This window comes from Pseudonocardia kongjuensis, from assembly GCF_039526905.1.
In the GTDB taxonomy this organism is placed as follows: Bacteria; Actinomycetota; Actinomycetes; order Mycobacteriales; family Pseudonocardiaceae; genus Pseudonocardia; species Pseudonocardia kongjuensis.
The window spans coordinates 319416-377086 of record NZ_BAAAJK010000053.1; the positions used below are offsets into that span (position 1 = coordinate 319416).

The 57671-nt window shown below is 75.4% G+C and carries 34 protein-coding genes (1 of these 34 only partly in view); 19 read left to right on the forward strand and 15 right to left on the reverse strand.

From position 1 onward, the window contains the following. Positions 1 to 19: 19 nt before the first annotated feature. The 3 genes from ABD160_RS31375 to ABD160_RS31385 all read right to left on the reverse strand — a co-directional run bounded on the left by ABD160_RS31375 (position 20) and on the right by ABD160_RS31385 (position 6059). Complete coding sequence (locus ABD160_RS31375) at positions 20 to 3835, reverse strand: multifunctional oxoglutarate decarboxylase/oxoglutarate dehydrogenase thiamine pyrophosphate-binding subunit/dihydrolipoyllysine-residue succinyltransferase subunit (protein ID WP_425563693.1); 3816 nt, start codon at positions 3833 to 3835, stop codon at positions 20 to 22. Positions 3836 to 4046: 211 nt separating this feature from the next. After that, positions 4047 to 4826 (reverse strand): hypothetical protein, encoded by a 780-nt coding sequence (locus tag ABD160_RS31380; RefSeq protein ID WP_344029707.1) that lies wholly within the window; start codon positions 4824 to 4826, stop codon positions 4047 to 4049. A 201-nt stretch (positions 4827 to 5027) separates the two neighbouring features. Then, positions 5028 to 6059, reverse strand: coding sequence for an LLM class F420-dependent oxidoreductase (locus ABD160_RS31385; protein WP_425563688.1), 1032 nt, complete (start codon positions 6057 to 6059; stop codon positions 5028 to 5030). Between the two features lie 117 nt (positions 6060 to 6176). Here ABD160_RS31385 and ABD160_RS31390 point away from each other — a divergent pair, with 117 nt between their 5' ends. Next, positions 6177 to 7148 carry an acyl-CoA desaturase gene (locus tag ABD160_RS31390; RefSeq protein WP_344029709.1) on the forward strand — a complete coding sequence of 324 codons (972 nt, stop codon included), beginning with the start codon at positions 6177 to 6179 and terminating at the stop codon, positions 7146 to 7148. A gap of 68 nt (positions 7149 to 7216) precedes the next feature. Here the strand turns inward: ABD160_RS31390 and ABD160_RS31395 are convergent, their stop codons facing one another. Beyond that, positions 7217 to 7903 carry a LysR substrate-binding domain-containing protein gene (locus ABD160_RS31395; RefSeq protein ID WP_344029711.1) on the reverse strand — a complete coding sequence of 229 codons (687 nt, stop codon included), beginning with the start codon at positions 7901 to 7903 and terminating at the stop codon, positions 7217 to 7219. Positions 7904 to 7946: 43 nt separating this feature from the next. Between ABD160_RS31395 and ABD160_RS31400 the strand changes: the two genes are divergently transcribed. After that, a complete protein-coding gene (locus tag ABD160_RS31400; protein ID WP_344029714.1) occupies positions 7947 to 8336 on the forward strand; it encodes a DUF5997 family protein in 390 nt (129 codons plus the stop codon). A gap of 53 nt (positions 8337 to 8389) precedes the next feature. Then, a complete protein-coding gene (locus ABD160_RS31405; protein ID WP_344029718.1) occupies positions 8390 to 9115 on the forward strand; it encodes an alpha/beta fold hydrolase in 726 nt (241 codons plus the stop codon). Positions 9116 to 9193: 78 nt separating this feature from the next. Here ABD160_RS31405 and katG read toward each other — a convergent pair whose 3' ends face one another. From katG to ABD160_RS31420, 3 genes are read right to left on the reverse strand one after another with little or no spacing between them, the layout of a single operon-like run. Further along, entirely contained in the window at positions 9194 to 11440 is a 2247-nt protein-coding gene (gene katG, locus ABD160_RS31410; RefSeq protein ID WP_425563689.1) for a catalase/peroxidase HPI, read from the reverse strand. Next, positions 11433 to 11885: a Fur family transcriptional regulator gene (locus ABD160_RS31415; RefSeq protein ID WP_344029721.1), complete on the reverse strand. Its 453-nt coding sequence runs from the start codon at positions 11883 to 11885 to the stop codon at positions 11433 to 11435. The genes katG and ABD160_RS31415 overlap by 8 nt, the downstream gene beginning before the upstream one ends. Before the next feature lie 54 nt (positions 11886 to 11939). Then, positions 11940 to 13499, reverse strand: coding sequence for a long-chain-fatty-acid--CoA ligase (locus tag ABD160_RS31420; RefSeq protein WP_344029724.1), 1560 nt, complete (start codon positions 13497 to 13499; stop codon positions 11940 to 11942). 206 nt (positions 13500 to 13705) lie between these two features. Here ABD160_RS31420 and ABD160_RS31425 point away from each other — a divergent pair, with 206 nt between their 5' ends. From ABD160_RS31425 to ABD160_RS31435, 3 genes are all read left to right on the forward strand, one after another. Next, complete coding sequence (locus ABD160_RS31425) at positions 13706 to 14629, forward strand: ATP-binding cassette domain-containing protein (protein WP_344029727.1); 924 nt, start codon at positions 13706 to 13708, stop codon at positions 14627 to 14629. Next, positions 14626 to 15483 carry a hypothetical protein gene (locus ABD160_RS31430; protein ID WP_344029730.1) on the forward strand — a complete coding sequence of 286 codons (858 nt, stop codon included), beginning with the start codon at positions 14626 to 14628 and terminating at the stop codon, positions 15481 to 15483. Before ABD160_RS31425 ends, ABD160_RS31430 begins: the two co-directional genes overlap by 4 nt. 94 nt (positions 15484 to 15577) lie before the next feature. Continuing rightward, entirely contained in the window at positions 15578 to 19522 is a 3945-nt protein-coding gene (locus ABD160_RS31435) for an ABC transporter ATP-binding protein (RefSeq protein ID WP_425563694.1), read from the forward strand. Between the two features lie 26 nt (positions 19523 to 19548). On the opposite strand, the gene ABD160_RS31440 is transcribed toward ABD160_RS31435, so the two are convergent. Continuing rightward, positions 19549 to 21042 (reverse strand): GAF domain-containing protein, encoded by a 1494-nt coding sequence (locus ABD160_RS31440; protein WP_344029735.1) that lies wholly within the window; start codon positions 21040 to 21042, stop codon positions 19549 to 19551. Positions 21043 to 21301: 259 nt separating this feature from the next. On the opposite strand from ABD160_RS31440, the gene ABD160_RS31445 reads away from it, so the two are divergent. Together ABD160_RS31445 and ABD160_RS31450 are read left to right on the forward strand one after the other, a co-directional pair. After that, positions 21302 to 22030: a LuxR C-terminal-related transcriptional regulator gene (locus tag ABD160_RS31445; RefSeq protein ID WP_344029737.1), complete on the forward strand. Its 729-nt coding sequence runs from the start codon at positions 21302 to 21304 to the stop codon at positions 22028 to 22030. Positions 22031 to 22313: 283 nt separating this feature from the next. After that, on the forward strand, positions 22314 to 24404 hold the full coding sequence (locus ABD160_RS31450) for a PhoX family protein (protein ID WP_425563690.1): 2091 nt from the start codon (positions 22314 to 22316) through the stop codon (positions 24402 to 24404). On the opposite strand, the gene ABD160_RS31455 is transcribed toward ABD160_RS31450, so the two are convergent. The 4 genes from ABD160_RS31455 to ABD160_RS31470 form a co-directional block, all read right to left on the reverse strand. Continuing rightward, the gene (locus ABD160_RS31455) at positions 24401 to 25198 is read right to left on the reverse strand and encodes a VldE C-terminal domain-containing protein (protein WP_344029739.1); all 798 of its coding nucleotides are present in this window, start codon (positions 25196 to 25198) and stop codon (positions 24401 to 24403) included. The two genes, ABD160_RS31450 and ABD160_RS31455, sit on opposite strands and share 4 nt — an antisense overlap. A 266-nt stretch (positions 25199 to 25464) precedes the next feature. Further along, on the reverse strand, positions 25465 to 25728 hold the full coding sequence (locus ABD160_RS31460) for a hypothetical protein (protein ID WP_344029742.1): 264 nt from the start codon (positions 25726 to 25728) through the stop codon (positions 25465 to 25467). A gap of 343 nt (positions 25729 to 26071) precedes the next feature. Continuing rightward, positions 26072 to 28117, reverse strand: a complete 2046-nt coding sequence (locus ABD160_RS31465) for an NAD(+) synthase (RefSeq protein WP_344029744.1) — start codon at positions 28115 to 28117, stop codon at positions 26072 to 26074. Positions 28118 to 28162: 45 nt separating this feature from the next. Next, positions 28163 to 29860 (reverse strand): phosphatidylglycerol lysyltransferase domain-containing protein, encoded by a 1698-nt coding sequence (locus ABD160_RS31470; RefSeq protein ID WP_425563695.1) that lies wholly within the window; start codon positions 29858 to 29860, stop codon positions 28163 to 28165. A 494-nt stretch (positions 29861 to 30354) separates the two neighbouring features. On the opposite strand from ABD160_RS31470, the gene ABD160_RS31475 reads away from it, so the two are divergent. Then, positions 30355 to 31173, forward strand: a complete 819-nt coding sequence (locus ABD160_RS31475; RefSeq protein WP_344029749.1) for a DUF2382 domain-containing protein — start codon at positions 30355 to 30357, stop codon at positions 31171 to 31173. Positions 31174 to 31240: 67 nt separating this feature from the next. Here ABD160_RS31475 and ABD160_RS31480 read toward each other — a convergent pair whose 3' ends face one another. Then, the gene (locus ABD160_RS31480; RefSeq protein ID WP_344029752.1) at positions 31241 to 31810 is read right to left on the reverse strand and encodes a TetR/AcrR family transcriptional regulator; all 570 of its coding nucleotides are present in this window, start codon (positions 31808 to 31810) and stop codon (positions 31241 to 31243) included. A gap of 81 nt (positions 31811 to 31891) precedes the next feature. On the opposite strand from ABD160_RS31480, the gene ABD160_RS31485 reads away from it, so the two are divergent. Beyond that, a complete protein-coding gene (locus ABD160_RS31485) occupies positions 31892 to 32932 on the forward strand; it encodes a zinc-binding dehydrogenase (RefSeq protein ID WP_344029755.1) in 1041 nt (346 codons plus the stop codon). Between the two features lie 5 nt (positions 32933 to 32937). On the opposite strand, the gene ABD160_RS31490 is transcribed toward ABD160_RS31485, so the two are convergent. Further along, entirely contained in the window at positions 32938 to 33900 is a 963-nt protein-coding gene (locus ABD160_RS31490; RefSeq protein WP_344029758.1) for a glycine betaine ABC transporter substrate-binding protein, read from the reverse strand. Between the two features lie 347 nt (positions 33901 to 34247). On the opposite strand from ABD160_RS31490, the gene ABD160_RS31495 reads away from it, so the two are divergent. From ABD160_RS31495 to ABD160_RS31530, 8 genes are all read left to right on the forward strand, one after another. After that, positions 34248 to 34640, forward strand: coding sequence for a DUF1707 SHOCT-like domain-containing protein (locus tag ABD160_RS31495; protein WP_344029761.1), 393 nt, complete (start codon positions 34248 to 34250; stop codon positions 34638 to 34640). Positions 34641 to 34714: 74 nt separating this feature from the next. Next, the gene (locus ABD160_RS31500; RefSeq protein ID WP_344029764.1) at positions 34715 to 35557 is read left to right on the forward strand and encodes an ABC transporter ATP-binding protein; all 843 of its coding nucleotides are present in this window, start codon (positions 34715 to 34717) and stop codon (positions 35555 to 35557) included. Further along, on the forward strand, positions 35554 to 36645 hold the full coding sequence (locus ABD160_RS31505; protein ID WP_344029768.1) for a FecCD family ABC transporter permease: 1092 nt from the start codon (positions 35554 to 35556) through the stop codon (positions 36643 to 36645). The genes ABD160_RS31500 and ABD160_RS31505 overlap by 4 nt, the downstream gene beginning before the upstream one ends. Further along, positions 36642 to 37691: a FecCD family ABC transporter permease gene (locus ABD160_RS31510; RefSeq protein WP_344029772.1), complete on the forward strand. Its 1050-nt coding sequence runs from the start codon at positions 36642 to 36644 to the stop codon at positions 37689 to 37691. Before ABD160_RS31505 ends, ABD160_RS31510 begins: the two co-directional genes overlap by 4 nt. Before the next feature lie 37 nt (positions 37692 to 37728). Beyond that, positions 37729 to 38514 carry a class I SAM-dependent methyltransferase gene (locus ABD160_RS31515; RefSeq protein ID WP_344029775.1) on the forward strand — a complete coding sequence of 262 codons (786 nt, stop codon included), beginning with the start codon at positions 37729 to 37731 and terminating at the stop codon, positions 38512 to 38514. Further along, positions 38511 to 40322 (forward strand): ABC transporter ATP-binding protein, encoded by a 1812-nt coding sequence (locus tag ABD160_RS31520; RefSeq protein ID WP_344029777.1) that lies wholly within the window; start codon positions 38511 to 38513, stop codon positions 40320 to 40322. Before ABD160_RS31515 ends, ABD160_RS31520 begins: the two co-directional genes overlap by 4 nt. Further along, positions 40315 to 42117, forward strand: coding sequence for an ABC transporter ATP-binding protein (locus ABD160_RS31525; protein WP_344029780.1), 1803 nt, complete (start codon positions 40315 to 40317; stop codon positions 42115 to 42117). The genes ABD160_RS31520 and ABD160_RS31525 overlap by 8 nt, the downstream gene beginning before the upstream one ends. Next, positions 42041 to 42922 (forward strand): siderophore-interacting protein, encoded by an 882-nt coding sequence (locus ABD160_RS31530; RefSeq protein WP_344029782.1) that lies wholly within the window; start codon positions 42041 to 42043, stop codon positions 42920 to 42922. Before ABD160_RS31525 ends, ABD160_RS31530 begins: the two co-directional genes overlap by 77 nt. A 6-nt stretch (positions 42923 to 42928) precedes the next feature. Here ABD160_RS31530 and ABD160_RS31535 read toward each other — a convergent pair whose 3' ends face one another. After that, positions 42929 to 45004: a multicopper oxidase family protein gene (locus ABD160_RS31535; protein ID WP_344029785.1), complete on the reverse strand. Its 2076-nt coding sequence runs from the start codon at positions 45002 to 45004 to the stop codon at positions 42929 to 42931. Between the two features lie 225 nt (positions 45005 to 45229). On the opposite strand from ABD160_RS31535, the gene ABD160_RS31540 reads away from it, so the two are divergent. Further along, a protein-coding gene (locus ABD160_RS31540; protein WP_344029787.1) for an amino acid adenylation domain-containing protein crosses the window boundary here: on the forward strand, positions 45230 to 57671 show its 5' portion. 8012 nt of this gene lie beyond the right edge of the window; 12442 of the gene's 20454 nt are visible here — the first part of the coding sequence; its start codon is at positions 45230 to 45232; the stop codon falls past the right edge of the window.

Here is a 57671-nt window from a genome sequence, read left to right on the forward strand (position 1 = left end):
CCGGCCGCCGGGGAGTGGATCAGGCCTTCGCGAAGGCCTTGTCGATCAGCTCGGCCTGCTCGACCTCGTGCACCTTCGACGAGCCGGCGGCCGGGGCCGCCATCCGCCGCCGGGACACCCGGGTGAACCGGCCCTGCAGCTGCGGGAGCTTCTGGGGCAGCTCCAGGCCGTAGTACGGCCAGGAACCCTGGTTGGCGGGCTCCTCCTGGACCCAGCGGATGTCGCCGGCCTCGGGGTAGCGCTCCAGCGTCTCGGCGATCTGGTCGGTCGGCATCGGGTAGAGCTGCTCGACCCGCACCAGCGCGACGCCGTCGACCGAGGAGTCGCCGTTCTTGCGCCGCTTGTCGCGGGCGGCGGCCAGCTCCCAGTAGATCTTGCCGCTGCAGAACAGGACGCGATCGACGTCGGTGACCGGCCCGCTCTTCGTGCGGTGCTCCGGGTCGTCGATGACCGGCCGGAACCGGCCGTCGGTGAAGTCGGACAGCGGGCTGACGACCTGCTTGGCGCGCAGCATCCACTTCGGCGTGAAGACCACCAGCGGCCGGCGCACCCCGTCGAGGGTGTGCTGGCGGAGCAGGTGGAAGTAGTTCGCCGGCTCGGACGGCAGCGCGACCGTCATCGAGCCCTCGGCGCACAGCTGCAGGAACCGCTCGATGCGGCCGGAGCTGTGGTCGGGGCCCTGGCCCTCGAGGCCGTGCGGGAGCAGCAGCGCGACGTCGGACAGCTGGCCCCACTTCGCCTCACCGGACGAGATGAACTCGTCGATGATCGACTGGGCGCCGTTGACGAAGTCGCCGAACTGGCCCTCCCACATGACGAGCGCCTCGGGGTTGGCGACCGAGTAGCCGTACTCGAAGCCGACGGCCGCGAACTCCGACAGCGCCGAGTCGTAGGGCAGGAAGCGGCCCTGCTCCTCGGCCAGGTTGCGCAGCGGGAAGTACTCGGCACCGGTCTTGCGGTCGATCAGCACCGAGTGCCGCTGCACGAAGGTGCCGCGCCGCGAGTCCTGGCCGGAGAGCCGGATCAGCCGGCCGTCGACGGCGAGCGAGCCCATCGCCAGCAGCTCGGCGAAGGCCCAGTCGACGTCGCCCTCGCGGGACATCTTCTCGCGCTTCTTGAGCACCGGCTCGACCCGCTTGTGCACCGAGAACCCCTCGGGGAGGTTCGTGTGCACGTCGCCGATCCGGTGGATGATCTCCAGCGGGATCGAGGTGTCCAGGTCGGACGGGACCTGCTGCACGTCCTCGATCGACGGCGAGATGACCGGCGGCGTCTTCTCCAGCTCGCGCACCTCGTTGAAGACGTGCTCGAGCTGGTTGGAGAAGTCCTTGAGGGCCTGCTCCGCCTCGTCCATGGTGATGTCGCCGCGGCCGATCAGCGACTCGGTGTAGATCTTCCGGACGCTGCGCTTGGCGTCGATGATGTCGTACATCGACGGCTGGGTCATCGAGGGGTCGTCGCCCTCGTTGTGGCCCCGGCGCCGGTAGCAGATCATGTCGATCACGACGTCGTTGTTCCAGCGCTGCCGGTACTCGACGGCCAGCTTGGCGACCCAGACGCAGGCCTCCGGGTCGTCGCCGTTCACGTGGAAGACCGGGGCGCCGATCATCTTCGCGACGTCGGTGCAGTACTGCGAGGAGCGCGAGTGCTCCGGCGCGGTGGTGAAGCCGACCTGGTTGTTGACCACGACGTGCACGGTGCCGCCGGTGCGGTAGCCGCGCAGCAGCGCCAGGTTCAGGGTCTCGGCGACCACGCCCTGGCCGGCGAACGCGGCGTCGCCGTGCATCAGCACGGGCAGCACGGTGAAGCCGCCGTCGCCCTTGTCGAGCAGGTCCTGCTTGGCCCGGACGATGCCCTCGAGCACCGGGTCGACGGCCTCCAGGTGGGACGGGTTCGCGGTCAGCGACACGGTCGTCTCGCCGTCGCCGAACATCCGGAAGTACTTGCCCTCGGCGCCGAGGTGGTACTTCACGTCGCCGGAGCCGTGCGCCTGGCCCGGGTCGAGGTTGCCCTCGAACTCGCGGAAGATCTGGCTGATCGGCTTGCCGACGATGTTGGCGAGCACGTTGAGCCGGCCGCGGTGCGGCATGCCGATGACGACCTCGTCGAGCTCGTTCTCGGCGGACTTGTCGAGCACCGCGTCCAGCAGCGGGATGACGGTCTCGCCGCCCTCCAGCGAGAACCGCTTCTGCCCGACGTACTTGGTCTGCAGGAAGGTCTCGAACGCCTCGGCGGCGTTGAGCCGGGAGAGGATGTACTTCTGCTCGCTCGCCTCCGGCTTGACGTGCGGGACCTCGATCCGCTCCTCGAGCCACTTGCGCTGCTCGGGATCGGCGATGTGCATGTACTCGGTGCCGATGGTGCGGCAGTACGACGCGCGCAGCAGGCCGAGCACGTCGCGCAGCTTCATGTGGCTCTGCCCGCCGAACCCGCCGACCGCGAAGTCGCGGTCGAGGTCCCACAGGGTCAGGCCGTGGCTGAGCACGTCCAGGTCGGGGTGCCGGCGCTGCCGGTAGTTGAGCGGGTCGGTGTCGGCCATCAGGTGGCCGCGGGTGCGGTAGGACTCGATCAGCTCGAGCACCCGGGCGGTCTTGTCGACCTCGCCCTCGGGGAAGTCCTGGACCCAGCGGATCGGCTCGTAGGGCACCCGCAGCGAGGCGAAGACCTCGTCGTAGAAGTCGCTCTCGCCGAGCAGGAGCTGGTGCACCCGGCGCAGGAAGTCGCCGGACTCGGCGCCCTGGATGATCCGGTGGTCGTAGGTCGACGTCAGCGTGATGATCTTGCTGACGCCGAACTCGGCGAGCCGCTCCTCGGAGGCGCCCTGGAAGGCGGCCGGGTACTCCATCGCGCCGACGCCGATGATCGCGCCCTGGCCGACGGTCAGCCGCGGCACCGAGTGGTTGGTGCCCAGCGTGCCCGGGTTGGTCAGGCTGATCGTGGTGCCGGAGAAGTCCTCGGCGGTCAGCTTGCCCTCGCGGGCCTTGCGGACCATGCCCTCGTAGGCCGCCCAGAACTGGGCGAACGACATGTTCTCGCAGCCCTTGATCGAGACGACGATCAGCGAGCGGCTGCCGTCCTTGGCCGGCATGTCCATCGCCAGGCCGAGGTTGACGTGCTCGGGGCTGACCACGGTCGGCTTGCCGTCGGTCTCGGCGAAGTGCCGGTTCATGTTCGGGAAGTCGGCGAGCGCCTTGACCAGCGCGTAGCCGATCAGGTGGGTGAACGACAGCTTCCCGCCGCGGGTCCGCTTCAGGTGGTTGTTGATGACGATGCGGTTGTCCGCCAGCAGCTTGGCCGGGACCGCTCGGACACTCGTCGCGGTCGGCAGCTGCAGCGACGCGGTCATGTTCTTGGCGATGGCGTTCGCGGCACCGCGCAGCGGGGTGGTGGTCGCGCCACCCCCGTCCTGTGCGGGCTTCGCGGCCTTCGAGCCGCTGCTGCCCGCGGCCGGCTTCGCCGCCCCGTTGGACGAGGGCGAGCTCGCCGTGCGCAGCCGCTCCTCGGCGGGCGGCGGCTCGGCCTTCGGCGTGACCGGTGGGGGCACGTCGCGCGAGCGGGAGGCCCGCCCGGTCTCGGTGGCCCCGTTGCGGACGGCCTTCTGGGCGGGTGCCGACGCGGTGTCGTCGCCCTCGTCGTCCTCGGTGGCGGAGCCGCGGGTCACCCCGCCGGGGTTCGCCTTCGGTGCGGCACCGTTGGACGCGGTGTCGGTCGCGCCGGAGCCGTCGGCGGACTCACCGGGGCCCTGGCGCTGCTCACCGTCCTTGCCGTAGTCGGCGAAGAACTCGTGCCAGGCCGGGTCCACGGCCGACGGGTCCTCCTGGAAGCGCTGGTACATCTCCTCGACGAGCCACTCGTTGGGACCGAAATCGCCCGCCGGATGGGAGGTACTGCTCGATGACACTCTGCGTCAACCGCCTTGTTAGCTGCTCGATTTGTCGCGACCGGGTACCAGGTTAGTCCCCTTCGCGCGAGCCGTGGCAGTGCGCCGGGTCGCACTTCGTGATCGTTTCGTGATCGTTCCCTGCGGAACCGGTTCAGGAGCCGATTCAGAAGCCGGGCGGGGACCCCAGGACGTCGACCACCGAGGTCTGCACGGCGGCCTCGGCGACGACCGTGCCGACCGGCGGCCCGACCCGCGCGACCCGGCGGACGGTGTCGCGCTCACCTGCGTACTGACCGTCCACCGGGGAGATCAGCAGCTCGGTGCGGACCGGGCCGTCGTCGTGCACGAGCGCGGGATGCCGCTCGCCGTCGAGGTTCACGGCCTCGCCGACCTCGACCGCGGGCAGCGTGCGCAGTGCGGCGTAGATCACCGATCGCAGCGGCGCGGGCACCCGGCAGGTGCGCAGCGCGTCGACCGCGCTGGGGAACGGTCCGGTGTAGCCGCGGCCGGGCGGGCTGTCCTCGATCAGCCGCCGGAGCATCGCGGCCGGGTCCTGCGGCAGGGTGGCCAGGAACTCCGGGGTCGGGTTCGACCAGGAGCCGGGCCGGGCGGTCGGCCGGTTGCCGTGCAGCTCGGCGTAGAAGTCGCCGTGCGGGGCGCGGAACCGCCCGGTGGGCCAGGCGTCGGCGATCCGGAAGCCGCTCTCGACGGCGGCCGCACCGTCGCCGGACAGCCACCGCACCTGGCCGGTGAGCTCGCGGTCGAGCAGCCAGTCGGCGTGCGGGTCCACCGGCGTCCACTGCTGGAGGAGGTGCTCGGAGTAGTGCACGCACAGCTCGTCGCCGGCGAACCAGGTGCCCATCCACCAGGCGTGCGTCGCGGTGTGGCGGTACTGCCCGGGGGAGATCGGCTCGTCGGAGGTCCGGATGGCCAGCTCCAGCAAGTCGCTCCTCCTCGATGTCACTGAGGTCGATGTCGCCGCGGTCGACGTCGCCGGGGCCGGTGACCGTGGACGACGTCACACATTCTCTACGGCCCGGATACGGGCCGTGACGCGACCCCCGTCATTGGGCCGAACGGAGCAGGGTGTTCCGCGGTGTGCGCGGGGGGCGGCCGCGGCGCCGCCGCCCCCGGCGCGCGCCGGTCAGCCGATCCAGGACTTGAGCTTCTCGAAGGTGCCGTTCACGTCGCTGGTCATCGGGTTCACGTGCAGGTGGGTGATCCCGTTCTCGCGCAGCGCCGCGATCCGCTCGCGGACGTGGCCCTCCGGGCCGATCAGCGAGACCTTGTCGATGAAGTCGTCGGGGAGGGCGGCCATCGCCTCCTCCTTCTTCCCGTCCAGGTAGAGGTCCTGGACGATCTTCGCCTCGTCCGCGTAGCCCTGCCGCGCGAAGACGGTGTTGTAGAAGTTCCGGCCGCGGGCGCCCATCCCGCCGATGTAGAGGGCGTACATGCCGCGGGCGGCCTGGCGGGCCGGCTCGAACATCTCCTCCTCGAGCGCGCAGATCCCGCCGCCGGTGATCTGCAGCGGGCCCAGCTCGGGGGCGCGCCTGGCGGAGCCGGCGTCGAGCGCGGGGCCGAACACCTCCCGGATCTTCTCCGGCAGGACGACGTGCGGCAGCCAGCCCTGGGCGAGCTCGGCCGTCATCTCCAGGTTCTTGTCGCCGAGTGCGGCGACCCAGATCGGGATGTCGGCGCGCTTCGGGTAGTTGATCAGCTTCAGCGGCTTGCCGAGGCCGGTGCCCTGCCCCTCCGGCAGCGGGATCGGGTACAGGCCCTCGTTGGTGATCCGCTCCCGCCGCCAGGTCCGGCGGCAGATGTCGATGATCTCCCGGGTGCGGGCGACCGGCTTGTCGTAGGGGACGCCGTGGAACCCCTCGATCACCTGCGGGCCCGACGCGCCGAGGCCGAGATTGAACCGGCCGCCGGACAGCGCGTCCAGCCCGGCCGCGGACATCGCCGTCAGGGTCGGGGTGCGGGAGTAGATCGGCAGGATCGCCGAGCCGATCTCGACCCGCTCGGTCCGGGCCGCGAGGTAGCCGAGCAACGAGACGGCGTCGAAGCTGTACGCCTCGGCGGCCCAGACGACGTCCAGGCCCGCCCGTTCCATGTCCGTGACCGCGTCCGCGTTGCGGATCGGGTCGTCGCCGTAGGGCAGCATCGTGGAGAGCTTCACAGCACGTGGGTAGTCCTAAGTTACTCGCGGGTCAAGTACCTGCGCCGTGGAACCCGAAGCGCGATAGGGGGGTTAGCCGCACTGCCCGGGACCCGGCGGCACGGGTGTCATGGAGCCATGACGCTCGAGGCCGCACCCCCGGACACCAGCACCCGCAGCAGCGGACCCGCTCCCATCACCGACGGCCGGCGCCCCCCGGGTGCCGCCTTCCTGGTGGGCGTGTTCGTGATCGTCCCGACCCTGGCGCTGTTCGCCGCGGTCCCGCTCGCCTGGGGCTGGGGGCTCGGCTGGGTCGACGTCGCGCTGTTCGTCGTCTTCTACGCGATCAGCGGTCTCGGTGTGACCGTCGGCTACCACCGCTACTTCACGCACGGCTCGTTCAAGGCCAAGCGCCCGCTGCGGATCGCGCTCGCGATCGCCGGCAGCCTGTCGCTGCAGGGCAGCGTGCTGGACTGGGTCGGCGACCACCGCCGGCACCACGCGTTCTCCGACAAGGAGGGCGACCCGCACTCGCCGTGGCTCTACGGCACCGGCGCCAAGGCGCTGGTCAAGGGCTTCTGGCACTCGCACCTGGGCTGGGTCTTCAATCGCGACCTGACCAACATGAAGCGGTTCGCGCCGGACCTGCTCGAGGACCGCGACATCATGCGCGTCGAGAAGGCCTTCCCGCTGATCGTCGTGGTCAGCCTGCTCGGCCCGGCGCTGATCGGCGGCCTGGTGACCATGTCCCTGTGGGGCGCGTTCACCGCGTTCATCTGGGCCGGCCTGATCCGGGTCGCGGTGCTGCACCACGTCACCTGGTCGATCAACTCGATCTGCCACATCTGGGGCGAGCGCCCCTTCGCCTCCCGCGACAAGTCCGCGAACGTCTGGTGGCTGGCGGTGCTGTCGTTCGGCGAGTCCTGGCACAACCTGCACCACGCCGACCCGACCTGCGCCCGGCACGGCGTGAAGAAGGGTCAGGTCGACATCTCGGCGGTCGTCATCCGCGGCTTCGAGAAGGCCGGCTGGGCGACCAACGTCCGCTGGCCCACCACGCGGCGCCTCGAGCGGCTGGCCGCGAAGAAGGAAGCCGCCGTGGCGGCCTGAGCCACCCCGCGTCATCCCGGCAGGGCCCCCGCAGCATCCGCTGCGGGGGCCCTGCCGTTCGTCCGGGGCTAGCGGCGGGGCCGGTTGCGGCGGGCCGGGCGCCGCCGGTCCGGGGTCCTCGCGGGTGCCGCCGGGCGCCGGTCGGTGCTGCGCGGCGGGGTGCGGGAGCTGTTCACGGTGCGCCCGCGGACGATCCCGATGAACTGCTCCATCAGCTCGGTCGTCGCGTCCTCGGGCCAGGTGAGCACCACCCCCGACGCCGGCCCGCCGGTCAGCGGCCGGTAGGTGAGGTCGCGGCGGTGGTGCAGCCGCGCCAGCGACTGCGGGACGACCAGCACGCCGACGCCCGCGGCGACCAGCTCGACCGCCTCGGCCGTCGTCGCCGGGGCGCTCACCGGCGCGCTGCCCGGCGCGGGATCGTCCCAGGTCAGCGCGGTGTCCGGTGGCCGGAGGACGATCTCGCCGGCCAGGTCGTCGACGGTGAGCTCGTCGACCGCGGTGGCGACGTGGTCCTTCCCGACGACGACCACGGTCGCCTCGGTGTAGAGCGGGATCGCGTGCAGCCCGGCCCGGTCGATCGGCAGCCGGACGACGCCGGCGTCCACCGCGCCGGACCGGACGGCGTCCTCGGCGTCGGCGACGGTCAGCCCGACCAGGTCCAGCGCGACGTCGGGCAGGCGCTCGGCCCAGATCCGTGCCCACTTGCCCGGGGTCACCCCCGGTACGTAGCCCAGGCGGAAGGATGCGGGGGTCACCTGCCCAGGCTATCCGCCGTCCGGGCCCCGATATCCTGGGGACATGACGCGTCAGCGGTCCACCCAGACGATGAAGCCCGCCACGGCGGCGAAGAAGCTCGGGGTGTTTCTCGACGCGACCCCCGCCGAGTTCCGGGACGGGGTGATCTCGCGCGACGAGCTCGACGCCCTGCAGGCCGATCCGCCGGCCTGGCTGCGCGATCTGCGCCGGGACGGCCCGCACCCGCGGCCGGTCGTCGCGGACCGGCTCGGCGTCTCCATCTCCGGGCTGGCCCGGGCCGGGATCACCGAGCCGCTGACCACCGAGCAGATCACCGCGCTGAAGCAGGAGCAGCCGGAGTGGCTCGGCCGCGAGCGCGCCACCCGGGCGGAGTCGCAGCGCGAGGCCGCCCGGATCGCGGCCGCGCGGCCGCCGGAGCGACCCGGCAGCTGAGCCGCCGCGAATGAGGACCGGAACTGTCCTCATCGGGTGACATGGTCCGGGGCATGACGACCTACCTGCTCGTTCCCGGTTTCTGGCTCGGCGCATCGGCGTGGGACGCGGTGGCCGCGGACCTGCGCGCCCGCGGCCACGAGGCGACCGCGGTCGAGCTCGGCCACGCGCCGGGCGACACGGCGGAGTCGCACGTGTCCGACGTGCTGGATGTGCTGGCTGCGCCGGCCGCGCCGGCCGGGGCGCCCGGGCCGGTGGTGCTCGTCGGGCACAGCGGCGCGGGCCCGGTCTGCGTCGCGGCCGCCGAGCGCGCCCGGGACCGGATCGCGCGGCTGGTCCTCGTCGACACCGGGCCGCTGCCCGACGGCGTCGCCCAGATCGACTTCACCCCGCCGGAGGCGCAGGCGGCGACCCGCGCGACGCTCGCCGCGCACGGTGCTCTCCCGATGCCCCCGCGGGCCGAGCTCGACGCGGCGGGCAGCAGCACCGCCGGCATCCCGGATCCGCTGTTCGACGAGGTCCGCGCCCGTTCGCTCGCCGAGCCGGCCGGGGTGGTGCTCACCGGCGTGCGCCGGGGCGAGACCGACGAGACCCTGCCGAAGACCGTCGTGGCGTGCAGCTTCACCCCCGGGGACATCCGCCCGCTGATCGACGCCGGGGTGCCCGGCTTCGCCGAGCTGGGCGGGCCGGACTGGTCGTTCGTGTCGCTGCCGACCGGGCACTGGCCGATGCTCTCCGAGCCGGGGCGTCTCGCGGAGCTGCTCGCCGCCGGCACCTGATCCCGGCACATCCCGGCGGGTGACGCGCCGATGCCCGGGCCGGCGGACCGGCCCGGGCATCGGGGTGTCAGACGATGATCAGATGTCGTAGCGGTCGGCCGTCATGACCTTGTCCCAGGCGGCGACGAAGTCGTCGACGAACTTCTGCTTCGCGTCGTCGGAGGCGTAGACCTCGGCGACGGCGCGCAGCTCGGAGTTCGACCCGAAGACCAGGTCGGCCCGGGTGCCGGTCCACTTCACCGCACCGGAGTCGTCGACGGCCTCGAAGGCGTCGTCGTCGCCGGCCACCGAACGCCAGGTGATGCCCGGCCCCAGCAGCGTGGTGAAGAAGTCGTTCGACAGCGTGCCGACGCGCTCGGTGAGCACCCCGGCCGTCGAGCCACCGGTGTTGGCGCCCAGCACCCGCAGGCCGCCGACCAGCACGGTCATCTCCGGCGCCGTCAGGCCGAGCAGGTTCGCCCGGTCCACCAGCAGGAACTCGCCGGGCAGCGTGTGGCCCTTGCCGCGGTAGTTGCGGAAGCCGTCGGCGGTCGGCTCCAGGTAGGAGAACGACTCGACGTCGGTCTTCTCCTGGGTGGCGTCGGTCCGGCCCGGGACGAACGGCACGGTGATGTCGTACCCGCCGTCCGCGGCGGCCTTCTCGACGGCCGCGGCGCCGGCCAGCACGACCAGGTCGGCGAAGGAGATCTTCTTCCCGCCGCCGAGCGAGCCGTTGATCTCGGACTGGAGGGACTCCAGCTTCGAGATGACGGTGCGCAGCGTGTCCGGGTCGTTGACCTCCCACTGGAGCTGCGGATCGAGGCGGATGCGCCCGCCGTTGGCCCCACCGCGCTTGTCGGACTGGCGGAACGACGAGGCCGCGGCCCAGGCGGTCTTGACCAGGTCGGTCACCGGCAGGCCGGACTCCAGCACCTTCGCCTTGATCGAGGCGACGTCGTCGGCGTCCACCAGCGGGTGGTCGACGGCGGGCACCGGGTCCTGCCAGAGCAGCTCCTCGGTCGGGACCCAGGCGCCGATGTAGCGCTCCTTCGGGCCCATGTCGCGGTGCGTCAGCTTGTACCAGGCGCGGCGGTAGGTGTCCTCGAACTCGGACGGGTTGTCCAGCCAGCGGCGGGTGATCTCGCCGTAGACCGGGTCGACCCGCAGCGCGACGTCGGTGACCAGCATCCGCGGCTTGCGGTTCGGGTAGCCGGGCTCCGGGTCGGGGATGATCTCCGGGGCGTCCTTGGCGACGAACTGCTTGGCGCCGGCCGGCGACTGCTCCAGCTCCCACTCGTAGGCGTAGAGGTGCTTGAGGTAGTCGTGGCTCCACCGGTTCGGGGTGCGGGTCCAGATGACCTCGAGCCCGGAGGTGATGGCGTCGCGGCCCTTGCCGCTGCCGTAGTTCTGCTTCCAGCCCAGGCCCTGCTCGGTGATGTCGGCGGCCTCCGGCTCCGGGCCGACGTTGCCGTTCTCGTCCGGGTTCGCGGCGCCGTGCGTCTTGCCGAGGGTGTGCCCGCCGACGATGAGCGCGGCGGTCTCCGCGTCGTTCATCGCCATCCGGCCGAAGGTCTCGCGGATGTCGCGGGCCGCGGCGATCGGGTCACCGCTGGCGTCCGGGCCCTCCGGGTTGACGTAGATCAGGCCCATGTGCGACGCGCCGAGCGGCTTCTCCAGCTCGCGGTGCGCGATGTCGGTGTTGCCGCCGTAGCGCGCGTCGTTGCCCAGCCACTCCTTCTCGGAGCCCCAGTAGACGTCCTCCTCCGGCTCCCAGACGTCGGCGCGGCCACCGGCGAAGCCGAACATCGGGAATCCGGAGATCTCGTGGGCGCGGTTGCCCGCGAAGACCATCAGGTCGGCCCAGGAGACCTTGCGGCCCCACTTCTGCTTGACCGGCCACAGCAGCCGGCGCGCCTTGTCCAGGTTGCCGTTGTCCGGCCAGCTGTTCAGCGGCGCGAACCGCTGCATGCCGGCGCCGGCGCCGCCGCGGCCGTCGAAGGTCCGGTAGGTGCCCGCGGAGTGCCAGGCCATCCGGATGAAGAACCCGGCGTAGCTGCCGTGGTCGGCCGGCCACCAGTCCTGCGAGGTGGTGATGACGGCGTCGACGTCACGCGCCAGCTCGTCGAGGTCGACGGTCGCGAACTCCTTCGCGTAGTCGAAGTCCGGCTCCATCGGGTCGGACGCCGGGCTGTGCTTGCGGAGGATCTTCAGGTTGAGCTGGTTCGGCCACCAGTCCTGGTTGCTCCCGCCCTCGGTGGGGTGGGCGATGCGGCCGTGAGCGACGGGGCAGCCCCCGTCCTCCTCACGGTTCATCTCGGCCTCGACGGTGACGTGCTCGTCAGACACGGGCACTCCTTCCAGGATCTGTGGTGGTGGTGGAGCAGGCGGGGCAACGGCCCCAGTAGACGACCTCGGCCTCGTCGATCACGAAGCCGCTGTCGTCGGACGCGGTGAGGCAGGGCGTGTGGCCGACGGCGCAGTCGACGTCGGCGATGGCCCCGCAGGATCGGCAGACCACGTGGTGGTGGTTGTCGCCGACCCGGGCCTCGTACCTCGCGACGGAGCCCGACGGCTGGATGCGCCGCACGAGACCGGCCCCGGTGAGGGCCCGCAGGACGTCGTAGACGGCCTGGTGGGACACCTCGCCGAGATCCGAGCGCACGACCCGGATGATCGTGTCCGTGTCCGCGTGCGGATGGGTGTGCACGGCGTGCAGCACAGCCAGCCGGGGGCGCGTCACGCGCAGCGCGGCTCCGCGCAACATGCCCTCGTGGTCCGAAGCGATCGACACGGGTCGAGCCTGCCCACTTTTCTGGAACAGGTCAAGTTTCGGCGTGTCTCACTTTCAGACGGTGCTGCGTTCCCGGCCGGCCCAGTGCGGCGCCCGCAGGTCCTTCTTGAGGATCTTGCCGGTCGCGTTGCGCGGCAGCTCGTCCAGCACGTCGACCGTCTTCGGGCACTTGAACGAGGCCAGGTGCTCGCGGGCGTAGGCGATCAGCGCCTCCGGGTCGACGGTCGCCCCCGGCGCGGCCACCACGCACGCCTTCGGGACCTCGCCCCAGCGCTCGTCCGGCACGCCGATCACCGCGACGTCGCCGACCGAGGGATGCTCGGCCAGCACCCGCTCGATCTCGGCCGGGTACACGTTCTCCCCGCCGGAGACGATCATGTCCTTGATCCGGTCGGTGATGAAGACGTACCCGTCGGCGTCGACGTGCCCGCCGTCGCCGGACCGGAGCCAGCCGTCCGGGGTGATCGCCGACGCGGTCGCCTCCGGCTTCTGCCAGTACCCGCTCATCAGCTGGTCGGTCCGCACCCAGATCTCGCCGGGCCGGTCGGTGCCGAGCCGGTCGCCGGTCGCCGGGTCCCGGACCTCGATCGTGACGCCGCTGATCGGCGTGCCCGCCGAGACCAGCCGGTGCGCCAGGGCCGGGTCGGCGTGGTCCTCGGGGCCCAGCGAGGTGACCACGCCGCACGCCTCGGTCATCCCGTACACCTGGTGCAGCCGCGGGCCGAACAGCTCCAGCGACGCCCGGAGCACCGGCAGCGGCATCGGCGAGGCGCCGTAGGAGATCGCGCGCAGCGACGAGTAGTCGCGGTCCGCCGCGCCGGGCACCTGGGTCATCGCGCCCATCAGCGCGGGCACCCAGAAGGTGTGCGTGATCCGCTGCTCGGCCACCATGTCCAGCAGGGCCGCCGGATCGGGCATCCGGGCCATCACGATCCGCGCGCCCTGGGCGAGCGCGACGAAGGCGTAGCTCGTGCCGCCCACGTGGAACAGCGGCATCGCCACCTGCACCACGTCGGCCGGGCCCAGCTCGAAGTCGGCGGCCACGTGCGCGGCGTGCGCCAGCATCCCGGCGTGGGTGAGCATCGCGCCCTTCGGGAAGCCGGTCGTCCCCGAGGTGTAGAGCTGCACGAAGCAGTCGTCCGGCGCGGCGTCGTAGGGCTCGGTGTCCGGCTCGTGGGCGGCCAGGAACGCCTCGTACTCGTCGGTGTCGCCGCCCACCGGGAGCACCCGCTGCACGGTGTCCAGCTTGTCCCGCAGCCCGGCCGCCGCCGCGGCGAACTCGGGGCCGACGACCAGCAGCCGCGCCTGCGCGTCGTTGATCACGTAGAGGATCTCCGGCGGGGCGAGCCGGAAGTTGACCACCGCGTTGGCCGCGCCGATCCGGGCGCAGGCCAGCGAGAGCTCCAGGCACGACGGGTGGTTGAGATCGAGCACCGCGATCCGGTCGCCGGGGCCGATCCCCTCGGCCCGCAGCGCCGCGGCCAGCCGGCGGACCCGCTCGTCGAGCTCGGCCCAGGTGCGCACGACCCCGCCGAACCGCAGGGCCTCGTCGTCCGGCCGTTCGGAGGCGTGCCGCTGCAGCAGGGACGAGACGGTGCTGTTCGGGTCGATCACGAGGTAGCTCCCTTGCGACTCGGTCGTGCGTGTGACGCACGCCATCCTGTCCGTTCCGTCCGCCCCGCACCAGGGGGTCGGCCGGCCTGTGGACAACTCCGGTGCGCCCCGCCTCGGCCGGGTCGCCGGCGCTGGGTCAGGATGGCCCGGCACGCGGTGTCCGGGCGCGAGCCCGGGACCGGCCGAGAGCGGCGGAAGGGCCTGGAGTGCAGGAGACGGCACCGGCCGGACCCGGCCGGATCACCGTGGAGGGTCTGGGCAAGCGGTTCGGGCCGGTGGAGGCGGTGCACGACCTGAGCTTCACCGTCGAGCCCGGATCGGTGACCGGGTTCCTCGGGCCGAACGGCTCCGGCAAGACGACGACGCTGCGGATGATCCTCGGCCTGGTCCGGCCGAGCGCGGGCCGGGCGCTGGTCGACGGCGTCCCGTACGGCGCGCTGGACTCGCCCGGCCGGGTGGTCGGCGCCGTGCTGGAGGTCCAGGGGGTGCACCCGAAGCGGACCGCGCGGGCGCACCTGCGGGCCGCCGCGGCCGCGATCGGCGTCCCCGACACCCGGGTCGACGAGGTGCTCGCCCTGGTCGGCCTGGCGGCGGCCGGCGACCGCCCGGCCGGCGGGTTCTCGCTGGGGATGAACCAGCGGCTGGCGCTGGCCGCCGCGCTGCTGGGCGATCCGCGGATCCTGGTGCTCGACGAGCCGGGCAACGGCCTCGACCCGGACGGCATCGCCTGGCTGCGGTCGTTCCTCAACGCCTTCGCGGCGTCCGGGCGCAGCGTGCTCGTGTCGTCGCACCAGCTCGCCGAGATGGAGCTGACCGCCCAGCGGCTGGTCGTCATCGACCGCGGCCGGTGCCGGTTCGACGGCGAGGTCGCCGAGCTGCGCGCCGGGCACGACGCCCGGGTGCTGGTCCGCGCCGCCGACCCGGTCCGGCTGGCCGAGGCGCTCGCCGCCGCCGGGATCACCGAGATCGACCGGATCGACGACGGGCGGCTGGCCGTGGCCGGTGCCGACGGCGTGCGGGTCGGCGACCTCGCGCTCGCGGCGGGCGTCGCGGTGCACGGGCTGACCGAGGAACGGGTCGGCCTGGAGCAGATGTTCCTGCGGCTGCTCGCCGGGGAGGAGATCGGATGACCGTCGGTGCCCCGCACCGCTGGATGGCGGTGCTGCACGCGGAGATCCGCCGGACCCTGTCGGTGCGCCTGTGGTGGCTGATGCTGATCCCGGTGCTGCTGCTCGCGCTGGCGATGAGCCTGTTCGGCAGCCTGATCACGCTGCTCGTCCCGGCGGCGACCGAGACGTCGTCGATCCTGCTGCTCACCGGGATGGCCTCGACGCTGAGCATGACCACCGTCGTCGGCGCCGCGTTCGGTGCGCTGCTCGCCGCCGGCGAGTTCCGGCACCGGACGGTCACCCTCGCCTACCTGACCGGCGCGCGGACCCAGGTGCTGGGCGCGAAGGTGGTGGTCGGCGCCGTCGTCGCCGGGATCTACGGGCTGGTCGTCGCGCTGCTCGGACCGCTGCTCGGCGGCGCCGTGCTCGGCGGCCAGCAGCTCCCGGGCTGGGGCCAGCTGGCCGGGCTCGGCGCGGTCGGGGTCCTGGTCTGCGCACTGTGGGGCGGGCTCGGGGTGGCGATCGGGACGCTCGTGCCGAACCAGGCCGGCGCGGTCGCGCTCACCGTCGGCTACCTGCTGCTCGGCGAGAACATGATCGCCGGGGCGCTGCGCGCCGGCGAGTCGTCGTTCGGCGACCCGTCGGTGTTCGCCCGGCTCACCCCGTTCCTGCCCGGCAACGCCGGCGACGTGGCGCTCTACGAGGCACCGGTCCGGACCGCCGGCGCCGGCACCGACGGCCGGATGGTGCTGGAGTTCCTCGCCGGGGTCAGCGCGCCGCCGCCCGGCTGGGTGGCGCTGCTGGTGCTGCTCGCCTGGACCGCCGCCGGGGTCGCGCTCGCGGTCGTCGTCGGCGGGCGGCGGGACATCACCTGATCCGCACCTGATCCGCACCTGATCCGCACCTGACCAGCACCTGACCAGCAGCCCGGCCGGACCGCCAGGCTTTCTGTCGGGGGTCGGGCATAGCCTGATCCACGTGTCCCGTCCCCCGCACGACGATCCGGCCCGGCCGGGCTGGATCCGCCGCCTCGCGCAGGCCTGCCTGCGGCACCGCCGCGTCACCCTCGGCGCGCTCGCCGCCTCGATGGCCGGCGTCGGGCTGGAGGCGGTCGGCCCGCTGGTGATCCGCGAGGGCGTCAACGGTGTCGTCGCCGGCGACACCGGGGTCCTGCTGCCGGCGGTGCTCGCGCTGCTGGTGCTGGGCGTCGTGAAGTTCGCCGGCGCCTTCGTGCGCCGCTACCTCGGCGGCAAGATGGCGCTGAACGTCCAGCACGACCTGCGCCGCGCGGTGTTCGCCGCGGTGCAGCGGATGGACGGGGTGCGGCAGGACCGGTTGCGCACCGGGCAGGTCGCCTCCCGGTCGATCTCGGACCTGCAGCTCGTGCAGGGCTTCCTGTCGATGGTGCCGCTGTCGGCGGGCACCGTGGTGCTGGTCGTCGTCGCGATCGCGGCGATGCTGTGGCTGTCCCCGCTGCTCACGGTGATCGCGCTGGTCATGCTGCCGGTGGCGTTCCTGGCGACCAACCGGATCCGGCGCGCGCTGTTCCCGGCGACCTGGTCGGCCCAGCAGCGGGCCGCCGAGATCGCCCAGCAGGTCGAGGAGACCGTCACCGGCGTCCGGGTGGTGAAGGGCTTCGGCCAGGAGGCGCGCGAGACCGCCGAGCTGGAGCGCCGGGCGCACCGGCTCTACGGCGAGCGGCTGCGCGCCGCCGGGCTGACCGCCCGGCTCAATCCGGCGCTGCTGGCGCTGCCGGGCCTCGGTCAGGTCGCGGTGATCGGGGTCGGCGGGCTCATGGCCGCCCGCGGCTCGATCGATCTCGGCACCTTCCTGGCCTTCACCGCCTACGTCGGGATGCTGGTCGGGCCGGCCCGGCTGATCGGCGCGCTGGTGGTCACCGGCCAGCTCACCCGGGCCGCCGCGGAGCGGGTCTACGAGATCGTCGACGCCGAGTCCGAGATCGTGGACCCGGCCGAGCCCCGCGAGCTGCCGGCCGGGCCGCTGGCCGTCGAGCTCGACGCGGTGCGGTTCGGCTACGAACCGGCGGGCTCCGGGCCGGACGGGCACGCCGCACCCGATCCGGTGCTCGACGAGCTGTCGCTGCGGGTCGAGCCGGGGGAGACGCTCGCGCTGGTCGGGCCTGCCGGCTCCGGCAAGTCGACGGTCGCGCTGCTGCTCCCGCGCTTCTACGACCCGCAGGCCGGGGCGCTCCGGATCGGCGGCGTCGACCTGCGGGAGCTGCGGCTGCACGACCTGCGGGCCGAGCTGGGGGTGGTGTTCGAGGAGGCGTTCCTGTTCTCCGACACGATCCGCAACAACATCGCCTACGGCAGGCCGGACGCGGGGGAGGACGAGATCCGGGCCGCCGCCGAGGCGGCGCAGGTCGCCGCGTTCGTCGAGGACCTGCCCGACGGCTACGACACCGAGGTCGGCGAGCGCGGGCTGACCCTGTCCGGCGGCCAGCGGCAGCGGATCGCGCTGGCCCGCGCGATGCTGTCGAAGCCGCGGGTGCTGGTGCTCGACGACGCGACGTCCGCGGTGGACACGGCGACCGAGGCGGCGATCCACGAGACGCTGCACGAGCTGACCGCACAGCGCACCACCCTGCTGGTGGCGCACCGCCGCTCGACGCTCGCGCTGGCCGACCGGATCGCGGTGCTCGACCGCGGCCGGGTGGTCGACATCGGCACCGAGGACGAGCTGCGCGGCCGATGTCCGCTCTTCCGGGAGCTGCTGGCCACCGGATCGGTCGACGAGCTGGGCGGCGCCGCCCGGCGCGAGCCCGGCGGCCCGGGCGACGGCCGGGGGTCCGGTGACCCGGCGGCCGCGCTCGGCCCGGCGGGCACCGCGGGTACTGCGGGCACCGCGACCACCGCGACCACGGCGGGCACCGCGACCACCGCGGGCACCCCTGATGCCGGGGCCGCCGTGACCGCGGGCACCCCGGAGCTGTGGCCGGCGACCGCGGAGGCGGCGGCCGACCCGGACCGGGCGCTCGGCCGGGAGGCGGGCGGCGGCGCCGCCGGCTGGGCCGGCTCGGTGAGCGCCACCCCGGAGCTGCTGGAGGCGGTCGCGAAGCTGCCCCCGCCCACCGAGTCGCCGCGGCTGCGCGGCGGCGGCGACCCGACCGCGCCGGACCCGGACTTCCGGCTGGCGTCGCTGCTGCGGCCGGTGCGTCCGCTGCTCGTGCTGGGCATCGCGCTGATGGCCGCCGACGCGCTGGCCACGCTCGCCCTGCCCACCCTGGCCCGGGTCGCCGTCGACTCCGGCATCGTCGACGGGGCGACCCGGGTGCTGGTCGTCGCGGCGCTGGTCGGGCTGCTGATCGTGCTGATCGACGCCGTCGTCGTCGGGTTCCAGACACTGGTCACCGCCCGGGCCGGGGAGAGCCTGCTCTACCTGCTGCGGATCCGCAGCTACGCGCACCTGCAGCGGCTCGGCCTCGACTACTACGAGCGCGAGCTCTCCGGCCGGATCATGACCCGGATGACCACCGACGTCGACGCGCTGTCGACGTTCCTGCAGACCGGTCTCGCGCAGGCCGTGGTCAGCCTGCTGACCATCGCCGGCGTCGCGGTGGCGCTGGTGCTGACCGACGCCGAGCTGGCGCTCTACGCCCTGGGCTGGCTGCTGCCGCTGCTGCTGGCCGGCACCGTGGTGTTCCGCCGCTACTCCTCGCGGGCCTACGCCGAGGCCCGGGAACGGGTCAGCGTGGTCAACGCCGACCTGCAGGAGAACGTCACCGGCGTCCGGATCGCGCAGGCCTACGTGCGCGAGGAGCTCAGCTACGACCGGTTCGGCGAGCGCTCGGACGCCTACCGCCGGTCCCGGCTGCGGGCCCAGCGCTACATCGCCACCTACTTCCCGTTCGTCGCGCTGCTCTCCGACGTCGCGACCGCGGTGGTGCTCGGCATCGGCGGCGCCCGGATCGCCGCCGGCGAGATGACGCCCGGCGTGCTGTTCGCGTTCCTGCTGTACCTGACCCTGTTCTTCGGCCCCGTCCAGCAGCTGTCCCAGGTGTTCGACGGCTACCAGCAGGCCCGGGTCGGGCTGAACCGGATCTCCGAGCTGCTGCGCACCCCCACCTCGGTGCCCGACCGGGCCGGTCGCGGCGGCGACCTGGAGCCGGTCGAGGTGCCGGAGCGGCTGCGCGGCGAGGTGGAGCTGGACCACGTCACCTTCCGCTACGCCGGGGTGGACCGTCCGGCGCTGGACGACGTCTCGCTGCGGGTCGCGCCCGGCGAGACGGTGGCGCTGGTCGGGGCGACCGGCGCCGGGAAGTCCACGCTGATCAAGCTGCTGGCCCGGTTCTACGACACCGGCGAGGGCCAGGTGCGGGTCGACGGGGTCGACGTCCGCCGCTACCCGCTCGCCGGGTACCGCTCCCGGCTCGGCGTCGTCCCGCAGGAGGCGCACCTGTTCACCGGCGACGTCGCGTCCAACATCGCGTACGGGCGGCCGGACGCCTCGCCCGCCGCGATCGAGGCGGCGGCCGGCGCGGTCGGCGCGCTCGATCTGGTGCGGTCGCTGCCCGCGGGGTTCCGCACCCCGGTCGGGGAGCGCGGGCAGGGGCTGTCGGCCGGGCAGCGCCAGCTGGTCGCGCTGGCCAGGGCCGAGCTGGTCGACCCGGACGTGCTGATCTTCGACGAGGCCACGGCCGCGCTGGACCCGGCGACCGAGGCCACCGTGCTGGCCGCCGGGGAGCGGGTGTCCTCGCGGCGCACCGCGTTCGTGGTGGCGCACCGGTTGCAGACCGCCCGCCGGTCGGACCGGATCGTCGTGCTGGCCGACGGGCGGATCGCCGAGCAGGGCACGCACGACGAGCTGGTCCGGGCCGGGGGCCGCTACGCCGCGCTGTGGCGGGCCGGCGAGCTGGAACCGGAGCCGGACAGCCCGCTGGCCACCCGGCCCTGAGCAGGGCCGGGCGGCCGGGTGCCGGCTCAGCCGAGCAGGCGCTCCGCGCGGGCCGCGACGGCGGGGCGGCGCGGGTCGTCGCGGTCGAGCAGCTCCAGCAGGCGCTCGTGCACCTGCAGGTCGTCGCCGCCCAGCGGATGCCCGGTGTAGCGGTGCAGCAGCCCGGCGTCGTCGGTCGCGAGGATCGCGTGCCGCAGGCCGGCGACCAGCTCGTCGCGCAGCTCGCGCACCGCCGGGGCGTCCGAGCGGGGCAGCAGCTCGCCGTGGCAGGCGTCCAGCGCGTCGGCGACCCGGCCCTCGCGCAGCGCGGCCCGCATCCGCAGGAAGTCGGCGTCCGGCTCGGTCGCCAGCCGGTACGGCCGGGTCAGCAGCAGATCGGCGCCCAGCGAGCTGCGCAGCCGGTGGATCTCGCCGCGCACGGTCGTCGGGTTGCCGTCCTCCCCGTAGAGCATCAGGGTCAGCTGCTCGCCGGACAGCCCGTCCGGGTGCAGGGCCAGTGCGGTGAGGATCTCGGCCGGGCGCAGGGTGGCCGCGGTGTCCGTCCCGTCCAGGGTGATCCGCGGCCCGGCGCCGCCGGTGAACCGCAGCGCCAGCGACGAGCCGGTGGACCGGGTCACCCGGCCGCGCCGCCGCGACGGCGGCACCAGCAGGTAGCCCTCGGTCAGCGGTTCGACGGCCATCTCGCGGCCGTCCCCGAGCCGGACCCGCTCCGCGCCCTCCTCGACCCGGATCCGCTCCGGGAACCGGCCGTAGGGCTCGCTCGCGATCACCCGCCCGCTCGGCGAGAGCAGTGCGCCCTCGGCGCCGCGCAGCGCGGACAGGTGCGGCATGTTCTTCACCCGCAGCCGCTCGTCGGCGATCGCGAGCCGCACCCGCAGCTGGTTCTCGGCGAGGTGCGCGGTGGCGGTGACCAGCTGGACCAGCGCCGGGTGCACGGTGTGCAGCGGGCCGGAGATGTCGATCGCGCCGATGGTGTCGCCGGTGTCCGGGTCGTGCACGGGGGCGGCCACGCACGTCCAGTCGTGGTAGGTGCGCACCAGGTGCTCGGCGGAGTGGATGCGGACCGGCTCGTCGAGGGCGAGCGCGGTGCCCATCGCGTTGGTCCCGATCGCGTCCTCGGTCCAGCGGGTGCCCTCGCAGAGCCCGACGTCGTCGGCGGAGTGCAGCAGGCCGTGCGCGCCGTCCCGCCAGAGCACGTGGCCGTCGGCGTCGGTCACCAGCATGACGTGCATCGCCTCGTCGGCGATGCTCACCAGGGTGGTGCGCAGCAGCGGCATCACCGCGTGCAGCGGATGGTTCTCGCGGACCTCGCGCAGCTCGTCGGCGCGGTACACCAGCGGGGGCAGCCGGCTGTCCGGGTCGACCCGGGCGGCGAGGCTGCGCTGCCAGGAGTCGGACACCACCGGCCGCGGGGCACCGGACGATCCGCCGGTGCCGAGCCCGTCGTCGTAGATGCGGCGCAGCCGGTTCGCGTCCGCGACGAGCTCGTCGGCGGCCGATCCACCGTCTGCATCGAGCATGTCGCCTCCCCGTTCCAGCCGCGGGCGCCACGCGGGCGCCACGTCGTGCGGTTCCGCTGCGTCGCGGGATCGCCACCGTGGGTTCGCCAGTCCTGGAAACGGGAGCATACCCGCAGATACGGCCCGGCAGACCTGCCTGCTCAGACGGTTGCACCCACCGTGTCCGTGCGAGCGCAACGTGCGGGCAACGTAACCCGCCCTACGGTGGCGGCCGGGTCGTCACGGAGGCGGCCCGGCGAGGACGTACCGGAGGACAGCGATGACGCTCGAAGCCGTTCGTGGAGCCACCGACGTGCAGGTCCGTGGTGGCGACTCCGCCGAGGTGATCCGGCGGGCGGCCCGGGTACTGGTCATCGACTCCGAGCCGATCGTGCGGCACGGTCTGCGCGCGTTGCTGACCGCGGAGCCCGATCTCGCCCCGGCGGGCGAGGCGTCCTCCCCGCGGGACGCGCTGATGGCCGCCGAGCGCTCCCGCCCGGACGCGATCATCGTCGACATCGAGTTCGGCCGCGACGAGCGCCCGGGGCTGGACCTGGTCCGGGCCCTGCTGGAGCGCTGCCGCGGCGCGAAGATCCTGGTGCTGACCGGCTGCCGGGACCGCGACGCGATGATGCGCACCGTCCGCCTCGGCGTGCACGGCTACCTGCGCAAGGGCGCCGACACCGCGGAGATCGTGCGGTCGGTGCGGGCGGTGCTGCGCGGCGAGGGTGTCTTCGATCCCGGCACCGGCAGCGCCGGGCCGCTGCAGGTGCTGCGCGAGAACACCCAGGACACCGGCCCCGACCTGTGCCGGACCTCGCTGCTCACCGACCGGGAGAACCAGGTCCTGCGGCTGCTCGCGGTCGGCATGAGCAACCGGGAGATCGGCGCCCGGCTGCGGATCTCCGAGGCGACGGTGAAGTTCCACGTGCGGAACCTGCGCGACAAGCTGGAGGTCCGGCGGCGCACCGAGATCGTCTACACCGCGGCCCGCCAGGGCATCGTCTGAGGACCCTCGGGCGGCACGGACCGCCGGGCCGGGGTGCGCGGAGATCCCGCCCCGGCCCGGTTTCTCCATGATCCCTGTTCGGTGAGCGCAGGTGACCGCAGGCGTGCGCTGCACTCCCGGGACGCGGATCATGGTCGTGGCCGAGACCACGTCGCCGGGTGAGGTCGTTCACCCGGCGGCCACTCCTGGATCACCCGGTAGGTGGATTCGCCTGTTGTGATGCGGGCACCGGACGGTTGCGACCCGACACCGTCCGTCCCCACCACGTTCCAGGAGGACGACCGTGGCCCAGTGCTGCCCGGATCCCCACGACGCAGGCGACCGCCCGGCGCTGCGCCTGCTCCCGCTCGGCCGGCAGGGCCTGACCTGCCGCTACCGCTGCGGCGACGCCTGCTCCCGGCCGGAGCCGAACACGTCGTCGAACGGGTACTTCGGTGATGTCCTGCGCACCGTGCTGGACCGCCGCGGGGTGCTCCGGGCCGGTGCGGTGCTCGGGCTGACCGCGGGCGCCGGGCTCGCCACCACCGGCGCGGGAACCTCGGCCGGGACAGCGCACGGCACAGAAAGCGGCACAGCACACAGCACAGCGCACCCGGGGTCCCCGCCCCGCGGGCTGCGCTACGAGACCGTCGCCCCGAACCTCGACGACGCCGTGCGGGTCCCGTCCGGCTACGCGAGCAACGTCGTCGTCCGCTGGGGCGACCCGATCTTCCCGGACGCCCCCGAGTTCGACTTCGAGAACCAGACCGCGGCCGCGCAGGCCCGCCAGTTCGGCTACAACAACGACTTCTGCGGGATCCTGCCGCTGGACGCCGCCGGGAAGCGGCACGTCATGTACTCCAACCACGAGTACACGCTCGAACCGCTGATGTTCCGCGGCTTCGACGAGGAGAACCCGACCGAGGAGCAGATCCGGATCGGGATCGCCGCGCACGGTGGCGCGGTCGTCGAGGTGGTCCGCGACCGGCGGACCGGCGAGCTGCGCCACGACCGGGCCGGCCGGCTCAACCGGCGGATCACCGCGGACACCCCGATGGTGTTCGACGGCCCGGCGGCCGGGGCCGAGGTGCTGCGCACCGCCGCCGACCCGAGCGGCCGCGCGGTGCTGGGCATGATCGGCAACTGCGCGGGCGGCACCACCCCGTGGGGCACCTTCCTGACCGGGGAGGAGAACTTCGACGGCTACTTCGCGTCCGGCCCGGTCACCGATCCGCGGGCCGAGCGGTACGGCATCGCCGAGGGCCCGTCCGAGCGCCGCTGGGAGCGGGTCGATCCGCGCTGGGACCTCGCCCGGGAGCCGAACGAGGCGAACCGGTTCGGCTGGATCGTCGAGATCGACCCGCACGATCCGGAGGCGAAGCCGGTCAAGCACACCGCGCTCGGCCGGTTCAAGCACGAGGGGGCCACCGTCGCGCTCACCCGGGACGGACGCCCGGTCGTCTACATGGGCGACGACGAGCGCTTCGACTACGTCTACAAGTTCGTGTCCGACAAGCGGATGCGCAGGGGGAACAGCCGGGCCGCCCGCGAGCACAACGCCGGCCTGCTCGCCTCCGGCACCCTCTACGTCGCGACCTTCACCGGCAACAGCCCGGCCGCCGAGATCACCGGCGACGGTGCGCTCCCGGCCGACGGCGCCTTCGACGGCGGCGGGACGTGGACGCCGCTGGCCTCCACCACGACGTCCTACGTGGACGGGATGAGCGTGGCCGACGTGTTCGTGTTCACCCGGCTCGCCGCCGACCGGGCCGGCGCGACCAAGATGGACCGGCCCGAGGACATCGAGCCGAACCCGCGGACCGGCAAGGTGTACATCGCCTGCACCAACAACTCCGACCGCGGCAAGGCGGGCGAGGCGGTCGCCGACGAGGCGAACCCGCGGCACGCCAACCAGCACGGGCACGTGATCGAGCTGACCGAGCGGGGCGACGACCCGGCGGCCACCACGTTCGGCTGGACCATCCTGCTGGTGTGCGGCGATCCGGCGGACCCGTCGACGTACTTCGGCGGCTTCGACCGGTCCCAGGTCAGCCCGATCACCTCGCCGGACAACCTGGCCTTCGACCGGCACGGCAACCTGTGGATCTCCACCGACTCCAGCCAGGCACTGGAGATCAACGACGGGCTGTACGGCGTCGTGCTGGAGGGACCGCAGCGCGGGTCGACCCGGCTGTTCGCCAGCGTGCCGGTCGGCTCGGAGTGCTGCGGGCCGGTCGTCACCGAGGACTTCGTGCTGGTCTCGGTGCAGCACCCGGGCGATCTCGACGACGCCTCACCGGAGCAGCCGGCGTCGCACTGGCCGGACGGCGGCGCCACCCAGCCGCGGCCGGCGGTGGTGTCGATCCGGAACCCGCGCGGGGCGATCGGGGTCTAGGCGCACTTCCCCAGGTCGGGATCGCCGGAGCCGGCGCTCTTCTCGAACGAGATGTGCACGTGGTCGACGTGGTTCGCGGTGTCGTCGCCGCGGTCCTCCATCTCGGTCCAGCCCGAACCGTGGTTCATCTGCTGCTCCCAGATCACGTACTTGACGCCCAGCTCGTCGGCGTTGGCGAGCGCGCACTCGGCGATCCGGTCGCCGGTCTCGCCCCGGACCATCAGGTCCAGGGCGTGGCCGGACGGGTGGTCGGAGGCGTTGCCGCGCTGCGCGACGCCGATCAGCTCGGGCTGGCCGTAGGCGCAGCCGAGGAACTCGGCGGCGTCGGCGACCCAGCTCTGCACCGGGCCGAGGCCGCTGGTGTCGATGTCGCAGGCCGCGCTGCTCGGGCCGCCGCGGCCGGCGCCCTCGCCGGGCTGCGGGCGGTCGCGGCCCGCGGCCGAGCGGGCCTGCTCGGCGGCCTCCCGGGCGATGCGCTCGGCCTCCTCGCCGGCGGCGCGGCCGGCGTCGGCGGTGGCGTCGAGCAGGCCCGCCGAGCGGACCAGGTCGGCGCCGAGCACCGGCTCGTCGCGCGGCGCGCCGGCGGCGGCCGCGGCGTCGGCGAAGGCGGCGTCGAGATCGGGCTCGTCGGTGGACTCGGACGCCAGGCGCAGGTCCGCCTGGACCGGGCCGAACTCCAGACCGGCGACGGGGGTGACGACGGCGAGGGCTCCGCTGGCGACGGCAGCCGCGGTGGCGACGTGACGAAGACCGGACAGGGTCTCGTCCGCCCGCCGGTGGCGGTGTCGGGGCACGACAGTTCTCCTCCGGCACGCGGGCCGGGCGGGCTGCGGGGGAGCGTGGGATCGGGGGAATCCCTGCCCGTCGGGGGAACCGGACCGCGTGTTCCGTCCCGGACGGTAGCGAAGAGCACCGGTCCGGCCCGGCCTCCGGCGGCGACGGGAGACGACCGCGCCGTCCGCTGCGGCGAGTGGTCGCAACCTTTCCGCCCACCCGGGCGTCTGGACATGTCCGGAAACCGGCCCCGACCGGACGTTCGGTGCAGGACCGGGGCGAGCGGTCAGGGGGAGCGGTGCCGGCCGTTGGTCAGCGCCGGCCGGGCGGGCGCGGAGCCGAGCTCGCGCGCCCGGCGGCGCCCGGCGACGGTCCCGGCGGGCGGGGTGTCGGCCGGCGGGGCGCCGTTCATCGAGCGGGCCTGCTCGGCGAGCTCGCGGGTCACGCACGGCCAGGTCGCACTGACCCCGGTGGCGTCCCGGCACTCCCGGCAGAAGCCCTGGGCGTCGGGGGTGTGCTCCCTCAGGGTCCGCTCGAGCAGATCGGGCATCTCGGACAGGATGTTCGCGAGCGCCAAGACTCACCTCCAGGTCGATTGCGGGGGACAGTAGTAGTGCGGATCACCCGGGTGGCGCAGGGGCAGGACGGCATCCGGGGGCCCGGGCGCCGCCCCGGACGCTCCACTGCGGACGGTCCGTTTCCGCTGCTCGGCCCGCGGGGCAGGCGCCGTTGCGCAGCGGACCGGTGACCGGCCGTGACGGGCGCCGCAGGGCCGCGGGAGGCACCCCGGACCGGGGACCGCTCGTCGAACCGGCAGGTCGATCGGCGGCCGGTCCGGCAGGTACGACGACACGCACCGTGGCTGCGCCCGGCGCGGAAAGTGGATCACCCGATCAGGATGCCGGGATCTCCCGGGCGATCTCGTCCAGCCAGAGCGCCGCCGACATGTCCGACGGCGCCCGCCAGTCCCCGCGCGGCGAGAGCGCCCCGCCCGCGGAGACCTTCGGGCCGTTCGGCAGCGCGGACCGCTTGAACTGGGAGAAGGCGAAGAAGCGCTGCGCGAAGACCTGCAGCCAGTGCCGGATCTCGGCCGGCGGATAGGCCGGGCGCTCGTCGTCGGGGAACCCGGGCGGCCACTGCCCGGCGGCCGCGTCGGACCAGGCGTGCTCGGCCAGGAACGCGATCCGGGACGGCCGGAACCCGTGCCGCAGCGTGTACCAGAGGGTGAAGTCCTGCAGCGCGTACGGACCGACCGTCGCCTGGCTGGACTGCACCTCGCGGCCGTCGCCCGCGGGCACCAGCTCCGGGGTGATCTCGGTGTCGAGCACCGAGCGGAGCACCGCGGAGACCGGCTCGTCGAACTGCCCGGACGAGACCACCCAGCGGATCAGGTGCTGCATGAGCGTCTTCGGCACTCCGCCGTTGACGTTGTAGTGCGACATCTGGTCGCCGACGCCGTAGGTGGACCAGCCCAGCGCCAGCTCGGACAGGTCGCCGGTGCCGAGCACGATCCCGCCGCGCTGGTTGGCGAGCCGGAACAGGTAGTCGGTGCGCAGCCCGGCCTGGACGTTCTCGAACGTCACGTCGTACACCGGCTCGCCGCGGCCGAACGGGTGCCCGATCTCGGTCAGCATGGTCCGCGCGGTCGGCGTGATGTCGATCGTGGCGAAGGTGACGCCGAGCGCCTCGGACAGCGCGACGGCGTTGTTCCGGGTGTGCTCGGAGGTGGCGAAGCCGGGCATCGTGAACGCCAGGATGTCGGTGCGCGGGCGGTCCATCCGGTCCATCGCCCGGGCCGCGACGATCAGCGCGTGCGTGGAGTCCAGCCCGCCGGACACCCCGATCACCACCTTCGGCTGCCCGATGGCGCGCAGCCGCTGCTCCAGCCCGGCGACCTGGATCGAGTACGCCTCGTAGCAGTCCTGCTCCAGCCGCTGCGGGTCGGCGGGCACGAACGGGAACCGCTCCACGGTGCGCCGCAGCCCGATGTCGTGGCCCGGCGGGTCGAGCCGGAAGCCCACCGTGCGGAACCCGCCGGTGCGCGCGGCGTGCGTCCGCCGGTTGTCGTCGAAGGTGCCCTGCCTGCGCCGCTCGGCGGCGATCAGGTCCAGGTCGACGTCGGCCACCGAGTACCGCGCGCCCTGCGGGAACCGGCCGGACTCGGCGAGCAGCACGCCGTTCTCGTAGATCATGGTCTGGCCGTCCCAGGCGACGTCGGTGGTCGACTCGCCCTCGCCGGCGGCGGCGTAGACGTACCCGGCGGTGCAGCGGGCGGACGCCGAGCGGCACAGCAGCCGGCGCTCGTCGGCGCGGCCGACGGTGATCGGCGAGCCGGACAGGTTCGCCAGCACCGTCGCCCCGGCCAGCGCGGCCTCGGCCGACGGCGGGATCGGCACCCAGAAGTCCTCGCAGATCTCGACGTGCAGCACGAAGCCGGGCAGGTCCTGCGCGGCGAACAGCAGGTCGGTGCCGAACGGGTGCTCGACGCCGCCGAGCCGGATGGTGGCGCCGCGCACGTCGTCGCCGGCGGCGGTCTGGCGGCGCTCGTAGAACTCGCGGTAGGTGGGCAGGTACGACTTGGGGGCGACGCCGAGGATCCGGCCGCGGTGGATCACCACCGCGGTGTTGTAGATCCGGTGCCGGTACCGCAGCGGCGCCCCGACGACGAGTACCGGCAGCAGCTCGGCGGTCGCGTCGGCGAGCGCGACCAGCTCGCGCTCGACGGCCTCCAGCAGGGTGTCCTGCAGCAGGACGTCCTCGATCGAGTAGCCGGACAGCGTCAGCTCGGGGTACACGACCAGCCCGACGCCGTCGTCGTGGCAGGCGCGGGCGGTCTCCAGCACGGCGGCGGCGTTCGCGGCCGGCTGCGCCATCGTGGTGTGCAGGGTGGCCGCGGCGGAACGCAGGAAGTGCTGGCGGTACACGGAGCGGAAGTCCACATCGGCATTCTCCCCCGCGCGGCCGCCGCGCCGCCCGGGACCCGGTCAGCGGCGCAGCAGCCGCAGCACCGCGGGCGGCCGCCCGCCGAAGCCCTCCGCCTCCAGCACGACGAACAGGATCCGCGGCAGGTCCCGGACGGCCGGGAACAGCACGTAGCGCGGGTACCAGTCGGGCCGGAACTTGGCGTTGAAGCGGTACAGCGAGTCGATCTGCCACCAGCGCGAGGCCAGCCGCAGCAGCCGGGCCCAGCCGCGGGCGACCGGCCCGGCGCCGATCCGCTCGCCGCGTTCCAGCGCGGACCGGAACACCGCGAAGTTCAGCGACACCCGCCGCACGCCCAGCTGCGGGGCGGCCGCCATCAGCTCGGCGATCATCAGCTCGTTGATCCCGTTGTCGGCGGCGGCGTCGCGGACCATCAGGTCCAGCGACAGCCCGTCCGGGCCCCAGGGGACGAGCTGCAGCATCCCGCTCGGTTCGCCGTCGCGGAACACGGTGACGACCACCGCGTCCGGATCGGCCGGATCGGCCACCCGCGACGAGGCCATCGAGAAGCCGCGCTCGTGCTCGTCGCCGCGCCAGCGCTGGGCGCGCTGCGCGATCCGGGTGCGCTCGTCGTCGTCGTAGTCGTGCAGCCGGCGCACGACCGCGGTGTGCCCGAGCCGCTGCATCCGCTTCACGGTCTGCCGCACGCCGCGCATCGGCCGCCCGTCCAGGGTGAACGTGGCCGTGTCGAGCACCGCCTCGTCGCCGAGCTCCAGCGCGTCCAGCCCGGCCTTCGCCCAGGCGGTCGCGCCGCGCTCGGAGCAGCCGAGCACCGCGGGCGACCAGCCGTAGCGGGTGCACTCGTGCAGGAACGCCTCGATCGCGCCGGGCCAGGCGCCGACGTCGCCGACCGGATCGCCGGAGGCCAGCGCGACCCCGGCCAGCACCCGGTAGGACACGGCGGACTTGCCGCCGTGCGCGAACACCGCGGCCTTGTCCCGGCGCAGCGCGAAGTAGCCGAGCGAGTCGCCGTCGCGCTGCCGCAGCAGCGCGCGCAGCCGCTCCTCGTCCTCCGGCAGCAGCGACGGGCGCGGCTCCGGCGAGCGCAGCAGGTGGTACCCGGCGGTGAGCACGGCGACGACGCCGAAGGTCAGCCCGGCCGCGGCGGTCAGGTCGTCGAGCCAGAGCGCGTGCGGGGCGAACGTCACCGGCCCGGTGACGCCGATCAGCGACAGCCCGGCGTGCGCGGCCTGCGCGGCGATCGACGGGTCGTCGGCCAGCCGCCGCGGGTTCAGGGCGAGCAGCACCCAGACGATCAGGAAGCCGGCCAGCCCGAACTGGACGAGCGTGCGGACCGCCCGGCCGAGCCCGCCCGGGTCCTGGCGGGCCACGAAGTACCGGCGGGTCGCCAGCAGCGCCACCAGCAGCGCGCCGACCAGCACCGCCGGGGTGAGCCCGTGCCGCTGGTCGACGACGTGCAGCACGTTGACCACCAGCAGCACGGCGGTCGTCCCGGTCGCCACCCACCAGGCCCGCTGCTTGCGCCTGCGCAGCCCGGTGGCGAGCAGCAGCAGCCCGACCCCGGCGACCGCGGTCACCACCAGACCGGCGAGCCCGACGCCCGGCGGGAGGCCCAGCGAGCTGCGCAGCTCGCTGCCCAGCAGCCGGCGCGGCGCGGGCAGCACCGCGGTGGCGACGGTCAGCAGCCCGACGATCCGGGCCGCCCACACGACCGCCCGGACGACGGCCGCCTCGGACAGCCGTCGCCGCCGCGCCTCCGGATCCGGGCGCGGGTTCCCGGCGCGGACCGGGCCGCGCCGTTGTCCACCGGCGGTGTCGGCCGCCACGCAATCCTCCTGTCGATCCGCCCCGCCCGGGCCCGGTGCGGCCCGGCGGCGGACGGTAGCCGCTCCGGACGCTAGCGCCGCGGGCCCGTCCGGCGCGCGCGGCCCGGCCCGCGTCGCCGGTCGGGGCGGTGAGGTGCAGCAGATCGGGCGAACCGGACGTGCCGGGCGGACCGGCCGGTCGGGCGTCCGGGGTGATGGTGTCCCAAACATCTCGTACGAAGTCGCCCGCAGCGGTCACCGGATGGACCCTGCGTTGTCCCGCAACGCTTCCCGCTGGTCCGACGGCGTGACGGTGCACACCCGTCCGACGGGTGCCGGGCCGGTCGGTGCATGGAGCGGGCCCGGGCCGTCGATCCCTGGGGTGTCCGGATGTGCACCGCATCGATCGACTCACGGAGGCGAACAGGATGATCACGAAGGACATGACCCGGGACCTGATCGGGCGCCAGGCGGTCGACTCGCACGGCGAGAAGGTCGGCAAGATCGGCCAGGTCTACCTGGACGAGAACGACGGCACGCCGACCTGGGCCACGGTGAACACCGGCCTGTTCGGCACCAAGGAGAGCTTCGTCCCGCTGCGCAACGCCGACCTGCGGGACTCCGGCGTCGAGCTGCCGGTGGAGAAGCAGCAGGTGAAGGACTGCCCGCACGTGGGCCGGTCCGACGAGCGGCTCACCGGGTCCGAGGAGGACGAGCTGTACCGCCACTACGGCACCGCCGCGACCGGCACCGCCGGCACCGCGGGCACCGCCGGTGACGGCAGGCACGCGGCCGGCACCGCCGAGGCCGGCCGCGCGGGCGCCGGCGACGGGCGGTCCGCCGGGATGTCCGGTGACTCCGCCGGGATGTCCGGGGACGATGCGATGGTCCGGCACGAGGAGCGGCTGCGGGTCGGCACCGAGTCCGAGGAGACCGGACGGGTGGCGCTGCGCAAGTACGTCGTCACCGAGGACGAGACGGTCACCGTGCCGGTCAGCCGCGAGGAGGTCCGGCTCGAGCGGGAGCCGATCACCGACGGCGCCGCAGCCGGATCGTCCGGCGCGATCGGCGAGGAGGAGCACGAGGTCACCCTGCACCGCGAGCGCCCGGTGGTGGACAAGACCACCGAGGCCGTGGAGAAGGTCCGGCTGGGGACCCGCACGGTGACCGAGGACGAGACGGTCTCCGACACGGTGCGCAAGGAGCGCATCGACGTCGACGACCCGTCGGAGAACCTGGAGCGCTGACGAGGGGCGCCGCCGCCCGTGCGCGGACCGGCGCGGCCACGGCCGCGGCGTCCGTACGCGGGCGGCGTCAGCGTGTCAGGGCGCGGTCCCGGACGGCGGCGGCCTCCCGGCGGGCGGCCTCGGCGGCCCCGGGCAGGCCGCCGGCACCGGTGGTGGCCAGCGCCCCCTCGTGCAGCAACAGCAGTACCAGTGCTCCGCCGTCGGGATCCGCGGCGCCCGCGGCGGCCAGCTCGGCCCGCAGCAGATCGCGCAGCCAGCGCTTCTCGTCGGCGATCACGGCACGGCCGGGGTGCCCGGGATCGGGCAGCTCGGCGAAGGCGTTCACGAAGGCGCAGCCGCGCTCGTTCGCCGCGGTCCACGGCACCAGCACGTCGAACGGGGCGAGCACCCGCTCCGCCGGGGTGTCCAGCGCGGCCAGCCGGGCGCGCACCGCGTCGCGCCAGCGCTCGTCGCGTTCCTGGAGGTAACGGGCGACGAGTGCGTCCTTGGAGCCGAACCGGTCGTAGAGCGTGCGCTTGGTGACGCCGGACTCGGCGGCGATCAGGTCGACCCCGACGGCGTGGATGCCGCGCTCGTAGAACAGCGCCGCCGCGACGTCCAGGATCCGCCGGGCGCCCGGCGTGAGCGTCGGTGACACGCGTCCCCCTTCGTTGTTCACAGATCTGTGTACTGTTGCGCCGGCAGTCTACTTCACAGATCGGTGAACTCGGAGGGCGGCATGGCGGACACGATGCGGGCGTGGGAGCTGACCGGGCACGGCGGGCCGGAGGTGCTGCGGTGGCGGGAGCGGCCGGTGCCGGACCCGGGCCCCGGGCAGGTGCTGGTGCGGGTCACCGCCGCGGCCCTGAACAACACCGACGTCTGGACCCGGACCGGCGCCTACGGCCTGCCCGGCGATCCCGCGGCCCGGGCCGGCTGGCGCGGACCACTGCGGTTCCCGCGGATCCAGGGCGGCGACGCGGCGGGCGTGGTGGCGGCGGCCGGCCCCGGGGTGGACGGGGTCCCGGCCGGCCGGCGGGTACTCGTCGATCCGGCCCGGTACGAGCGGGACGACCCGGACGCCGGGCCGGTCGGGCTGCTCGGCAGCGAGGCGGACGGCGCGTTCGCCGGCTTCCTGCTCGCCGACGCCGGCCGGGTGCACGACGTCGGCGACTCCCCGCTGACCGACGCGGAGCTGGCCGCGCTGCCGGTCGCGTACGGCACCGCCGCCGGGATGCTGGAGCGCGGCCGGATCGGCCCCGGCGAGACCGTGCTGGTCACCGGGGCCTCCGGCGGCGTCGGGCTGGCACTGGTGCAGCTCGCCGCGGCCCGCGGCGCGCACGTGGTGGCGGTGACCTCGGCGGCGAAGGCGGCCGCCGTCCGCGCCGCCGGGGCCGGTGCGACGGTCGACCGGGCGGGTGGCGCCGCCGCGGTCGCGGCCGCCGCGCCGGACCGGCTCGACGCGGTGCTCGACGTCGCCGGCGGCGACCTGCTGCCCGCGCTGCTGCCCGCGGTGCGCGACGGCGGCCGGTGGGTGATCGCGGGCGCGGTCGCCGGGCCGGTCGTCGAGCTCGACCTGCGCCGCCTCTACCTGCACAACGTCTCGCTCGTCGGGTCGTCGATGCACACCCGCGCGCACTTCGACGGGCTGGTCGCGCAGGCGCGGGCGGGCACCGTGCGGCCGCGGATCGCCGCCCGGTACCCGCTCGCCGAGCTCCCCGCGGCGCAGGCGGAGTTCCTCCGCGGGCAGCACGTGGGGAAGATCGTGCTGGCGCCGTGAGTCGCTCAGACCCGGCTGATGAACCCGTGCGTGGCGAGCCACGCCCTGGCGACGTCGCGCGGTGACTCGTACCCGGCGGACACCTGGCTGTTCAGCTCCAGGATCGTCGGGTAGTCCAGCGCCGCGGAGAGCGGGTCGAGCACCCGGGCCACCTCCGGGGCGCGGTCGTAGGCGTCCCGCCGCAGGGTCGGCACCGGGGTGTAGGTGACGTGGTAGTTGCGGTCGTCCTCGAGCACCTTCAGCCCGAACTGCAGGATCCGCCCGTCGGTGCTGTACACCTCGCCGAACAGGCAGACCTGGTCCGCGGTGGACTGGTAGATCAGGTTCTCGCCGATGACCTGCACCCGGTCCGGCGGGATCTCCGCCTCGTAGAGCCGCTGCAGGCCGCGCAGGCCGTCCTCGCGGGAGTGGTACTCGGGTTCGACGCAGATCGTCCCGGGCTGGTCGGACCGCAGGTAGGCGAGCATGTCGCTGATCGTGTTCAGCTGCAGCGCCGCGGCCGGTCCGCCGGCGACGGCGAAGGCGTAGGTGTTGTTGAACCCGCCCGGCCGGAGCCAGACGATGTCGTTGTCGGCCAGATCGCGCTGGCGCACCTGGGCGAGCACGTCGGCGTCCGGGATCCGCTCCGGCTCGCGCATGAACGACGCCCACGCGGTGCCGGTGTACTCCCAGTACATCGAGATGTCGCCGTCGAGCAGCGCCTGCCGCGTCTCGTCGGTGCTGCCGAGGTCGCACCGGTCGGTGACCGACGCGCCGGCCTCCTCCAGCGCGGCGACGGTGATCTCGCAGAGGACGAGCTGCTCGTCGAAGTCCTTCGAGCCGACGACGTAGGTCTGGCCGGAGAGGTCGGCGGCGGCGGCGAGCGAGCCGGGGTTGGCGGGGGGCCCGCAGGCTGCCGTGACGATCAGGGCGGCGAGCACCAGTGCGAGGCGGGAGGAGCGTCGGAGAACGGTCGTACGAGCGATCACGAATGACTTCCCGGGGAGCGAAGGCCGATCACGGAGCGTATAGATGACCATGAACGTCGCTTGCGCGCAACGGGGAGTCTCGAAGTCAGCGACGTATGAAGAAGGCTGATATTCCGGGGAAAACTACTGAGAGTGATTGGTTGTGTACGAAAGCAACCGGACTCGCCGGACGGTTCATGATTACCCGGAGTGATCGTCGGGCCGGCGGCGGAGCCGGCGCGGACAGGGTCGGGCCGGTAGCGCGGACGTCCGCCGCTGTCGTCCCGGTCACGGAGAGTCCGTTGACCGATGCTCTTGTTTAGGTTTGCCTAACTATATAGGTTGGCGAGGGAGCGAGGAGGGGACGGGTGACAGCTGAGCAGCGCCCCGGGATCCCCGGCCGGATCCGGGCCGGGGCGGCCGACCGGTCGGCCGCGCTGCACCGGCTCGGCGCGCATCTCGCCGAGGGCAGGCTGACCGTCGCCGAGTACGACGAGCGGGCCGGCGCCGCCGCCCGGGCGGTCCACCTCGACGAGCTCGGCACGCTGTTCGCCGATCTGCCGCCGGACCCGACCGGCCCGCCGGAACCCGGTCCGCCGGAGCCGCCGCGGGCCGCGGCGTGGCTCTGGTGGGCGGCCTCCGGCACCCCGGTCGCGGCCCTGCTCCTGCACCTGGGGACCGGCTCCACCTGGTGGTACCTGCTGCCGGCGGCCGGGGCGCTGGTGTTGTTCGCCTCGCCACCCGTCCGCCCGCGCGGGTGAGGTTAGGCTCGGTTGAATCGGCGGAGCTCCGCCTGCTGGAGAAGAGGAACGATGTCCACCAACCCGGCCGACCGGTGACCACCCACGCCCCCGATCCGGCCGCCCCGCCGGCCTGCCGGCTCGGCACCCGCGATCTCGAGGTCGGCTACGACGACCGGACCGTCGTCCGCGGCCTGACCCTGGACATCCCCGACGGCGGGTTCACCGTCATCGTCGGGCCGAACGCCTGCGGCAAGTCGACCCTGCTCAAGGCGCTGGCCCGGGGCCTGCGCCCGCGCGGCGGCGCGGTGCTGCTCGACGGCGCCCGGATCGAGACGCACCGCAGCAAGGAGGTCGCCCGCCGGCTCGGCCTGCTGCCGCAGACCGCGCAGACCCCCGGTGGCATCTCGGTCGGCGACCTGGTGGCCCGGGGCCGGTACCCGCACCAGCGGATGCTGCGCCAGTGGACCCGCGGTGACGAGGAGGCGGTGCTGGCCGCGCTGCGCGCCACCGGTACCGAGGCGCTCGCCGACCGGCTGGTCGAGGAGCTCTCCGGCGGTCAGCGGCAGCGGGTGTGGATCGCGCTCGCACTGGCCCAGGAGACCCCGATCCTGCTGCTCGACGAACCGACCACCTACCTCGACGTCGCGCACCAGCTCGACGTCCTGGACCTGTGCGACGACCTCCGCAGCACCCGCGGCCAGACCCTGGTGGCGGTGCTGCACGACCTCAACCACGCCTGCCGCTACGCCACCCACCTGGTCGCGATGCGGGACGGCCTGCTGGTCGCCCAGGGCCCGCCGGCCGAGGTGGTCACCGCCGAGCTGGTCGAGCAGGTGTTCGGCATGCGGTGCCGGATCATCCCCGATCCGGAGACCGGCACCCCGCTGGTCGTCCCCGCCGACCGGCGGCGCCGCGCGGCGGCCGAGCGGCCGTGAGCGAGCAGAACGGCCGGGTCCCCGCGGCCGTCGCCGACCGGATCGCGCCGGCGGAGCCCGGGGAGGAGACCGCCGCGGCGCGCCGCCGCCGGGCGCTGCTGCGGGTCGCCGGGCTGGTCGTCGCCGCCGTCGTGCTGGTCGTGCTGGCGGCGCTCAGCATCCGGGTGGGGGTGCGGTCGATCCCGCTCGGGACGGTCCGCGACGTGCTGCTCGGGACGCCCGGCACCGATCCGGACGCCGTCCGCATCGTGCTGGGCCTGCGGGTCCCGCGGACCCTGGTCGGGATCGTCGCCGGGGTGTGCCTCGGGCTGGCCGGCGCGATCATGCAGGGTTTGACCCGCAACCCGCTGGCCGATCCGGGCCTGTTCGGGGTGGACATCGGTGCCGCGCTGGCGATCGTGCTGGCGATCTCGCTGCTCGGCGTGCGCACCCCGGACGGCTACGTCTGGTTCGCCTTCGTCGGCGCCGGTGTCGCGGCCGTGCTGGTCTACCTGCTCGGCTCGACCGGGCGGTCGGTGGCGCCGGAGAAGATGGTGCTGGCCGGTGCGGCGGTCAGCGTCACCCTCGGTGCGATCGTCTCCGGGGTGCTGATCCTGGACGGGGTCACCTTCGACGTCTACCGGTTCTGGGCGGTCGGTTCGCTGGCCGGCCGCGGCCCGGACGTGCTGGTCGCGGTGCTGCCGTTCGCGGTCGCCGGGGTGCTGCTGGCGGTCGCGCTGGCCCGCCCGCTCAACTCGCTGGCGCTCGGTGAGGACGTCGCCTCCGCGCTCGGCGTCAACCTGGCGCTCACCCGGACCGGCGCCGCGATCGCGGTCACCCTGCTGGCCGGGGCGGCGACCGCGGCGGCCGGGCCGATCGTGTTCGTCGGGCTCGCGGTGCCGCACCTGGCCCGGCTGCTGGTCGGGCCGGACCAGCGCTGGGTGGTCGGCTACTCGCTGCTGCTCGCCCCGGTGCTGCTGGTCGGCGCGGACGTGCTGGGCCGGGTGGTCTCCGGGACCGGCGAGATCGAGGTCGGCATCGTCACCGCGGTGCTCGGCGCCCCGGTGTTCCTCGCGCTCGCCCGCCGCCGACGGGTGGCCCAGCTGTGACCGGCGTGGTGAGCGGCCGGGCGCTGCGGACCCCCGGCGAGCGGATCGCGCTGCGGGTGCTGCCGCGGGCGGTGCTGGTCTGCGCGGTGCTGGTCGCGGTGCTGGCGGCGACCGCCGTCGTCGGGCTCACCGTCGGCGACTTCGACGTGCCGCCCGCCGACGTGCTGGCCGCGCTGCGCGGCGAGGCCACCGGCCGGGCCCGGTTCATCGTGACCGGCCTGCGGCTGCCCCGGCTGCTGGTGGCGATGCTGGTCGGCGCCGCGCTGGGGGTGGCCGGCGCGATCTTCCAGGGCCTGTCCCGCAACCCGCTGGGCAGCCCGGACATCATCGGCTTCACCGCCGGTTCGGCGACCGGTGCGCTGCTGGTGCTGCTGGTCGGCCGCGGCGGCACCGCCGGGATCGCGGCCGGCGCGGTGTTCGGCGGGTTCGCCGCCGCCGTCCTGGTGTACCTGCTGTCCTACCGGCGCGGGGTGTCCGGGTTCCGGCTGATCCTGGTCGGGATCGGGGTCAGCGCGATGCTCGGCGGCGTCAACGCCTACCTGGTCACCCGGGCCCAGCTGCGCGACGCCCAGGCGGCGCAGCTGTGGCTGACCGGCAGCGTCAACGGCCGCGGCTGGGACCACGTGACGCTGATCGGCCTGACCGTGCTGGTGCTGCTCCCGTTCGCGGTGCTGCTCGGCCGCGCGCTGCCGCAGCTGGAGCTGGGCGACGAGGTGGCCAGGGCCCGCGGGCTGGTCGTGGAACGCTCACGGGCGCTGCTGATGCTGGTCGGGATCGGGCTGACCGCGGTGGCGACCGCCGTCGCCGGGCCGATCGCGTTCGTCGCGCTGGCGGCACCGCAGATCGCCCGCCGGCTCACCCGCACGCCCGGCCCCGGCCTGGTGCCCGCCGCGCTGACCGGGGCGGCGCTGCTGACCGTCGGCGACGTGGCCGCCCAGCGGATCTTCGCGCCGGTGCCGATCCCGGTCGGGGTGGCGACCGCGGCGCTCGGCGGGATCTACCTCGCGTGGCTGCTCGCCCGGCAGTGGCGGAGCGGACGCGGATGACCGGGCCGGACAGGACCAGCGCAGGAGAGGACACACGATGACGGGGACGACCGGGACGACCGGGACCGCCGCGGCGGAGCCGCAGGTGGCCGAGGACCGCTACGCGCGGTTCTACGCCGCCCAGGCCCGGTCGGCGACGCTGCGCCGGATCTACCGGGAGGCCTACGGCGAGGACTACCCGGAGGAGATCGACCCGTTCGGTTTCGTCACCCGCGCCGACCTGGCCCGGATCGGCGAGCTGGTCGGTGTCGCGCCCGGCGGGACGCTGGTCGACCTGGGCTGCGGCCGCGGCGGGCCGGGGATCGTGGTGGCCCGCGAGCGGCGGGCCCGGCTGGTCGGCGTCGACCTGGTGCCGGTCGCGGTCGCCGACGCGGCCCGGCGCAGCCGGGAGCTCGGCCCGGCCGGGGCGCGCTTCGTCGTCGGCTCGTTCACCGGCAGCGGCCTGCCCACCGGCGGCGCGGACGCGGTGATGAGCGTCGACGCGCTGTGGATGGTGCAGGACAAGCCGGCCGCGCTCGCCGAGGTGCACCGGATCCTGGTGCCCGGCGGCCGGTTCGTGCTGACCACCTGGGAGCCGGCGCACGTCGACCACCGGGCGCTGCTGGACGAGGCCGGGTTCGACCTGGAGGTGCGGGAGGAGACCCCGGACTGGCTGGCCCGCCAGCGCGCCGTCTACGCCGGGATCACCGCGGCGGCCGCCGAGCTGGCCGACGAGCTGGGCGCCGAGGGTGCCGAGGTCATCCTCACCGAGGCGGAGCAGGCACCCCGGGTCCTCGCCGGGACCCCGCGGCTGCTGCTGGCCGCGCGGCGGCGCCGGCCGTGACCGGCCCGGCCACCGGCAGCCCGGCCACCAGCAGCCCGGACAGCCCGGACAGCCCGGACAGCCCGGCCGGCCCGGCCGGTCCGGCCGCCGGGACCGGGGATCCGGCCCCGGCCCTGTCGCCGGAGTCGCACGCGCGCAGCCGCGCCTTCCTGCGCTGGTGCCTGCGCGCGCAGTGGCGCGGGCTGGCGCTGGCCGCCTGCACCGGGATCGTCGTGCAGGGCCTGTTCGTGCTGCTCCCGTGGGGTGTCCAGCAGGCCGTCGATCGCGGCATCACGCCGGGCGACGCGGTGCAGACGGCGTTCTGGGCGGCCGCCGTCGCCGGGCTGGGGCTGCTGATCACCGTCGGGCAGATCGCGTTCCAGTGGTGGAACTACCTCTCCGGCGCCCGGGTGATCAAGCAGACCCGGGAGCGGCTGGCCGCGCACGTGCTCGAGCTGGACCGGGCCGCGCTGGCCGGGCACGGACCCGGCGAGCTGGCGGTGCGCGGCGGCCGGGACGCCGAGGCGCTGTGGAACTGGCTGTCCGGGGTGGTGGAGACCGTCCAGCTGATCGCCGGACTGGCCGTCATCCTGGGTGCGCTGCTGCTGCTGGACCCGCTGCTGGCGGTGATCGGGGTGGCCGTGATCCCGCTGCTGCTCGGGCTGGCCGCGGTGTTCCCGCGCCGCTACGAGGCGGCGTCGCTGGTGCTCGGCGCCGCGCACGGCGACCGCGGCGCCGCGGTGGAGGGGCTGCTGTCGGGCACCGCGGCGGTGCGCGGCGTCGGCGGCGAGCACGTGCTCGTCACCCGGCACCACGACCACAGCGCCGAGGTCACCCGGCAGACCGTGCGGGTGGCCCGGATCGGCACCCTCTGGGGTGCGCTGGCGTCGTTCGTGCCGCTCGCCGCGGCCGCCGCCGGGCTGTTCGTCGGTGGCCTGGCCGCCGTCGACGGCCGGTTGACCGTCGGCGGCCTGCTCGCCTTCGCCTCCTGGATGGCGATGCTCGCGCAGCGGGTGGACACCCTGGTCGGGCAGCAGACGATGCGCCGGCAGGCGGCCGCGTCGGCGGCCCGGATCGCCGAGGTGCTCGCGCTGGCCCCGCGGCTGCCCGAGCCGGCCGATCCGCTGCCCGCCCCGCCGGCCGGGCCGGCCCGGCTGGCCGGGACCGGCATCCGGGTGGTGCACGGCGACCGCACGGTGCTCGACGACGTCGGGCTCGCGGTGCGCTCCGGGGAGACCGTCGCGGTCACCGGCGTCACCGGCTCCGGGAAGACGTCGCTGCTGCGGGTGCTCGCCCGGCTCGACGCCCCGGACGCGGGCACCGTCACCCTGGACGGGGTGCGGCTGGACCGGCTGCGCCGCCGCGACGTGCGCGCCCGGATCGGCTTCGTGCCGCAGCGCCCGGTGCTCACCTCCGGCACGCTGCGCTCCGCCCTGCTGCTGGGCGCCGAGCTCACCCCGGACCGGGACGGCGAGCTCCGCGCGGCCTGCCACGTCGCCGCCTTCGACGACGACCTGGCCGGTTTCCCGGACGGCCTCGACACCGTCGTCGGCGAGGGCGGCACCACCCTGTCCGGCGGTCAGGTGCAGCGGATCGCGCTGGCCAGGGCGCTGCTGCGGGAACCGGACGTGCTGCTGCTCGACGACGTGACCTCGGCCCTGGACACCGGGACGGAGAACCTGGTGCTGACCCGGCTGCGCGCCGCCCGGCCGGATCTCGCGATCGTCTTCGCCGGGCACCGGGAGGCGGTGCACGCGCTCGCCGACCGGGTGGTCGCGCTGCCCGCGCCGCCGGTCACCGACGCCACCTCCGGAGCCGGTCGTGGCTGAGGTCGCGCTGCTCACCGAGGAGCCGTCGCTGCGCGGCACGCTGCGCAGGCTCGCGCCGTTCCTGCGGCCGCACGCGCTGCCGGCGGTCGTCGCGGTGACGCTCACCCTGTCCGCGTCGCTGGCCTGGGTGCTGGTCGCCCCGATGGTCGGCGCCATCACCGCCGCCGTGCTCGACGCCGACCGGGACGGCGTGCTGGTCGCCGGGCTGGTGCTGCTCGGCCTGGCGGTGGCCCGCACCGTGCTGTCCTGGGCGGGCGAGCTGCTGCTCGCCGTCGTCGGGGAGCGGGTGGTGCGCGGGATCCGGGAGAAGGTGGTCGACCGGCTCGCCGCCGCCCCGCTGCGGTTCGTCGAGGCGCACCGCGGCGGCGAGCTGCTGACCCGGGCGACCACCGAGATCGAGCTGCTGTCCACCTTCGTCCGCTCGCAGCTGCCCGCGGCCGTCTCGGTGCTCGGCTACCTGGTGTTCGCGGTGGTCGTGCTCGTCGCCTACTCGTGGCTGCTGGCGGCGCTGCTGCTGGTGCTGTTCGTGCCGCTGTCGCTGCTGGTGATGCGCTCCTTCGAGCGGGCCGCCGGATCGGCGTTCACCGCCGAGGCGGCCGCCCGCGCCGCGGTCGCCGCGGCCTTCGGCGAGACCGTCGCCGCCCGCGAGGCGGTGCAGGCGGCCGGCGCCGAGCAGGTCTGGGGGCGCCGGTTCGCCGAGCGCACCGGCGCGCTGCTGGCCGCCGTGCGGCGCACCATCCGGGCGCTGAACCGGCTGCCGCTGGCGGTGGCCGTGGAGGCGGTCACCACCGCGGCGCTGCTCGCCGCCGGGGGCGCGCTGATCGCCGCCGGCCGGATCGACGTCCCCACCGTGGCGGTGTTCGTGGTCGCCACCCGCACCCTGTTCGACTCCTTCACCGAGGCGACCGGGCTGGTCGGCGAGTTCCAGGAGTCCCGGGTCGCGGTGGCCCGGCTGACCGACCTGCTCGCCGCCACCGGGCCCGCCGCGCCGGCCGCCCCCGCACCGGACGCCCGCCCGGCCCGGCGCCCGGCCGGGCCCGGCCGGCTGGTGCTCGACGGCGTCGGGTTCGGCTACACCGCAGGCACCCCGGTGCTCGACGGCGTGTCGGTCACCGTCGAACCCGGCGAGCGGCTCGCCCTGGTCGGCCGGACCGGCGCCGGGAAGAGCACCCTCGCCAAGGTCGTCGCCGGGCTGTACCCGCCGGACCGCGGCCGGGTCACGGTCGACGGCACCCCGCTGGACGCGCTGGGCCCGGGCGAGCTGCGGCACCGGGTCGCACTCGTCGGCCAGCAGGTGCACGTCGCCGCCGGCTCGGTGCTGGACAACGTCACCCTGGTGCTCGGCACCCCCGGCCGGGACGAGGTGGAGCGGGCGGTCGACGCGCTCGGGCTGCGCCGGTGGATCGCCGGGCTCGGCGGCCTGGACGCCGATCTCGGCGCCCGCGGCGACCGGCTCTCCGCGGGGGAGCGGCAGGTGCTCGGCCTGATCCGGGCGGCGCTCGTCGCACCGGCGGTGCTCGTCCTGGACGAGGCGACCGCCGATCTCGACCCGACCACGGCGGGCCTGCTGGAGGGCGCGCTGGAACGGATCCGGGACGCCAGCACGCTGGTCGTGATCGCGCACCGGCCGGACACCGTGGCGCGGATGGACCGCGTCGTCACCCTGGACGGAGGCCGGGTCGTCGCCGACACCGGCACACCCACCGAAGGAGCAGGCAGTGCCCTACTGGATCACGACCGTCCGCGACGTCCGGCGGATCACCCCGCACATGGTGCGGGTGGTCCTGGACGGTGACGAGCTCGCCGGCTACCAGGCGAAGGGCCTGGCCGACGACTACTGCCGGGTGCTGTTCCCGCATCCCGGCGAGGACTCGCCGGTCGTCCCGGTCGAGATCGACGGCACCGAGCAGGACCCGCCCGGCGCCGTCCCGGCGCCGGTGCGGAACTACACGATCCGCCGGCACGACCCGGACACCGGCGAGGTGTGGATCGACCTGCTGCTGCACGAGGGCGGGATCGGTGCCGGCTGGGCCGCGCAGGCCCGGCCCGGCGCCCGGATCGCGCTCGGCCCGGCGCACGGCCGTTACCAGCCGCCGGACGGCACCCGGCGGGTGGTGCTGGTCGGCGACGCGACCGCGCTGCCCGCGATCGGCCGGATCCTGGACGAGCTGCCCGCGGGCCGCTCGGCGCTCGCGGTGATCCTGGTCGCCGACGCCGCCGAGGAGCAGGAGCTGCCGGCCGGCGACGGCGTCGAGATCCGCTGGCTGCACGTGCCCGACCCGGCCGCGCTGGGCGAGCGGCTGCTGGCCGAGGTGCAGTCGTGCGAGCTCGCCGCCGACGGGACCGACTACGTGTGGGTGGCCGGGGAGACCGACGCCTGCCGGCTGGCCCGCAAGCACCTGCGCCACGAGCGGGGCCTGCCGGCGGGCGCCTACACCGTCGTCGGGTACTGGCGCCCGGACGCCGAGCGCTGGCAGGCCCGCTACGACGCGCTCGCCGAGGAGCTCGCCGCGAAGCTCGCGATCGCCGACGCCGAGAACCCGGACGACGACGACTACGACGACGCCGTCGACCGGATCTACACCGACGCCGGGCTGTAGCCCGGGTCAGGCGTGCTCGGGCGGGGCGAGCGCCACGACCCCGTCCGGCAGCAGCGAGATCGGCCGCATCATCCGGTGGTCCTCGTGCTCGTAGACGTGGCAGTGGTGCACGAACCGCCCGGCGTGCGGGCCGAACCGGCCGATCGCGGTGACCAGCTGCCCGCCGCCGAGCGACACGACGTCCTTCGCGCCGGCCTCCGGGGCGGTCACCGTGCCCGCCCGGTCGAACCGCAGCGGGCGGGTCGTGCCGCCGCCGAACGACCCGTCCGGGCGGACCAGGTAGGTCCAGCCGGAGACGTCGTAGTGGTCGCGCCGCTGCACCTGGAAGGTGAACGCGTGCACGTGCATCGGGTGCGGCGCGCCGGGACCCTCCAGGTTCAGCCAGGTCCAGCGCTCCCAGCCCTCGGTGCGGGCGTGCACGGTGACCGGATCGGCCCAGGTGGCGGCGGTCCGGCGGAAGGTGCGCAGGGCGCCGTCGTGGTCGACGAGCTGGACGATCCCGTCCACCGGGCCGTCGGCGAGCGCGTCCGGCACGTCGTCGGTCTCGGTCATCTCCCACATCCGGGCCGACACCGGGAAGGCCGGGGTGATCAGCACGATCCGGTCGGTGATCGGGGCGGCGACGTCGGCGGTGATCCGGGTGAACCCGGGCGCCAGCTCGGTGCCGGCCCGCACGACGGTCGCGGCCGGCGCCGGCCCGGCCGGCCGGTCGCGGACCCGGAACTGCATGACGTCGTCGGACGGCGCGGGCGCGACCGAGCCGTCCACCCAGCGCAGGGTGCGCCCGGCGTACCCGCTGAAGTCGATCACGACGTCGGCCCGCTCGGCGGGGACGACCGCGAACTCCTCGGCGCCCGGCGCGGCCCGGGGGAGCAGCCCGGCGTCCGACCCGACGTGGTGCGCGACGCCCTCGGGGAGCACCTGCTCGTCCTCGTCGATCAGCATCAGGTGGTAGGGCCGGATCGACGAGGCGTTGAGCACGCGCAGCCGGTAGGGCACCGGATCGACCTCGAGGTAGGGCCAGATGGTGCCGTTGACCAGGGTGAACGGGCCGGTGAAGGAGCGCGGCAGGCGTTCGGCCTGGCCGTCGTAGAGCACGATCTTGTAGAGCAGCTCGCCGGTCAGCCGGCCGGTCGGGTCGGTGTCGAGATTGCGGTCGCAGATCACCAGCGGGATCTCGTGCTCGCCCGACGGGAGCCCGGCGGCGTCCTCCTCGTCGTCGCGCAGCAGGTAGAACCCGCCGCCGAGGCCGGCCATCGTGGTCAGCCGGGTCACGTGCATGGCGTGGTCGTGGTACCAGAGCGCGGCGGCGGGCTGGTCGTTGGTGTAGCGGGTCAGCTGGACGCCGGTCGGTGCGACGGCGTTCTCCGGCCAGCCGTCGGCGCCGCCGCCGACCACGGCGCCGTGCAGGTGCACCACGGTCCACGGGGGCAGCACGGCGGCCGCCGGGAGCGGCTGCGCGCCGCGCGCACCGGGCAGGTCCCACTCGCGCAGGTCGCCCCGGTTGTCCAGCACCTCGACCGCCTTCACCGGGTACGGCCCGGTCAGCTCGTTGGTCCAGGCGATCTCCAGCGGGACGCCCCGGCGGGCCTCGATCGTCGGGCCGGGGAAGCCGCCCTCGTAGGTCCACATCGGGGTGCCGGGCAGCGCCGAGTGCAGCCGCACCTGCGCGGTCCGCTGGCGCACGGTCAGCCGGGCCACGCCGTCGGTGCCGGGGGCGGCGGTGAGCACCGGCATCCGCGGCAGCGGATCGGTGAAGGGGCGCAGCTGCAGCAGGGCGCGGCCGTCGTCGGGCGGCGGCCGGTACACGCCGGTGACCGGATCGGCGCCGCCGTGGCCGCCGTGCGCGGTGCGGCCGCCGGGCGCGTTCACGCCGGGCAGCAGCACCCGGTCCGGCGGCGCCCCGGCGGGCCGGGCCCGGGTGGCCAGGCCGGCGACCGCGGCGGCCAGCGCGGTGTGCGCGAGGAAGCGGCGCCGGCTGGTCCGCAGCACCCCGGGCGGGCGGGTCCGGGCCGGGGGGTGCTCGGGCCGGACGGCGGCCGGGACCGGGGTGACCGGGGGGCTCGGCGGGAGCGGTGGCACCGGGCGGGGAACCCGGCTCCCGTCCGATGTGGACGAATCCTCGGCCATCCGCGGACTGCCTCCTCGTACTCAGTAAGCCTGACACGAAGCCTAAGTTAGGCAAACCTCTTAATCCATCACCCTCACCTCTGGACTCCTCTCCGCGGATCTGCTTAGGCTCAGCTAACTCGATCGGGTGGCTCCGTCGTCTCCACCCGGCCCTTCCTCCACGGGAGTCGCACCTCCATGTCCGCACGCGTCCCGCACCCGCGCCCGCAGGCGCTGCCGTTGACCGCCGCCCAGACCGGCATCTGGGTGGACCAGCAGCGGGACCCGGCGAACCCGGCGTTCGTCACCGCCGAGCAGGTCGAGCTGCGCGGCCCGCTGGACGTGGCGGCGCTGCGCGGTGCCGCGACGACGGCCGCCGCCGAGGTGCCGTGGCTGGGCGCGCGGTTCGAGACCGTCGACGGCGGGCGGGTCGTGCAGCACCCCGGGGCCTGGCCGGCCGGGTGCGAGCTGGTCGACCTGACCGGGCACGACGACCCGGCCGCGGCCGCGGCCGGCTGGACCGGCGCCGACGTGCGCCGCCCGCTCGACCCGCACACCGAGCCGCTGCTGCGCCAGGCGCTGCTCGTGCTCGGACCGCAGCACCACATCTGGTACGTGCGCGCGCACCATCTGCTGCTCGACGCCTACGGCTACAACCTGCTCCGCCGCCGGGTCACCGAGCTGTACCGGGCGGCGGGCGATCCCGCGGGCACCCCGCCCGCCCCGCGGCACGGCGAGCTCGCCGCCGTCGTCGAGGCGGACGCCGCCGATCTCGCCGACCCGGGCCGGGCCGCCGCCGAGGCGTTCTGGACGTCCCGGCTGGACGGCGCCGTGCCGGCCACCCTCGCCGCCGCACCGGCGCCGAACCCGAACCCGGCCCGCGAGCTGTACCGGGCCGACGGCGAGCTGGACGCGGCCGCCACCGCGGCGCTGCGCGAGATCGCGACCGCCGCCGGGGCCGGCTCGGTGGAGATCGTCGCCGCCGCGGTGGCCGCGCTGGTGTGGCGCCGCACCGGCGCCGCCGACGTCGTCCTCGATCTCCCGGCGATGCAGCGGCTCGGGACCCCGGCGAGCCGGGTCCCGACGACCGCGGTCACCGTGCTGCCGCTGCGGGTCCGGACCGGGCCGTCGGCCACCCCGGCCGGGCTCGTCGCCCGGGTGCACGAGGAGCTGCGCGCGGCCGCGGCACACCGCCGCTACCGCGGCGAGGACCTGCGCCGGGCGGTGCGCGCCCGGGCCGGGCGGGAGCCGTCCCCGGCGCTGGTGGTGAATGTCAAGCCCGATCCCGGCCGGGTCCGGCTCGGCGACGCGACCGGCGAGGTGCACGAGATCGCCACCGGCCCGGTGCGCGACCTGATGGTCACCGCCCGGCTGGGCGCCGGGACCGCCGGGGGCGCGCCCCGGCTGGTGGTCCGGGTGGACGCCGACGCCGCCCGCTACACCGCCGAGGAGACCGCGCGGCACCGGGACGCGCTGCTCGCGCTGCTCACCGAGGCCGCCGCCGACCCGCACCGGCCGCTCGGGGAGCCGGACGCCGCGCTCCCTGGAACGGCCGTGCCGACCGGAGCGGCTGTGTCGACCGGATCGGGTGGACCGAGCGGGCCGGCCGGGCCCGTGGCGCCCGGTGTCCCGGCCGCCGAGCGGGAACGGCAGGTCGCGGCCCTGGTCGCCGAGCTGCTGGAGACCGATCCGGCGTCGGTCGACGCCGACACCGATCTGTTCGCCGCGGGCGGGCACTCGCTGCAGGTGCTCTGGCTGGTCGCGCGGCTGCGCGAGGGGCTGGACGCCGACGCGGACGCCCCGGGGCTGACCGTGCAGGCCGTGTTCGACCGGCCCACGGTCCGGGAGATCGCCGCCCTGCTGCCCGCCGGGCGGCCCGTCCGGTCCGCCGCGACCGGCCCGGCCCCGGCACCCCGCCCGGAGCGGCCGCCGCTGTCGCCGGCGCAGCGCCGGATCTGGTCGCTGCAGCGGATCGAGGCCGGCGCGAGCTACGCGGTGCCGCTGACCGTGCAGCTCAGCGGCCCGCTCGACACCGCGGCGCTGCGGACCGCGCTCGGCGACGTCGTCGCCCGGCACGAGGCACTGCGCACCCTGCTCCCCGACGACGGCGGCGAGCCGTGGCAGCGGGTGCTGCCGGCCGCCGACGTCACCGTCCCGGAGCTGCCGCTGCGCGCGGTCGCCGGGCCCGGCGCCGCCCGGGACGCCGTCCGCGAGCTGGCCGCCACCCCGTTCGACCTGGCCGCCGAGCTGCCGTGGCGGGCCGCGCTGCTGCGCACCGCACCCGGCGAGCACCTGCTGGCGCTGGTGCTGCACCACGTCGCCGTCGACGACCGGGCGCTCGCCGTGCTGGTCGACGATCTCGCCGTCGCCTACACCGCCCGGGCCGCCGGTGCGGCGCCGCAGCAGCCGCCCGCCCCCGGCTACGTCGACGCCGTCGCCGCCGCCGCGGCCCGCTTCGGGGACCCGGCCGATCCGGCCTCGCGCGCACACGCCGCGCTCGGGCACTGGCGCACCGTGCTCGACGGGGCGCCCGCCGAGACCACGCTGCCGGTCGACCTGCCCCGGCCGCCGGTGGAGAGCCACCGCGGCGCGGTCGTCCCGTTCGTCCTCGACGAGACGCTCACCGGCGCGGTGCAGCGGCTCGCCGCCGGTACCGGCAGCACCCCGTTCCTGGTGCTGCACGCCGCGGTCGCCGCGCTGCTGCACCGGATGGGCGCCGGTACCGACCTGCCGCTGGGGGTGCCCGTCATCGAGCGCGGCGCCGACGCCGCCGACGTGGTCGGGCTGTTCCTCAACACCGTCGTGGTGCGCACCGACGCGGGCGGCGACCCGTCGTTCCGGGAGCTCCTGGCCCGGGTCCGGGCCGCCGGTCTGGACGCGCTCGCCCATCAGGACGCCCCGTTCGACCAGGTGCTCGACGCCGTCGCCCCGGCCCGCTCGCTGGCCCGGCACCCGCTGTTCCAGGTGCTGGTCAGCCACCAGCACGAACCGGCGCACCGGCCGTCGTTCGCCGGGCTCAGCGCCCGCACCGCGATCGTCGGGACGCCGACCGCGAAGTTCGACCTGACCGTGCGCACCGTGCAGACCGGCGGCCGGATCGACGGCGAGCTGGAGTACGCCACCGACCTCTACTCGCCGGCCACCGTCGAGGCGTTCGCCCACCGGCTGCGCGGGCTGCTCGGCGCGGTCACCGCCGATCCCGGCCGTCGGCTGTCCGAGCTGCCGGTGCTCACCGACGCCGAACGCGCCGCGTACGACGGGGCCCGGGCCGCGACCGCGGTCCCGGCGCTGCCCGGGCTGCTGCCCGAGCGGTTCGCCGCCGCGGTCGCCGCCCATCCGGAGCTGCCCGCGCTGACCTGCGCCGGCGAGACCCTCGGCTACGCCGAGCTGGACGCCGCGGTGAACCGGCTCGCCCGGGCGCTGGCCGCCCGCGGCGCCGGGCCCGGCGCGCTGGTCGGGGTGCTGCTGCCGCGCGGCACCGATCTGGTGGTGGCGCTGCTCGCGGTGCTGCGCTGCGGCGCCGCGTACGTCCCGATGGACCCCGGCCACCCGGCCGAGCGGGTCCGCACGGTGCTCGCCGACGCCGCACCGGTGCTGCTGCTGACCACGACCGACGCCGATCCGGGCACCGGCACCGGCACGCTGCTGCTGGACGATCCGGCCGTCCGCGCCGAGCTCGCCGGGCTGCCCGCCGAGCCGCCGGCCGCCGTCGTCACCGATCCGGAGCAGCTGGCCTACGTGATCTTCACGTCCGGCTCGACCGGACGGCCGAAGGGCGTCGCGGTCCGGCACGGCGGGCTGCAGAACTTCCTCGACGACATGGCCCGCGACCTGGGTACCGGTCCGGGGCACCGCTGGCTGGGCGTGACGACGCCGGCGTTCGACATCGCCGCGCTGGAGCTCTACGGGCCGCTCGCGCACGGCGGCACCCTGGTGCTGGCCGATCCGGACGAGGCGGGCGACCCGGTGGCGCTGCGCGGACTGGTGACCCGGCACCGGATCGACCACGTGCAGGCCACCCCGTCGCTGTGGCGGGCGCTGCTCGACGGCGCCGGGGACACCTTCGCCGGGGTGACCGCGCTGGTCGGCGGTGAGGCGCTGCCCGCGGACCTGGCGGCCGCGCTGCACGCGTCGAGCGCCCGCGCCGTCAACCTGTACGGGCCCACCGAGACCACGATCTGGTCCAGCCGCTGGCCGGTGGACCCGGCCGTCGCGGGCCCGCCGCCGATCGGCGGCCCGCTGGCGAACACCACGCTGAGCGTGCTGGACCACCGGTTGCGGCCGGTCGCGACCGGGGTGACCGGGGACCTCCACATCGGCGGTGCCGGACTGGCCCGCGGCTACCACGCGGACCCGGTCCGGACCGCCGAGCGGTTCGTCCCCGCACCCGGCGGGGAGCGGATCTACCGCACCGGCGACCTGGCCCGCCGCCGGGCCGACGGGCTGCTGGACTTCCTCGGGCGCTCCGACGACCAGGTGAAGCTGCACGGCTTCCGGATCGAGCCCGGTGAGATCGAGGCCGCCCTGCTGGAGCAGGACGTCGCCGCGGCGGCCGTGGTGGTGCGCGAGATCGGCCCGGGGCGTCCGGCGCTGGTCGCCTACCTGGTGCCGCGCGGTGCGGCCCCGGATCCGGCCGGGGTGCGGGCGGCGCTCGCGGCCCGGCTGCCGGAGTACATGGTCCCGGCGCACGTCGTCGTGCTCGACGCGCTGCCGCTCACCCCGAACGGCAAGCTGGACCGGGCCGCGCTCCCGGCCCCGCAGCTCACCCGCGCGGCGCAGCGGCGGGAACCGTCCGGGCCGGTCGAGCGGCGGCTGGCCGAGCTGGTCGCCGCACTGCTCCCGGACGCCGACGGCATCGGCGCCGACGAGGGCTTCTTCGATCTCGGCGGCGACAGCATCGCCGCGATCACGCTCGCCGCGCGGGCCACCGCCGCCGGGATCCCGCTGACCCCGCGCGAGGTGTTCCTCAACCCGACGGTCGCCGGGCTGGCCCGGGTCGCCGCCACCGGGGACCCGTCCGCGACGCCGGCCGCACAGCCCGAACCGAAGCTGCCCGAAGCGGAGCTGCCGGAACCGACCGCGGCGGAGCGGGTCGAGCTGGCCGCCGCCGTACCGGGCCTGGAGGCGGTGCTGGCCTGCAGCCCGCTGCAGGAGGGCCTGCTGTTCGAGGCCGAGCGCACCGGGCGGGCCGGTGACCTGCACATCGTGCAGTGGTTCGTCGATCTCGATCCGGCACTCGCCGATCCGCAGCGGCTCACCGCCGCGACGGCCGCGGTCGCCGCGCGGCGCCCCGCGCTGCGGACCGCGTTCCGCCGGACCCGCTCCGGGCGGCCCTGGCAGCTGGTGCTGCGCGCGGCCGCCCCGGAGCTGGGCGTGCACCGCGGCGCCGATCCGGACGCCGTCGCCGACCGGGAGCGGGCCCGCTCGTTCGATCCGGCGACCGCGCCGCTGCTGCGGCTGGCGCTGGTCACCGGCCGCGACGCGCCGCCGCGCCTGATCGTCACGCACCACCATCTCGCGCTGGACGGCTGGTCGGTGCCGACCGTGCTGGGCGAGATCCTGCAGCGGGCCGGCACCGCCGGCCCGGCGGACCCCGGCCCGGCGCTCGACGGCACAGCGCTCGACGGCACAGCGCTCGACGACACCGCAGCGCACGCCGATCTGCTCGCCCGGCTGGCCCGCCGGGCCGGCCGCGACCATCCCGCGGCGGTCGCGGCCTGGGCCGCCGCACTGGACGGGCTCGACGAGCCGTCGCTGCTGGTCCCGCCCACCGCGCCGGGCACGCCCGCCGAGCCGGACCAGCTCGACGTCGAACTCGATCCGCAGCTGCAACGCCGGCTGCTCGCCACCGCGCGGGCCACCGGGGTCACCGTGAACACCGTCCTGCAGTGGGCGTGGGGGGTGCTCGTCGCCCGGCTCACCGGCCGGTCCGAGGCGGTGCTCGGCGCGACCTCGGCCGGGCGGCCCGCCGACGAGCCGGGCACCGCCGACGCGGTCGGGATGTTCGTCAACACGGTCGCGGTCCGGGTGCTGCTGCGGCGCGGCGAGACCGCCGCGCAGAGCCTGCGCCGGCTGCAGCGCGAGCAGGCGGAGCTGATCGACCACCAGCATCTCGGCCTCGCCGAGCTGCACCGGATCGCCGGCCTGCCCGCGCTGTTCGACACGTTCGCGGTGTTCGAGAGCTACCCGTTCGAGGGTCTGCGGGCCACCGGCGCCCGGGTCGTCGGTGGCCGGGACGCCTCGCCGTACCCGCTGGGCGTGGTCGCGCTGCCCGGCGACGGGCTGCACCTGCGGCTGCGCTACCGGCGCGGCCCGGTCACCCCGGACGGCGCCGCCGTCGTCGCCGCCCGGCTGCGGACCGTGCTGGCCGCGCTCGCCGACGACCCGGACACCCCGGTCGACCGGATCGGCGTCTGCCCGCCCGAGGAGACCGCGGCGCTGCTGCGCGCCGCCGACGGCCCGACCGCCGCCCCGGCGGCGACGCTGCCGCAGATCGTCGGCCGCTGGGCGGACCGCACCCCGGACGCGCCCGCCGTGCACGGCCCGGACGGCCGGCTCGGCTACCGGGAGCTGCTGGACGCCGCCGCCCGGCTCGGGCACGAGCTGACCACCCGCGGGGTGCGGCCCGAGCAGGTGGTCGCGCTGGCGCTGCCGCGCTCGGCCGAGCTGGTCGTCGCGATGCTCGCCGTGCACCACGCCGGCGCCGCCTACCTGCCGCTGGATCCCGGGCTGCCCGCGGCCCGGGTCGCCGCGACCGTCGCCGACATCGGCCCGGTGCTGCTGCTGGCCGCGGACGCGGTCCCGGCGGGCGTCCCCGGGACGCTGCCGGTGCTGCGCCCGTCGGACCCGGACACCGCCCGGCGGATCGCGGCGCACCCGGTCACCCCGGCCCGCCCGGTCGATCCGGCGGCCGCCGCCTACCTGATCACCACCTCCGGCTCGACCGGCACGCCGAAGAGCGTCGTCGTCGCGCACACCGGTCTGGTCGCGCTGTCCGGGACGATGAACGCCGCGCTCGGCACCGGTCCCGGGCACCGGGTCGCGCAGTTCGCCTCCGCCGGGTTCGACACCTCGGTGTGGGAGCTGGTGATGGCGCTCGGCGCCGGCGCCGAGGTCGTCGTCGTCCCGGACGCGCAGCGGCTCGGCAGCGCGCTGTCGGAGTTCCTGCACGCCGGACGGATCACCCACCTGACGCTGCCGCCGGCCGCGCTGGCCGACCTGCCGGTGCCGGACGGGGTGCCGCCGGGCGCGACGATCGTCGTCGCCGGCGAGGCCTGCCCGCCCGACCTGGCCCGGGCCTGGGCGGCCACCCACCGGGTGGTCAACTCCTACGGCCCCACCGAGACCACCGTCGACGCGACGATCTTCGACGTCGCCGAGGGCATCGAGCCGGACGCGCACGCGCTGCCGATCGGCCGCCCGGTGCACGGCACCGGCACGCACGTGCTCGATCCGGACCTGCGCCCGGTGCCCGACGGCGGCATCGGCGAGCTCTACGTCAGCGGCACCGGCCTGGCCCGCGGCTACCTCGGCCGGGCCGGGCTGACCGCCGCCCGGTTCGTCGCGCACCCGTGGGGCCCGCCCGGCGCGCGGCTCTACCGCACCGGCGACCTGGTGCGCCGCGGCCCCGGCGGGCTGCTCGTCTACGCCGGCCGCACCGACCACCAGGTCAAGATCCGCGGGTTCCGGGTGGAGCCCGGCGAGATCGAGGCCCGGCTCACCGAGCGCCCGGAGATCGACCGGGCGCTGGTCACGGCCCGGGACGCCGCGCTGGTCGCCTACGTCACCGGCCCCGGGCCGGTCGATCCGGCGCGGGTCCGCGCCGAGCTGGCCGAGACGCTGCCCGGGCACATGGTCCCGGCGTTCGTCGTGCCGCTGGAGGTGTTCCCGCGCACCCCGAACGGCAAGATCGACCGCGCGGCGCTGCCCGCGCCCGCACCGGCCGCCGGTGCCGCGGTGCGCGGCCCGCGGGACGCCGCCGAGCAGACCGTGCGCGACCTGTTCGCCGAGGTGCTCGGCCTGCCCGCCGACTCGGTCGGGATCGACGACGGGTTCTTCGACCTCGGCGGGCACTCGCTGCTCGCGACCCGGCTGGTGGCCCGGCTGCGCGCCGCGACCGGCGCCGCGATCGGCCTCGGCACCCTGTTCGACACCCCGACCGTCGCGGCGCTGGCGGCGCTGCTCCCGGCCGCCGGGGCCGCCGTCCCGGGCCGCGCCGCGGTGACCCGGACCCGCCCGGAGCGGATCCCGGCCTCGCCCGGGCAGCGCCGGATCTGGTTCCTGGACCGGATGCTCGGCGACGGCCGCTCCGCCGCGACCTCGTCGATGCCGCTGGCGCTGCGCCTGGACGGCGAGCCCGACCCGGCCGCGCTGCACGCCGCGCTCGGCGACCTCACCGACCGGCACGAGGCGCTGCGCACCCTGCTGGTCGACGACGGCGGCGGCGAACCCCGCCAGCACGTCCTGGCCGCCCCGGTGCCGGTCCCGCTGGAGTTCCGCGCACCCACCGCCGACGAGCTGCCCGCGGTGCTCGACGAGATCGCCGCGTACCGCTTCGACACCGCCACCGAGCTCCCGCTGCGGGCCTGGGTGCTGCTCACCGGCGAACCGGCCGGCGCGGAGTCGGTGCTGGTTCTGGTGCTGCACCACGCCGCAGGCGACGAGGGCTCGGTCGCCCCGCTGCTCGACGACCTGCACACCGCCTACACCGCGCGGCTGGCCGGCGCCGCCCCGGCGTTCGCGCCGCTGCCGGTGCAGTACGCCGACCACACGCTGCGGCTGGCCGAGGTGCTCGCCGACGACGACGGCCCGGCCGCCGCCGATCTGCGGTACTGGCGGGACCGCCTCGCCGGGGCACCCGCGGAGCTGGAGCTGCCCCGGGACCGTCCGCGGCCGGCGGTCGCCTCCTACGCCGGGATCGACGTCGAGTTCCGGATCGACCCCGGCCTGCACCGCGGCATCCGCCGGCTCGCCGGCGCGACCGGGACGACCGTGTTCATGGTGCTGCACGCCGCCGTCGCGACCGTGCTGCACCGGCTCGGCGCGGGCACCGACATCCCGCTCGGCGCCCCCGTCTCGGCCCGCCCGGACCTCGGCGGCGGCCCCGGGGAGCTCGACGACCTGGTCGGGCTGTTCCTCAACACCGTCGTGCTGCGCACCGACCTGTCCGGCGACCCGTCGTTCCGCACCCTGCTCGACCGGGTCCGGATCACCGACCCGGAGGCGTTCGACCACGCCCTGCTGCCGTTCGAGCGGCTGGTCGACGAGCTCGCCCCGGCCCGCTCCACGGCCCGGCACCCGCTGTTCCAGGTGATGGTGCTGCACCAGCGGCGCCGCTCCGCGACGCCGCCGCTCGGCGGGCACCCGACCACCGAGATCCCGGTCGGCACCGGCACCGCCCGGTTCGACCTGACCTTCGGCTTCCGGGAGCACGACGACGCCGACGGCCTGGACGGCGTCGTCAACGCCGCCGCCGACCTCTACGACCGGTCCGGCGCGCAGGCACTGGCCCGCCGGGTGCTGCGGGTGCTGGCCGCCGCGGTCGCCGACCCGGACGCGCCGGTGTCCGCCCACGACGTCCTCGACCCGGGCGAGCACGCCGCGCTGGCCGGGCTCACCGCCACCGCGGCCCGCCCGGAGCCGCGGCTGCTGCCGGAGCGGATCGCCGACCGCGCCGACCGGCACCCGGAGCGGATCGCCGTCCGGGCCGGTGACCGGGAGCTGGCCTACCGCGAGCTGTCCGCCGCCGCGGACCGGCTCGCCGCGGAGCTGGCCGCCCGCGGCGCCGGACCGGAGCGGGTGGTCGGGATCGCGCTGCCGCGCACCGCCGACCTGGTCGTCGCGGTGCTGGCGGTGCACCGCACCGGTGCCGGCTACCTGCCGCTGGACCCGGACTACCCGGTGGACCGGCTGCGGTTCATGATCGACGACGTGCACCCGGTGGTGGTGCTCGCCGACGCCGCCGCGGCGGATCGGCTCGCCGGGACCGGCGCACCGCTACTGGATCCCACGCTGCTGGATCCCACGCTGCTGGATCCCACGCTGCTGGATCCCACGCCGCTGGATCCCGGGATGGCGCCCGCCGCCCCGGCGGCACCCGTGCCGCCGGTGGCCCCGGACCCGGACGGCGTCGCCTACGTCATCCACACCTCCGGCTCGACCGGCCGTCCCAAGGGCGTGCTGGTCCCGCACGGCGCGCTGGCGAACTTCGCCGACGCCACCGCCGAGCTGGTCCCGCTCACCGCCGACGACGTCGTCGTCGCGGTGACCACGCTGTCGTTCGACATCGCGGTGCTGGAGATCCTGGTGCCGCTCTCGGTCGGCGCGACCGTGGTGCTCGCCGACGCCGCAACCGTGCGCGACCCGCGGCTGCTCGACGAGCTGGTGACCCGCTCCGGCGCGACCGTGCTGCAGGCGACGCCGTCGCTGTGGGCGGCGCTGCTCGCCGCCCGCACCCGCACGGTCCGCAACATGTACGGGCCGACCGAGACGACCGTCTGGTCGACCAGCGCCGTCGTGCGCCCGGGGGAGCCGGTCACCATCGGCTCGCCGCTGCGCAACACCGGTGCGTTCGTGCTCGACGCCCGGCTGCGGCCGGTCCCGCCGGGCGTCCCCGGCGAGCTGTACCTGGCCGGGGCCGGGGTGGTCCGCGGCTACCACGGCCGCCCCGCGCTGACCGCGCAGCGGTTCGTCGCCTGCCCGGCCGACGGGCGGGCGTTCGGCCGGATGTACCGCACCGGCGACCTGGTCCGGGTGCGCGCCGACGGGGCCCTGGAGTTCCTCGGCCGGGCCGACGACCAGGTGAAGGTCCGCGGCTTCCGGATCGAGCTCGGCGAGGTGGAGGCCGCGCTGGCCGCCGCCCCCGGGGTGGCCCGGGCCGTGGTGACGGTGCGCGGCGACGCGCTGATCGGGTACCTGCTGCCGGACACCGGTTCGCCGGACACCGGCCTGCCGGCCACCGGCGTGCCGGCCACCGGCCTGCCGGCCACCGGCCTGCTGGACACCGCACGGGTGCGGGAGTCCGCCGCGCGCACCCTGCCGTCGCACATGCTGCCGTCGGTCCTGGTGGTGCTGGGGTCGCTGCCGCTCACCCCGAACGGGAAGGTGGACCGGGCGGCACTGCCGGACCCGGTCGCCGCGGCCGCGCCGGCCCGGACCGCGCCGCGCACCCCGGTCGAGGAGACCCTGGTCGCGCTGGTCGCCGAGGTGCTCGGCCGCGATCCGGGCACGGTCGGCGTGCACGACGACTTCTTCGCGCTCGGCGGGCACTCGCTGCTCGCGACCCGGCTGGTGTCCCGGGTGCGCGCGGTGCTCGGCATCGAGCCCGCGCTGCGCACCGTGTTCGAGGCGCCGACCCCGGCCGGGCTGGCCGCCCGGCTCGGTGCGGGCGACGGCGAGGGCCGGCCGCGTCCGGCGCTGCGCCCGGCCCGGCGTCCGGACCCGATGCCGCTCTCGCCCGCCCAGCAGCGGCTGTGGTTCCTGTTCCGGCTGGAGGGCCCGTCGGCGGTGTGGAACGTCCCGCTGGCCGCCCGGCTGCGCGGGCCGCTGGACGTGACCGCGCTGGAGGCCGCGCTCGCCGACGTCGCCGCCCGGCACGAGGCGCTGCGCACGGTCCTGCCGGACACCGCGGGCGTGCCCCGCCAGGTCGTCCTCGATCCGGCGCCGGTGCCGCTCGACGTGCACGAGGTGCCCGCCGGTGCCGATCTCGACGGGCTGCTGCAGGCTGCCGTCGGCGCCCCGTTCGACCTGGCCGTGGACCGGCCGCTGCGGGCGGTGCTGCTGCGCCGCGCCGCCGACGACGCGGTGCTGGTGCTGGTGCTGCACCACGTCGCCGCCGACGAGTCGTCGGCCGTCCCGCTGCTCACCGATCTCGGCGCCGCCTACGCCGCGCGCTGCGCGGGCCGGCCGCCGCAGCTGCCGCCGCTGCCGGTGCAGTACGCCGACTACACGTGCTGGCAGCGGGAGCTGCTCGGCGAGCCGGGCGATCCCGGTTCGCTCGGCGACCGCCAGCTCGGCTGGTGGCGCGAGCGGCTGGCCGGTGCGCCGGAGGAGCTCGCGCTGCCCACCGACCGGCCGCGCCCGGAGATCGCGTCCGGCCGCGGCGGGTCGGTGACCTTCACCGTCGGCGAGCCGACCGCCCTGGCGCTGCGCCGGATCGCGGCCGGGCACGGCGCGTCGATGTTCATGCTGGTGCACGCCGCGTTCGTCGCGGTGCTGGCGCGCAGCGGCGCCGGGCGGGACGTGGTGCTGGGCACCCCGGTCGCCGGGCGGCCGGACGCCGCGCTGGACGAGCTCGTCGGGTTCTTCGTGAACTCGCTGGTGCTGCGCACCGACGCCGCGGGCGATCCGACGTTCGGCGCGCTGCTGGACCGGGTGCGCGAGGCCGACCTGGCCGCGTTCGGCCGGGCCGACGTGCCGTTCGAGCGGGTGGTGGAGGCGCTCGCCCCGCCGCGCCGCCCCGGCCGGCATCCGCTGTTCCAGGCGACGGTCACCTACCGCACCGCGACCGGGACCGATCTCGGGCTGCCCGGGCTGGTGACCGAGCCGGTGGAGCTGCCCGACCTGCACGCCAAGTTCGACCTGTCGCTGCTGGTCGGCGAGCCGGAGCGGGGCGGGCACCTGGAGGGGCTGCTGCGCTACG

Excerpts from the sequence above, each read along its gene's own strand:
- ABD160_RS31445 (WP_344029737.1), top strand. The coding sequence starts at position 21,302 with ATGACGCTCGAAGCCGTTCGTGGAGCCACCGACGTGCAGGTCCGTGGT.
- ABD160_RS31460 (WP_344029742.1), bottom strand. The coding sequence starts at position 25,728 with ATGCCCGATCTGCTCGAGCGGACCCTGAGGGAGCACACCCCCGACGCC.
- ABD160_RS31405 (WP_344029718.1), top strand. The coding sequence starts at position 8,390 with ATGACGACCTACCTGCTCGTTCCCGGTTTCTGGCTCGGCGCATCGGCG.
- ABD160_RS31485 (WP_344029755.1), top strand. The coding sequence starts at position 31,892 with ATGGCGGACACGATGCGGGCGTGGGAGCTGACCGGGCACGGCGGGCCG.
- ABD160_RS31515 (WP_344029775.1), top strand. The coding sequence starts at position 37,729 with ATGACGGGGACGACCGGGACGACCGGGACCGCCGCGGCGGAGCCGCAG.
- ABD160_RS31400 (WP_344029714.1), top strand. The coding sequence starts at position 7,947 with ATGACGCGTCAGCGGTCCACCCAGACGATGAAGCCCGCCACGGCGGCG.
- ABD160_RS31375 (WP_425563693.1), bottom strand. The coding sequence starts at position 3,835 with ATGTACCAGCGCTTCCAGGAGGACCCGTCGGCCGTGGACCCGGCCTGG.
- ABD160_RS31430 (WP_344029730.1), top strand. The coding sequence starts at position 14,626 with ATGACCGTCGGTGCCCCGCACCGCTGGATGGCGGTGCTGCACGCGGAG.
- ABD160_RS31440 (WP_344029735.1), bottom strand. The coding sequence starts at position 21,042 with ATGCTCGATGCAGACGGTGGATCGGCCGCCGACGAGCTCGTCGCGGAC.
- ABD160_RS31475 (WP_344029749.1), top strand. The coding sequence starts at position 30,355 with ATGATCACGAAGGACATGACCCGGGACCTGATCGGGCGCCAGGCGGTC.
- ABD160_RS31390 (WP_344029709.1), top strand. The coding sequence starts at position 6,177 with ATGACGCTCGAGGCCGCACCCCCGGACACCAGCACCCGCAGCAGCGGA.